This is a genomic window from Thauera sp. 2A1 (assembly GCF_009469595.2).
Classification (GTDB): domain Bacteria; phylum Pseudomonadota; class Gammaproteobacteria; order Burkholderiales; family Rhodocyclaceae; genus Thauera.
The window spans coordinates 1-57671 of the sequence record NZ_SSXV01000028.1; the positions used below are offsets into that span (position 1 = coordinate 1).

Genomic DNA, 57671 nt, shown 5'->3' on the forward strand with positions numbered 1-57671 from the left:
GGTCGAGGTAGCGGTGCGTCCAAAATCGCCGCAGCGCTGGCATAAGAGGTGCCCGAAATGAAAACCCGCCTCCTGAAGACCCCGGATCTGCCCTCACAGACGCTTGGCTGGGCCTCGAACACCCCACAGCACCTGCGCATCGCGCGCCACTGGGTCTCATCGCATGTCAGTTACTCGGCTTGCGGAAATCAAATGCTTCTCAGGCTCTGAGTCCTCGTCGGCAGTCTGCAAGCGAGGGCATGACTGGATATAATTTCAGTCATGAGCACCTCCAACCTCCTGCCCGATCCGCCGTCTGTCGATCGCCTCCCCGCCTGTGATGGCGCAGACCCCGCGCCCTGGCTGGCGCGGCTCAATGCGGCGCAGCGCGAGGCGGTGGAGCATGGTGCGGGCGAGGGACGGTGCGAGCATGCGGGCGGGCCGCTGCTGGTGATCGCCGGCGCGGGCTCGGGCAAGACCAGCACGCTCGCACACCGTGTCGCCCGGCTGATCGCTGGCGGCGCCGATCCTGCCCGCATCCTGCTGCTGACCTTCTCGCGCCGTGCAGCCGAGGAAATGCGGCGCCGTGTGCAGCGCATCCTCGGCGAGCTCGCGGCGACGCAACCCTGGCTCGGCGGCGCGACGCTTGCCTGGTCGGGCACTTTCCACGGCGTGGGCGCACGGCTGTTGCGCGAATACGCCGGCCGCATCGGGCTCGATCCGGCATTCACCATCCACGACCGCGAGGATTCCGCCGACCTGCTGAACCTGGTCCGGCACGACCAGGGCTTGTCGGCGAAGAACCGGCGCTTCCCGCTCAAGGGCACCTGCCTGGCGATCTATTCGGCTGCGGTGAACACCCGTGCGCCGCTGGCCGAAGTGTTGCAGGCCTCATTCCCGTGGTGCGCCGAGTGGGAGAGCGAGCTGAAGCAGTTGTTCCGCGCCTATGTCGAGGCCAAGCAGGCGCAGCAGGTGCTCGATTACGACGACCTGCTGCTGTACTGGTCGCAGATGATGGCCGAGCCGGCGCTGGCGCAGGAGGTGGGCGCGCTGTTCCAGCACGTGCTGGTCGACGAGTACCAGGACACCAACCACCTGCAGGCGGCCATCCTGCTGGCGATGAAGCCCGATGGCCGCGGCCTCACCGTGGTCGGTGACGATGCACAGGCGATCTACGCCTTCCGCGGCGCCACGGTGCGCAACATCCTGGATTTTCCCGCCGCGTTCGAGCCGCCGGCGCGGGTGGTGACGCTGGAGCGCAACTACCGCTCCACGCAGCCGATCCTCGCCGCGGCCAATGCGGTGATCGGGCTTGCCGCCGAGCGCTATGCAAAGGATCTGTGGTCGGATCGTGAGTCCTCCTGGCCCCCGCGCCTGGTGTCGGTGAAGGACGACGCCGACCAGGCCGCCTTCGTCGTCGAGCAGGCGCTGGAGCGGCGCGAGGACGGGCTCAAGCTCAGGCAGCAGGCGGTGCTGTTCCGCGCTTCCAGCCACAGCGCGCGGCTGGAGATGGAGCTGACGCGGCGCAACATCCCCTTCGTGAAGTTCGGCGGACTCAAGTTCCTCGAAGCCGCGCACGTCAAGGATGTGCTCGCGCTGCTGCGCTGGACGGAGAACCCGCGCGATCGCATCTCGGGCTTCCGCGCCATCCAGTTGCTGGCCGGCATCGGCACGAAGACCGCCGGCCGCGTGCTCGACAACGTCTGTGCCGCGCCCGAGGGCTGTGCGCTGCTCGCCGAGCAGCCGGTGCCGGAGCTGGCGCGCGAAGGCTGGGAAGGGTTCGCCGCGCTCGTCGACCGCCTTGCTGGCCGTGCCGATGGCCCTGCGCGCTGGCCGGCGGAGTTCGAGCTTGCCTGCCGCTGGTACGAGACTCAGATGCCGCGCCTGTACGAGGACGCCGCGGTGCGCCTGCTCGACATCCAGCAACTCGCCCGCATCGCCGCCAGTTATCCGAGCCGGCAGCGCTTCCTCACCGAACTCACGCTGGACCCGCCCAGCGCGACCAGCGATGAAGCCGGCACGCCGCTGCTCGACGAGGACTACCTCATCCTGTCCACGATGCATTCGGCCAAGGGCCAGGAATGGAGCGCGGTGAGCGTGCTGAACGTGGTCGACGGCTGCATCCCGTCCGACATTGCCACCCGCAATGCCGCCGAGATCGAGGAGGAGCGCCGCCTGCTGTACGTGGCGATGACGCGGGCGAAGGACCACCTCGACCTCATCGTGCCGCAGCGCTTCTACGTGACGCAGCAGCAGGGCCTGGGCGACCGCCATGTTTACGCCGGGCGCAGTCGCTTCATTCCCAACCGGCTGCTGGACCGGTTCGAGCAGATGAGCTGGCCGCCTCCGCCGCCCGAGCTGCGCGGCTCACCCGCCTCCCGCCAGGCTGCGATCGATCTCGCGGCGAAGATGCGGAACATGTGGTCCTGACCCCATTCCCACTTCTGCTCGTGCGCGTCCCGAGCAGGGAGGGCGAAAAGGCCTCTCGGGAATCGAATGGTAGCGATCGGGGAAAGCGCGAAAGCAGTTGAGAGTGGAGTGTAACTGCATATAATGAAGCATCACATTCGAAGCACATGATGCTGATTTCATGAGAGCAATAATTCCATTTGCGCTGTCCGCGCTCGTGGTCGCGTGCGCGCAGCCCGAACCGAAGGAAACCGCGCGCTTCTGCGATTCGTCCGGCTGCGTCGAGCGGCCAAGAGGCTACGTCAGCTCGGAGGTCGCTCAGGGCAAGGTCGAGGACGACGGTCGGACGGCGGCGTTGGAAGCCCTCGGCGATCGCGATCCGCGGGCTGCCTATGACTTGGGCCTGCGCTATTTCCGTGGAGATGGCGTGCGGCAGGACAGCTACAAAGCCCTGACCTGGATGCGCTCGGCGGGCGAGCGCGGCCACCTCGAAGCACAGAAGGCGCTGGGGCGCCTTTACCTGACGGGACTGGAAGAAATGGGCGCGGACCCGGCCGAGGCAGAAAAGTGGCTTTCCCTGGCGGCAGCCCGTGGCGACAAGGAGTCCGCAAAGCTGCTCAGCGAGGCGAATGCGGCACGGAAGTCGGAACAGACTGAGTGGCAATTCCGCGAACGCTATAAGGCGATGGTTCGCGAGTATTGGTACCGACGTTATACATATCTGGGTTACTGGCGAAATGGTTACTGGTATTACCGTTGAGGCATTGAACGCTTGACCGGCTGCCCCGGGGGCGGCACGTCCGCCATGGACCCGCGATCCCTGACCAACTTGAAGATGGAGGTAACTGAACCATGAACCGATCCGCCATGTCCCGTACGGCGCTTGCCGTCATCGCGGCAGTTGCGCTTGGGGGCTGCGTCACCACCGGCACGCAGAAAACCGCGATGACCGGTTCCGCCGCTGGTGGGACCAGCGTCGACGCGAACTCGCAACTCGAGCGCTGCGATGCGCCCTTCGGCACGATTGCGGTGGACGACGGGCGCGCGGCGGACTGGTATGGTCAGTTCGGCAGCACGACTCATGTAACCACCATCGAGCCGTTGCTTCGGCTTGCCGTCCAGCAGTCGAACTGTTTTGTGATCACCTCGATTGGCAACTTGCGCACCGACAGCCGTCTTTCGCGCATCACCGACATCCAGCGCAACTCAGGCGAGTACCGGGCAGGCTCCAAGCAGCAGAAGGGGCAGCGGGTGGCAGCCGACTATTACCTCGAGCCGCAGATCATCATCAACAACGATTCGGTGGGGTCGGTTGGTGGCGTCGTGGGCGGCCTGCTCGGTGGCGCCGCCAGCGTGATCGCGGGTGGGCTGCAATCAAAGGTGTCCGTCGTCACCCTCAGTCTGTACGACATCCGCTCGGCGGTGCAGATTTCCGCTGCTGAGGGCAGCGCTACAGCGACCAACTTCGGTGCGGCGCTGGGTGCTTTCGGCGGTGGTGCCGGCGGCGCCTTGGGTGGCTTTTCACGCACGCCCGAGGGCAAGGCGACCGTGGCGGCCTTCATGGAGGCATACAACAACATGGTGGTCGCCCTGCGCAGTTACAAGGCCCAAGACGTCAAGGGCGGGCTCGGTCGCGGTGGCACGCTGCAGGTGAAGTGAGCGGGTGACGAGGGCGCGCGCGTTGGCGAGCGCGTTGGCCAAAGAGGCAAGCCGAAACGGCCCGGGCGACAGCGTCGCCCCGTGAGGCTAGACCGGGTGCTGCTTGCAGGGCGTGGGCGTCATTGCGTCGGCCCTTTCATGTCATTGTCATTTCCTCGCCCCTTGCGCTGAACTTCGCGGCTGTGCCCGCGCCTTTTCGCCCATCCTTTCAAATCGTCTTCAAGTACTCGAGCAGGGCCTCCTTGTCGTCCTGCGGCAGATCGGTGCCGAACGCGTGTCCCTGGTTGCCGCCACCCTTCGCGCTCGTATCGTGACGGGTGCCGATGCGCTCCGCTTCCGCGCCGCTGGTGATGAAGCCGACCTTGACCGGGTCGTACACGTCGTAGCCGCGCCAGAAGACGGTCGGGCGCCCTGACGGCGGATCGAGCAGGTCGCGCAGCGTGGGCACCGAGCCGTTGTGCAGGTAGGGCGCGCGCAGCCAGATGCCGTCGAGGAAGGCGGCGACGTAGCCGGTGAGCGGCGCCTCGACCAGGCCGGGGCGCTCGATGCCCATGTCACGCACGACCTTGTTCGCCTCGCGCGCGGCTTTCTCGTTCCAGGTGTCGATGCGATCGCGGCTGGTGCCGACCTCGGCCAGCGGCACGACGGTGCCGGTGCGCGCGGACGCGTGGCAGGCGGCGCAGGTGGCGTTGAACACCGCCTTGCCGCGCTCGGCCCGGGCCGCGTCGATCGGGAACGGATACTTGGGCGCACGCTTCGCGCTGACGTATTCCTGGATCCAGCGCACCTGGCCGAGGAACTCCTCGTTGTTCTTGGGCGGCGCGCCCAGCAGGCCGAGCGCCGAGTCGATGATCACCGAGTAGGGATCGTGGCTGTCGCCGGCGAAGTTCATGCGCATGCCCTGCTCGGGCTTGTACTTGCCCAGATTCCAGATCGAAGGCATGTCGGTGGGCCCCAGGCTGTCGTCCATCGGCCAGCGGATCATGAAGTACTTGGTCAGGTTCATCGCGTCGTCGCGGCCGCGACCCCAGGGCGGGAAGTCGGTGCGGTACAGCCAGGCGAACTGCTGCTCGCGCTCGAGCAGGCGCTTCTTGGTGATCGGGATGATCAGGAAGCGGTAGATCACCCGGTCGATGAAGGACATGTCGGTGACCAGGCGGATTTCGGCCATCAGGTTGTCGGCATTGAAGCGCGGGTCCTTCGCGCAATCGACCAGGAAGCGGAAGAAGGCCCACAGGTTCAGCGTGTGGTTCGGGCCGGTGGGCACGAACACCGGTGGCGCGTCGGGCGCGGTGCGGTAGCTGGCGACGTGGCAGGACGCGCAGTTGTTGGCGACGCGCGGAAAGCCCACCACCTTCTTCGAAAAGCCGGCCGGAAGTTCCTGGCCTTCCTCCCACACCACGCCGAAGGAGGCGTAGCCGCCTGGACCGGGCAGCAAGTCGGGAAACACGCGCGGCAGCACGTAGAAGATCCAGTAGGGAATGCCGGCGTCGCGCTCGGCGCCGATCGATCCGTACTTGAAGCGCATGTCGGGATCGTTCGTGATCCACTCCGGTTGCGGCTCCTCGCGGAAGAACTTGTACCAGGCGAAGGCGCCGCCGGCCGCGCCCAGCGCGAGCAGCAGCGCGAGGACAAGCAACAGACTGCGGCCGTGCTGGTGTGTGCCGACGATGAGAGGGTTTCGTTTCATGGCTGGTTTGCTCCCGGGATGGGGCCGGCGGAGTCGGTCAGGGTGGGGCAGGGATTCTCGCGGTCCGCGCGCTCCCTGCGGCGAGGCTGCGCGGTCAGAAGGTTTTCAGGAATTCCACCAGGGCCTCCTTGTCGGCGTCCGGCAGATCGGTGCCGTAGGCGTGGCCCTCGTGTCCGGCATTGCCGTTGCCGGGCTTGGTGGTATCGAACACGAACAGGCCCGCGGCGTCGCTGCCAATCGCGGCGTCAGGCAGGGCCGACGCGAAGCCCACCCGCTCACGATCGTAGAGGTCGCTGCCGCGCGCGAACTTCGCCGGGCGCATCGACGACGGTTCGAGCAGGTCGCGCAGCGTGGGCACCGAGCCGTTGTGCAGGTAGGGCGCACGCAGCCAGATACCGTCGAGCGGCATGTTGGCGTAGCCCCAGGTCTTGCGGAAATGCTGGAAGCGGTGCGGGTAGCCGGCGTACAGCGTGGCCTGGTTCACCGCCAGGTCGCGCGTGTAGGAGTCGAGCCGTGCGCGGTCGGTGCCGATCTCGGCAATCGGCGTCACATGCCCGACCTTTGCGCCGCGGAAATCGCTGCCGCTGGCGCCGTGACAGCCGGCGCAGTATTCGGCGTACAAGGGCGCGCCGCGCGCCGCGCGCTCACGGTCGATCGGGTAGGGGTATTGCGGCGGGGTCGCGTCCAGCAGCCAGTCCTCGACGCGGCCGATCGCCGCGAGGTCGATGGTGGGCGGCGTGGTGCCGGTGCCGAAGGCGGCGCTCTTGTTGCGCTCTTCGGTGTGGTTGTTGTTGCCGTCCCAGTGCAGTTGCATGCGCTCGCCGTCGTCGCGCGTCATGCGCTTGCGCTGGTTCCAGATCGACGGGAAATCGGACGCGCCTAGCAGCTCCTGCGCGGGCAGCATCTTCATTGGAAAGTTGAACAGCACCTTGGCCGAGTTGAAGGTGTCCACCCGGCCCGGCCCCCATTCCGGCTGGTCGAAGACGAATTCGAAGCGGCCGCGCAGCATCAGCAGGCGCTCGCGCATCAGCGCGATCGCCACCGGATACACCAGGTAGCGGTCGATCGGGTTCAGCTTGCCGGCGAGGCGGTCGATCTCGGGCACGATGAACTCGCGCGAGAACTTCGGCCCGGCGGCGCAGTTGAAGAAGAAGGTCTCGAAGGCGCGGATGTCGAAGCGGTGCGCCGGCATGCCCACGATGATGCGCGGGGCGGCATCCGGCGCGTCGCGCACAGTGCTGGTGTGGCAGGCGGCGCAGTTCAGGAACACACGGTCCAGCCCGAGGTTGCGCCGCTTCGATACGCCGATCGGCAGGTCGCGGCCGTCCTCGTAGATCAGGCCGAGAGCGGCGTAGCCGGTCACCGCGGGAGTGCCCGCGGCGGGGCCTGTCGCGGGCCTGGTCGCCGACGCGGCAGCAGGGCGAGCACTGGCCGGTAGATGTTCGGCGCACACCTGCGGCAGCGCCTGCCAGATCCAGTAGGGAAAGCCGGACTCGCGTTCGCCGCCGGTCGAGCCGTACTTGAAGTGCTGCACCGGGTCGGTGTAGGTCACCGCTTCGTCGGGCAGGAAGCGTGCCATCGCATACAGCGCCACCAGCAGGATGACGATCCATGGCAGCCAGACGATGAAGCGCCCCAGCAGGCCCGGCCTGCGGTGTGCGGCCGGCGTGGGCGCGGGGCGGGCGGGCTCGGTCATGGTCTTGCTCCTCGGCGCAGGTCAGTCGGTACCCGCCAGGCAGGGGGCGAGCGTCGCATAGGGGCGGGCCAGCACCGCAGCGGGGGTGAGGGAACGCTGCGCCAGCAGCCCCTCGAGCCGGGCGGTCATCGCCGGGCGGTCGGCCGACTGCAGGAAGGCGGCCGCATGGGCCGCGGCCGGTGGCGGCATCGGCGTCTTGGGCCGCGTGGCGGGCTGGCGCGCGTTCATCGCCAGCCGGAACAGCATGCGTTCGGCGCAGCCTGCGATCTGGGCCCGCACCTGGTCGTCGCTGCCGCGCAGGAAGCCTGGCGGGAAAGCGCTCGTTGTGGCATGGCACTGGCCACACTGGCGTGCGAACGGCTGCAGGTCGGGTGGCCAGGCCGTGTCACGCACCGGCACCGGATCGGATAGCCGTGGCGTGGTGTGTGAAGGGCGATCCGCCGGCGACTTCAGCGCTGCGGACGAGCCCCCGAGGCTTGCAAGCAGTGGCGACAACACGGGCGAGCGGCGCAGCGGCAGCGCGTCGAGGGCGTCGCTGGTGCCGGCGAGCGTGGCTTCGGCGAGCCGGTCGATCGCCGCGTCCAGCGGCGCCAGGTCGGCGACCAGTGACACGTTCGCGAGCATGCGCGACGGTCCGGCGCTGACGGATGCGGCAAGCGTCCTCACGTCGATCTGCCGGACGGCCTCGCCGCTGGCGGCGCGCACCCTGCGGTCACCGCGACGCGGCACGAGATGCATCGTCATCGGCCCGGCGCCTTGGTGCCCGGAGATCGAATCGAGGGCGGTCGCGCCGATCGCATCATTGCCGGGAAGAACCAGCCGATCCACCCCGCCGTCGGTCAGTCTTCCGTGCCGTGGCGCGAGGCGCGCCTGCAACCGGGCTCCCGCGGGGCCCTCGCAGTCGAGGTCGAACCTGCCTCCGTCCGCCGCGCGCCCGATGCAGCTCAGGGCGACCTGGCGGACCTGAGCCGAGGTGCCGCGCTGCGCCGACAAGGCGTTCAGCCGCCGGTCGATGAGGGCGATGTCCGCGCGTGAAAAGAACATCGACAGCGCACCGACGAAGCGGACCGCATCCGCTGCGCTGCGGCCCGACCAGACTTCCAGCGGCGCGCGCAGCGCCAGCGGATCGAAGGCCGCGGCAATGTCGGCGTAACGGCGCAACTCCGCGTCGGCGGGCGGCGGGCGGCCACCCTCGATGCCGGCGAAGGGCTGGCGGTTGGGCAATGACGGGTCGGGAATCGCCAGCCCGGACGGCCAGCGCTGCTGCCAGTTTGCCAGCAGCGGTTCGAGCAGGGCCGGCCGGTGGGTGAGCGCATCGACCGTCGTGCTGCGGCCGTCGGTGAGCCGATGGCGCAGCGCCTGGCGCAGCGCCTCGGCGCGGCAGTTCACCGCAGCCTCGCGGCTCGGCGCGGCACAGCCTTCGCGCCACAGCCGTTGGGCCGTGGCGAGCAGGTTGGCACGTGCGGTGGCGCTATCGATCGCGTCGGGCACGTCCACCCCACGGCGCCAGTCCAGGCCGTAGTAAGGCAGCCCGGTCGCCGCGAGCCGCGCGGCCACGGGTGCGCTGGCGCTGGTCTCGTCCCAGGACTGGCGCGAGAAAATGGGGGCGGCGTTGTGATGGCAGGCGAGGCACAGCGTGCGGCTCGCGTAGCCGACGTCGGGCGTGGCGCCCGCACGATAGTTGCGCACCAACTGGAATTCGAAGCGTCCGGCAACCTCGTTGTAGCTGATCACTTCGAGCGCGGCGGCCTTCTCGTGGTAGGCGACGTACAGGCGGTCGCGCAGGTAAGGGTGGCCAGGGGCCGCGCTCGCCGTCGGTTCGCCGGTCACGGCCGCCACCACACGGGGGTAGCGGAAGGCGTCGGTGTCCCCTGCGGCATGGCGTTGCAGCGAGCGGCCGAGCGGAATCAGCACCACGGAAATTCCTCCGGACGGCTGGCCATGGTCGAGCTGAAGCGAGACGCGCTGCAACAACGCCGGGAAAGGGAAGGGCAGCGACGGGACGCCGCTAGCGCCCACCTCGAAGAGTTCGTCGAACAACGAGCGCCCCGCGGCTGGCAGGTCGGGGCCGGCTGCCTCGATGACGCTGGCGGCTGCCGCCGCCGGTGAGGCCATCGTGCCGGCGGGCGCCAGCGCGGCTGTCAGCGCCAGGCTTTGCCACAGCGACGACCATCGCAACATGTCCGCCCCCGCACAGATCGGCCCAGCCGCGCATGCGCCAAGGCGCGGCCGGGCGCACTACCCGGTTCTGGCCGGCGCCATCACCACCAGGCGCTGCTGCGTCCCGGTCCAGCAGTCCTGCTGCACCTTGCCCGTCTTCAGGAACTCGTCCTTCGCACGCTCGGCGATGTCCTTGTTGTACAAAACGAAATTCACGACGAAGGCGCGATCCAGGTAGGCGCGTCCCAGATAGAAGCCGGGATACACCATGCGGATCTCGTCACGAATCGCGAAACCGTCGCGGCCGGCCATGATGTCGGGCATGCGCCGGTAGCCTGGCAACTCGTCGGTGAAGGCGTAGTCGATGATGATGGACTCGCGCCGGCCGTCGAGCAGGCTTTGCCCGCAATACAGCTTGGCGGGGAACAGCAGCCATTGGTCCTTGCCGTCGACGCGGGTCTTCTGCAAGGGATTGGCCGCGCTGTCCTCGACCAGGCCGAGCTTCTTCAATGCATCGAGGTCCTCGATGCGATTGCGCAGCAGGCGCTGGTCGCGGTAGAAGACCTTGCCCTTCCACAGCGTTTCGCCGATCAGGTCGAGCTTGGCGCCGGCTACGTTCACCAGCAGGCTCTTCAGGCCGCCGCCGGCGATCTCGGAAAGGCGCAGCTTGCCGCTGCCGCCGCGCGGGAAGAACAGGTCGCCCTCGAATGGCCCGTCCGGGATCGGGCCCGCGGTGAGTCGCGCGTAAATCTGGTCGACCTGTTCCTGATCGAGGAAGGACAGGTTCTTCGGCGTGATCCTGTAGAGGTCTGCGGTGGACAGCGGGAAGCGGTGCTCGACGTAGGCGAAGTCGGGCTTGCCGGCGTAGTTCTCGGTATAGGGGGCGAACGAGATCACCGGCGCCGCCTTGTCCTCGGCACTTTCGAAGAAGCCGCAGCCGGCGAGCGCGAACGCGGCGAGCACACAGCCTGCGCGGGCGAGGGTCGGTGTCGGTTTCATGGCATGTCCCCCTGCAATCACAGCGTGGCGAGGAAGGCGATCAACGCCTTCTTGTCGCTCGCGGGCAAATCTTCGCCGAAGCGGTGGCCTTCGTTCTCCACCTCAGCCGTACAACTGCTGTAGATCTGCTTGATCAGATAGGGCCGTGCCTTCAGCGCCTCGACCAGCGCATTCGGCTTGCCGACCAGCTCGCCGGTGATCGCCTGCAGATCCTGCAGCACCCTGGTACCGGTCTCGGCGCCGAAGCGTTCGGCGAGGTTGCCTTCCAGGGCCTTGGCGTCGGTCTTCGCCCGCACCAGGTCGACGATGAACTGCTTGTGCTGGAAATTGCCGATGGTGCCGGCGGTCACGCCGCGGCCGTCGATCTCGCTCGGAATCGTGAGTTCGAAGCCGAGCAGTTTCTCCTTGTCGGTGCCGTCCCACAGCCTCGGGCCGATGCGCAGCGTGACGTCCTCGTTGAGCAGCGTCACCTTGGGAATGCGCTGCGCAGGGTTCAGCAGCTCCTCCATCGAAGCCTTGTACAGCCGGAAGCGGCCTTCCACGCTGGGGTCGTACTCAAAGCAGGCCGGCTGCTGGTCGGCCGGCAGCAGCTTCACGTTACTGCCATCGACGTAGCGCGGCCGCTTGGCGTAGAAGTCGTTCGCGGCGTTCTTCGGTTTGCCGCACAGCTCGGGCCCGATCGCGTTGTTGTGCAGGAAGGGGGCGTGCGCCCACAGGTTGAGCAGCGAAATGTTGCGGTAGTAGCCGCGCCCGCCGTCGCCGGGTTCCTTCACGTTGGGGTCGGGCGGGCGTGCGCGCAGGGTCTCGGAGCCGTATTCCTGCCACACATGGCCGGCCATGTGATTCGAGTGCAGCGCACGGCAGCGGAAGGTGCCGACTTCGGACACCGGCGTGGCGCGGTCGTTGCCCAGCCAGTCCTCGCGCAGGCCGGTGCCGAGGTCGAGCTTGTGGAAGTCGAGCCCGGCGGTCTGGCCGGCGAGCGCTTCTGCCTGGCTCGAATGGCAGCGGGCGCAGGTGCTGGCGAAGACCTCGCTGCCGCGCGCAACTGCGCCGGCGCCGAATTCCTTCTCGAGATCGGCGATCAGGTCCTGTTCGGTGTAGGCCGCCGCCGGCATGGCCGCGCGCCGGACGTTCTCGCGTGCGACGCGCAGGTCGGTGACGTGAGCCTCGGCCGACATGAAGAAGTCCAGGATATTGACGAGCCGGTCCTCGATCGCCCGGAAGTGAGGGCAGTCGCGCCGGCACTGTCCGATGTCGAACGGCGTCTGGCCGAAGTTGCGCTGCTGCGGGTCGAGCTGGCGCAAATCGGTCAGATGGTTCACCCAGCACTGTTCCGAGCAGGAACCGATGTTGAAATACACCCGCTGGATCGCCTCGAGGGCACCGATCGAATCCTCTCCGCCCTTCAGGATGTGATGCACGGTCTCCTTCTGCAGCGACTTCTTCCAGCACTTGCCGTTACGCCCCGGTTCGCACCAGCAGCTCGTCTCGTCCTTGTCGTCGCCGCAACTGGCGACCTTGCGCCACTTGATGACGTCCTCGTCGGCGAAGGTGGGGCGCTTGGCGATGTTGATCAGCGCGTTGATCGTGCCGGGGTTGTTCACCTGGTCGGTGGGAATGGCCGAGGTGTCGCTGGCGCCCGGACGCGCGTGCGCGAACATCTGCCATTCCAGCGTGTTGCTGGCCATGCCCGACACCATGATCTCGGAGATGCGGGTGTACTGGTTGCCGACCAGGCCCTTGATGTTTTCCCACTTCGGGTTCGCCGGGTCGGCCGGCGGGTTGAGCGGGTCGAAGGCGATGTGGCAGGAGCCGCAGGACGTGCCGATCAGGAAGGGCGGCTCGACGCCGCCGTCCTGCAGGTGCGAGCGCGGTGCCTCGCTGCCGCCGCCGGCTGCGGCGATGGGCCGGTTGTAGCCTTCCCACGAGCCGGCCTTGCCGTTGAGCTTGATCCAGGCCGCCTTGTCGAAGCGCGGGTTGGGGAACTTGCGGATGCCCAGCGCGCCGGTCGAGGTGCCGAAGCGGAGGTCGCAGGCGGACTGACGCTGGTCGCTGCTGGCGTGCGGATCACCTTCCTTCAGCGGCGCGTCGCGGAAGTCGCAAGCCGGGTCGGGATAGCCGCTGCGGCCGACGTAGCCCAGCAGTTCCTCGTCGCCCGGGCACCAGTCGAGGCCATAAGTCTCGTCCAGGTTCTTGGCCGGGCAGTTCTTCGAGCCGGGCACGCAGCACGCCGGGTCGTTGATGATGCCCCAGGCGCGGAAGCGGTCGCCGCGCTGGTCCGCGCGCAACACACGGTACCAGTCGATGAGCACGCCGACGCGCTGCTGGAAGACGTAGGTATGGAAGCGTTCGTTGCCTGCGGTGGCCTTGAACCAGATCAGGCGACCGGCGCATTCCGACTCGTTGAGCCCTTCGCGGGCGCAGGCTTCGTAATAGGGTGCGTCCTGCTGGTGGACGACTTTCGCCATGGGCGGCGCGGCGGCTGGCGTCGGCACCGGTGCGCCGGCAGCGGCATCTGCCGCGCCAGTCGTCCCTGCGACAGGCGGCGTGGTGGCGGCGATGGGAATCGCCGCGACGAAGACCGCGACGAGCAGGGCGACGACGGCCAGCACGCGCTTCATGATGCCACCTCCAAGGGGGCGGGCCGACATCGACGATGCGACGCCCACCCATCCTTGCGGATGCGGTATTGCGCCACGCGACACGTCTCTCGCCATGGCGGATACCAGGCGGAGGGCTCTCTGCCGGCTTGACGGGCGCGCAACTCTCGCTACGCGACCACAGCTTGTTTCTAGTACTTAATTCCTAGCAGGAAATACCCCGTTTGCAAGCGTGTGGAGGGCGTAAACGACATTCGCCGCCCGGCAGGGTGCCGGGCGGCGAATGCGTGTGCTACCGGATTCCGGGGTGATGCAGGCATCACCCCGCGACGGCGCTCATCAGGCGGCGGCGTCCTTCTTGGCAGCGGCCTTCTTCGGGGCGGGCGCCGGAACGGCAGCCTTCTGCGCGGCGTTCAGGTTGGCTTCCAGCGCCTCGGTGGCCTGCTTCACCAGCTTGGTGAATTCGGCGTAGGCGTCGTTGGCGGCAGCGATCGCCTGCTTCATGCCGGCGAACAGCGGCTCCGAACCCTTGGGCGCCGACTTCTCGGCCTGCTCGATGGCCTGGGTGACAGCCTTGTTCACATCGGCGATGTTCGCCTCGACCAGCTTGGTCAGCTCCTGCTGGCCTTCGGTGGCGATCTCATACACGCTGCGGCTGTAATCGACGAACTTGTCGACCACCGGCTGGGCCAGCTCCTGCTGCAGCTTGGCCAGATCCTGCGGCTGCTTGACCTCGAGCAGGGTCTTGGCGCTGGCGGCGCTGTCTTCCAGCACGGCGCGCACGATGTTCATGTTCAGGGCAGCAAGGCGCTCGGCACGGCTCTGCACGCCGGCGATCATCTTCTGCACGGCTTCCATGTTGGCCTTGTTGGCGGCGGCGAAAGCTTCGGGGGCGAAGTAGTTCATGGTGAATCTCCTGGAGGTTGAAGCGTAGGCAAGGGTTGGAAGACTTCGCTGCTGCGTTTTGTGCGCTGCAGCATTGGAGTGAAGTATACGGGGATCGGAGCGGCCGTCAACATCTTTTTTGCTGCAGTGCACAAAAATTCAGGCCGATCGCTTCCGCGTCAGCGTGGCGCCAGTGCTTCCAGCAACTGCTTCAGGTTGTGCCGCATCATGGCGAGGTAGTCCGGGGCCGCGCCGTCCGCTGTCGACAGCGCGTCGGAGTACAGCGTGCCACCGACGCGCGCGCCGCTCTCGCTGCGGATGCGCTCGATCAGGCGCGGATCGGCGATGTTCTCGAGGAAGACGGCCGGCACCTTTTCTGCCCGCACCTGGCGGATCAGTTGCGCGACGCCCTGTGCCGTCGGCTCGGCGTTGTTCGACACGCCGACGGGCGCCAGAAATCGGATGCCGTAGGCGCGGGCGAAATAGCCGAAGGCGTCGTGCGAGCTGACGACCTTGCGCTGGCTCGCCGGCAGGGACCCCAGCGCGGCACGGATCTCCGCGTCCAGGGCCTTCAATTGCCCGCTGTAGCGCTCCGCGTTTGCCCGATAGGCGGCGGCGCCCGCCGGATCGGCCGCCACCAGCGCGTCGGCGATGTTGAGCACGTAGCGCTGGGCGTTGGCCACGTCCTGCCAGGCGTGCGGGTCGGTGCCGCCGTCGTCCCTGTCGTCGGAGGAGTGGCCCTCGCCATGCGTCATCGAGAGCGGGCGTACGTTGGCGCTGGCGATGACGACCTTGCCGCGAAAGCCGGCTGATTTCGCCAGGCGCACGATCCAGTCGTCGAAGCCCAGGCCGTTGGCCACCACCAGGCCGGATTTGCCGATGGCGCGCGCGTCGGACGGGCGCGCCTGATAGCCGTGCGTGTCCTCGTTGGGGCCGACCAGCACCTTGACGGCGACGCGCTCGCCGCCGACCTGGCGCACGAAATCGCCCAGGATGCTGAAGCTGGTGGTCACTTCCAGCGCGGCGGCATGGGCCAGGGGGGCTGACAGCAGGGCAAGCAGCGCGAGGCCGGTGACGGCGGCGCGGCGGATCGTGTGGCGCATGGAGCTTCCGGTGATCAGGACTCGAGGTGGTGGCGCACCGGCAGGCGGCCGGCGAGCAGGCCGCCAGGGGCGGCGAGCAGGGACGCGAAGTACACGAGCCCGCACATCAGCACGATGGCCGGGCCGGCCGGCACATCGGCGTGAAACGACAGCAGCAGGCCGGTGGCGCCGCTCGCGGCGGCGAAGGCCACCGCGAGCCCGAGCAGTGCGGGCAGTTCATGCGCCCACAGGCGTGCTGCCGCCGATGGCAGGATCATGATGCCGACCGCCATCAGCGTGCCCAGCGCGTGGAAGCCGCTCACCAGGTTCAACACCACCAGCATCAGGAAGCCATAGTGCGCCACCGGCGACCAGCGGCTGACACCGCGCAGGAAGGCGGGGTCGAAGCATTCGAGGGCGAGTGGGCGGAACAGCAGCGCAAGCGCGAACAGGGTGAGCGTGGCGATGCCGCCGATCAGCAGCAGTGAGCCGTCGTCCAGCGCCAGCACCGAACCGAACAGCACGTGCAGCAGATCCAGGTTGCGGCCGCGCAGCGACACGATCATGACGCCGGCGGCGAGCGACAGCAGGTAGAAGGCGGCGAGACTGGCATCCTCCTTGAGGATCGAGGCGCGCGTGACCACCCCCGCCGCCAGCACCACGACGAGGCCGGCGACGATGCCGCCGACCGTCATCGCGCCCAGCGACAGGCCGAACGCGAGGTAACCCAGCGCGGCGCCCGGCAGGATGGCGTGGCTCATCGCGTCGCCCATCAGGCTCATGCGCCGCAGCATCAGGAACGCGCCGACAGGTGTGGCGCCCAGCGCCAGCGCGAGGCAGCCTGCCAGCGCGCGGCGCATGAAGGCAAAGTCGGTGAAAGGCGAAACGAGGAGGTCGTACACGGCGGTCTGGACGGGCTTGAAGGTCGGGAAGTGGAGGCCTGCGCCGCCGGCCTCAGTGCCGGTGTCCGGCGTGGCCGTGATCATCGCCATGGCCATGGGCATGGCGATGACGGTGCAGCGGCACGACATCGGCGCGCGCCGGAGGGTGACCGTCCGGTTCGTCCGCGCTGGCCCGTTCCTCGCGGTGGCACTCCGGCGCATGGTCGTCGAAGGCTTCGGACAGCCGCCGCGCGCGTGCCAGCAAGGTGTCGGTGAGCACCTGCGGCGTGGGACCGAAGGCCACCGGTTCGCGCGCCAGCAGCAGGCAGGTGGGGAAGTGGCGCCGCACCTGGTCGAAATCGTGCACCACCGTCAGGATGGTGCGGCCTTCCGCATGCCAGCCCAGGATCAGGCGGATGAGGTCCTCCACCGTGCGGCTGTCGATGGCGGCGAACGGCTCGTCGAGCAGGATCAGCGGAGCATCCTGCAGGATGAGGCGGGCAAAGCGCGCACGCTGCAACTGCCCGCCCGACAGCGAGCCGATCGGCCGCGATTCGAAGCCTTCCATGCCCACCGCTGCCAGCGCCTCGCGCACCCGCTGGCGCTGGCGGCGGTTGAGCCCGCCGAAGGCGCCCAGCTCGCGCCACAGGCCCATTGCCACGACATCGAACACCGACACCGGGAAGCTCGGGTCGATCTCGCTGCGTTGCGGCATGTAGGCCAGCCCGCCGCGCGGCAGCGCCGCCAGCTCGATGTGCCCGCCGATCGGGCGCAGTTCGCCGGCCACGCCCTTGAGCAGGGTCGACTTGCCGGCGCCGTTGGGACCGATCACCGCCACCAGCGCGCCGGCGGCGATCTCGCCGCTCAAGTGGTGCACCGCTGGGTGGCGCTCGTAGCCCAGGGTGAGGTTGTCGAAACGGATGATGGGAGGCGGCGCGGTATGCATCAGGCCTCCACCTGGTGCGTGCGCAGGCAGGGGGCTGCGGCAGCGTCCGCTTGCGGGAGGGAAGGCAGTCGGGAGGCGGGCTTCATGTCAGTGCAGGGCCCACCAGATGGCGACCCACAATAGCACCGCAGCGAGCGCTGCGAGGGCGAGTCGCCTGCCCAGGCTGGCGGTGAGCAGGCTGAAGGAGGGGGCAGGGTGCCGGCTCATCGGGGGCGAACCTCTTCGTCGCCACGGCCGCAGGTGGCGCACTGGCCGTGCAGCACCAGTTCGGCCCGCTCCACCTGGAAGCCGTTCGGCAGCGCGGTCGCAGGTGCCGGTTCCAGCCCCTCGAGGCAGACGACCTGGCCGCAGCGGTCGCAATGGAAATGGGCGTGGCGATGCGCGGCATCGCGCACGCCTTCGAAGCGCCAGGCGCGCTCGCCGCCCGCGATGCGCCGCGCCAGGCCTTGCTCGACCAGCCAGTCGAGCGCGCGATAGAGCGTCACGCGGTCGTGGGCGACGCCGGCGCTGGCAAGCGCGTCGCCGATCTCGTCGTGCGACAGCGGATGCGAGCCGTGCTGCAGCATTTCCAGCACCGCCAGGCGTGTGCGGGTGACGCGGCCACCGCGCGCGGCGATGCGTTCGCGGGCGCTGACGTGGCGCAGGACGTCATCGTCCGCCGACCGGGCGGACGCCCGGTATGGGGGTTGCGGGCTGGCCAAGCGGCTCTCCAGAGGTCTTCTTGCAACATTGTAGCATTAGGCCTGGGCCGCCCCGGGTGGCGTGGTGTGAAGCGTGCAACGTGACCGGAGCGTGGCGCGCGGGGCGGTGTGATCAGCGCCCGCGGAACACCGGCTTGCGCTTCGCGAGGAATGCCGCCAGACCCTCGCGGTAGTCGTCCGTTGCCAGGAAGTCGAAGGCGGCACGCTTTTCCTGCGCGGTGAGTGGCGTGCCATCCATCAGCCGGTGCACCCACTGCTTGTGCCAGCGCGCCACCAGCGGCGCGCCGGCGCAGATGCGTGCGGCGCAGGCGGCCACTTCGTCGAACACCTTCTCGTCGTCCACCACGCGTGTCAGGAGCCCCTTTTGGAGCGCCTCGCGCGCGCCCAGGATGCGGCCCTCGAGCAGGATCTCCAGTACTACCGCCGGTCCCACCAGGGCGAGCAGGCCGGCCATCTCGCCAGGGTACATCGAGAAGCCGAGGCGGTTGATCGGCGCGCCGAAGCGCGCGGATTCGCCGGCGATGCGGATGTCGCAGCAGCCGGCGATCTCCAGCCCGCCGCCGATGCAGGCGCCGCGGATGGCGGCGATCGTCGGCACCGGGCAGGCGCGGATGGCCTCGAGCGCATCGGCGACGAGCTCATCGTGGTAGTGCAGTGCATCGTCGACGGTGGCGCGCACGGTGAGAAATTCCTCGATGTCGCCGCCTGCGGCAAAGGCTTCTTCGCCTGCGCCGCGCAGGATCACGCAGCGCACGTCGTCGTCGGCGGCGGCGATGCGGGCCATGGCGGCGCGCAGCTCGCGCCACATCTGCGCGTTGATCGCATTGAGCTTGGCCGGGTTGTCGAGGGTGACGGTGGCGACGCCGTCGGTGATGGTGAGTTCGATCTTCGTGTCCATGCCTTGTTCGGTTCTCGGGAGGTATGACGCCTGACGGGTCCAGGAAGTTGAAAAATTCTTCCAATACAACAAGGATTTAATTTTCCATACGCACTAGTATGGAGTCTTATGGATGATATATCATCCGCCCGTCGACACGCTGCGACAGACAGCCGTGCGGCGGGACGAGGGTGAGGCGACAGAGGGGTTCTTTGTTGTGTTCTTGAGGAGAGAGAAGAAATGTCCAGTTCGATGTATGCGCACATCAGGCGCAATCCGCGTTTCGGGGAACTGGTGGCGAAGCGGACCCGCTTCGCCACGCTGCTCGCGATCACCGTGCTGGTGATTTTCTACGGCTTCGTGCTGCTCGTCGCCTTCGCGCCCGAGCTGATCGGTCGCCGGCTGTTCGAAGGCAGCAACCTGACCTTTGGCGTGCTCGCCGGGCTGCTCCAGTTCGTGTTTTTCTGGCTGCTCACGCTGGTCTATGTGCGTCGCGCCAATGGCGAGTTCGACGACATCAACAAGGAAATCGTGCACGCCGCCTGGAAGGAGGAAAAATGATGCGCACCAGATTGCTTTCCCGCTGCGCTGCCGGCATCGCCGGACTGTCGGTCTCGGCCTCGCTGTTCGCCGCCGGCCCCGCCATGGAGGCTGCGCAGAAGCAGCCCCTCAATCTTCACGCCATCGGCATGTTCTTCGTCTTCGTGCTGATGACGCTGGGCATCACCTACTGGGCGGCCAGCCGCACCAAGTCGACCGCCGACTTCTACACCGCCGGCGGCGGCATCACCGGCTTCCAGAACGGCCTGGCGATAGCCGGTGACTACATGTCCGCGGCCACGCTGCTCGGTCTCACCGCGATGATGTACGCGCAGGGCGTCGACGCCTACATCTACATGCTGTCCTTCTTTGTGGGCTGGCCGGTCATCCTGTTCCTGATGGCCGAACGCCTGCGCAACCTGGGCAAGTTCACCTTCGCCGACATCACCGCCTACCGTCTCGACCAGGGCAAGGTGCGCACGATGGCTGCGGTGAGCTCGCTGACGGTGGTGTGCTTCTACCTCGTCGCGCAGATGGTCGGCGCCGGCCAGTTGATCAAGCTGCTGTTCGGCCTCGACTACAACGTCGCGCTCGTCGTCGTCGGCGCGCTGATGATGATCTACGTCACTTTCGGCGGCATGGTCGCCACCACCTGGGTGCAGATCATCAAGGCCTGCATGTTGCTGCTCGGCGGCACCGCGGTGGGCCTGCTCGCGTTCAGCCAGTTCGGTTTCTCGTTCGACGAGCTCACCAATCGTGCGATGGATGTGCACAAGCTCGGCCAGAAGCTTCTGAACCCCGGCAGCCTGCTCGCCGATCCGGTCACCGCGATCTCGCTCGGCCTCGGCCTGATGTTCGGCACCGCCGGCCTGCCGCACATCCTGATGCGCTTCTTCACCGTGACCGACGCCAAGGAAGCGCGCAAGTCGGTGCTCTACGCCTCGGGCATCGTCGCCTACTTCTTCAACGTCATCGCCATCATGGGCCTGTGCGCGATCCTCATCGTCGGCCAGAACCCGCAGTTCTTCGAGGGCGGCGTGCTGGGCGGCAAGATCATCGGCGGCGGCAACATGGTCGCCATGCACCTGGCGCAAGCCGTGGGCGGCAACCTGCTGCTGGGCTTCCTGTCGGCGGTCGCCTTCGCGACCATCCTCGCGGTGGTGGCGGGCCTGGCGCTGGCCGGCGCGTCGGCGATCTCGCACGACATCTATGCCCGCGTGATCATGAAGGGCAAGGCCAACGAAGCCACCGAGCTCAGGGTGTCGAAGTTCGCCACCATCGGCCTGGGCATCGTCGCGGTGCTGCTCGGCATGGCCTTCGAGAAGATGAACATCGCGTTCATGGTTGCGCTGGCCTTCGGCGTGGCCGCCTCGGCCAACTTCCCGGTGCTGATCCTGTCGATGTACTGGAAAGGCCTCACCACGCGCGGTGCGCTGGTGGGCGGCTACCTTGGCCTGTTCAGCGCGGTGACCTTCGTCGTGCTGTCGAAGTCGGTGTGGGTCGATGTGCTCGGCAATGCCTCGGCGATCTTCCCCTACACCCAGCCGGCGCTGTTCTCGATGCCGATCGCCTTCTTTGCCACCTGGCTGTTCTCGGTAACCGACAGCAGCAAATCGGCGGCCGACGAGCGCGAGGCCTTCGAAGACCAGTACGTGCGCGCGCAGACCGGCGTCGGCGCCGCCACCGCTTCGTCGCACTGATAACGGCATGCGGGGCGCCGTCCGGCGCTCCGCAGCGTCCTGTCCCAACCCCCACCGGCGTCGCGCCGTCGTGGGGGGTTTCTTTTTGCGGGAATCAGTTGCCGCGGTTCCGCGTCCAACAGCCATCATGTCCTCGCCGGGAGGCCGCCATGAAAGCCATCAGCCGCATCGAACACGATTCCATGGGCGACATCGAGGTGGCGGCCGACCGCTACTGGGGGGCGCAGACGCAGCGCTCGCTGCAGCATTTCCCGACCGGCGGCGCGCGCTTTCGCTGGGGGCGGTCGATGATCCGCGCGCTTGGCCTGCTGAAGAAGGCGGCCGCCCGCGCCAATGCCGAACTGGGCGAACTGAACCCGGACCTCGCGGCGCTGATCATGCGTGCTGCCGACGAGGTCATCGACGGCAGGCTGGACGAGCATTTTCCGCTGGTCGTCTTCCAGACCGGCTCGGGCACGCAGTCCAACATGAATGCCAACGAGGTCATCGCCAATCGCGCCAACGAACTGGCCGGGGCGACGCGCGGCAGCAAGGCGCCGGTGCATCCCAACGACCACGTCAATCGCGGCCAGTCGTCCAACGATACTTTCCCGACCGCGATGCATGTGGCCATCCTCGGGGAACTCGAGTCGCGTCTGTTTCCCGCGGTGGGCCGGCTGCGCGACACGCTGGGGGACAAGGCGAGTGCCTTTGCCGACGTGGTGAAGACCGGGCGCACCCACCTGCAGGATGCCACCCCGATCACGCTGGAGCAGGAGATCGGCGCCTGGGTGGCGCAGATCGACTTCGGCCTGGATGCGGTGCGCGCAGCGCTGCCCGGGCTCCAGGACCTCGCGATCGGTGGCACCGCGGTGGGCACCGGCCTCAACGCGCATCCGCGCTTCGGTGCCCGTACCGCGGAGATCCTCGGCCTGCTCACCGGACTGCCGCTGCGCAGCGCGCCCGACAAGTTTTTCGCCCTGGCCGCGCACGACGCGCTGGTGCAGGTTTCGGCCGCGCTGCGCACGCTGTCCGGCGGACTCATGAAGATGGCCAACGACGTGCGCTGGCTCGCCAGCGGTCCGCGCTGCGGCATCGGCGAGCTGCGTATCCCCGAGAACGAGCCGGGTTCGTCGATCATGCCGGGGAAGGTCAATCCGACCCAGTGCGAGGCGCTGACGATGGTCTGCGCGCAGGTGTTCGGCAACGACGCCACGGTGGCTTTTGCCGGCAGCCAGGGCAACTTCCAGCTCAACGTCTACAAGCCGGTGATGGCGCACAACGTGCTGGAGAGCGTGGATCTGCTGGCCGATGCCTGCGCTGCTTTCGACGCGCATTGTGCGCGTGGCATCGAGCCCGATCGCGAACGGATCGGCGAGCATCTCGCGCGCAACCTCATGCTGGTCACCGCGCTCAATCGCCACATCGGCTACGACGCTGCCGCGCGGATTGCAAAGAGGGCGCAGCGCGACGGGCTGAGCCTGCGCGATGCGGCGCTGGCGAGCGGCCTGGTGGATGCGGAGCAGTATGCGGCATGGGTGGATCCGGCGCGCATGACGCGGCCGGAACCCTAGTCGGCCCGCCTTGCCGTGTGGGTGGCGACCGCCGCCGCTCGAAGGCGAGCGCAAATGGCGCGGTGATAGACTGGAGCACGGGCAGCAGCGGCGAAGGATGCCGCTGCTGCCGCGTCTGCGAGGATTCCCCGTGCTCCTGAATCAGTTGTTCATCATCGGCCTGCTGATCGCAGTCAGCGCCTTCTTCTCCATGGCCGAGATCTCGCTTGCCGCCGCGCGCAAGATCAAGTTGCGCGTGCTCGCCGATGACGGCAACGAGCGCGCCGCGCGCGTGCTCGCGTTGCAGGAGAGCCCCGGCCATTTCTTCACCGTGGTGCAGATCGCCCTCAACGCGATCGCCATCCTCGGCGGCATCGTCGGCGAGCAGGCGCTGTCGCCCCACGTCGCCGAGCTGCTGCGGCCGCTGTACGACGGCCCGCGACTCGACACGATCGCCTTCCTCATCGCCTTCGCCTTCGTCACCTCGCTGTTCGTGCTGTTCGCCGACGTCACCCCCAAGCGCGTCGCGATGGTGCGTCCCGAGCTGGTGGCGATGGCGGTGGTGCGGCCGATCCAGCTCTGCATGTGGCTGTTCGCGCCGCTGGTGTGGGTCTTCAATGGCCTGGCCGACCGCCTGTTCCGCCTGCTGAAGCTGCCCAGTGCGCGCGCGGAGGACATCACCGCCGACGACATCGTCGCCATGGCCGACGCCGGTGCCCAGGCGGGCGGCCTGCTGCGCCAGGAGCAGCACCTGATCGCCAATGTGTTCGAGCTCGACGCGCGCATCGTGCCGTCGGCGATGACGGCGCGCGACAGCATCGTCTTCCTGACGCTGGGCGAATCCGAGGAGAGCATCCGCAACAAGATCGCCACCAGCCCGCATGGCAAGTTTCCGGTGTGCAAGGACGCCATCGACAACGTGATCGGCTATGTGGACTGGAAGGACATCCTGCCGCGCATCCTCGACGGCCAGCCGTTGTCGCTGCGCACCACGCCCATCGTGCGCAACCTGCTGGTGCTGCCGGATTCGCTGACCCTGTTCGAGGCGCTGGAGCGCTTCCGCGACGCGAAGGAGGACTTCGCCCTGGTGGTCAACGAGTACGCGCTGGTGGTCGGGCTGCTGACCCTGCAGGATGTCATGAGCACGGTGATGGGCGAACTCGTCAGCCCGCAGCAGGAGGACATGATCGTGCGTCGCGACGATCGCTCATGGCTGATCGACGGCGCCACGCCGATCGAGGACGTGATGGCGGCGCTCGACATCGGCAGCTTCGAGGGCTTCGAGAATTACGAGACCATTGCCGGCTTCCTGATGTACACGCTGCGCAAGGTGCCGCGCCGCACCGACTCGGTGAGCTATGGCGGCTATACCTTCGAGGTGGTCGATATCGACAACTACCGCATCGACCAGGTGCTGGTCACGCGCAACGAGATGGAGCAGTCCTGAGGCGACGGCATGCGCGCACCCGGGACCCGTGACGGTTTCAGGCGACGCGGCTCCTGGCCTGGGCGATGCGCTCGAGCGCCGCGCGGCCGCTGCGGATGTGGTCGCGCATGCGCCCCTCGGCAGCATCGGCATCGCGCTCGAGGAGCGCGTCGAGGATCTCGCGGTGCTCGGCCAGCGCCTGCTCCAGGCGCCCTTCGGAAAACAGCGAGTGGTGGCGCGACAGCTTGATGACCTTGCGCAGATCCTCGATCACGTGCAGCAGCCAGCGGTTGTCGGCGATCTGCTGGACGGTCTGGTGAAAGGCCTGGTTGGCCTCGAAGAAGCGGTCGATGTCCTGCCTGCCGGCAGCCTGCTCCAGGTCGGCGTGGATCGACTTCAGGCGCGCCAGATCGGACTCGCTGGCGCGCTTGGCGGAGGCGCGTGCGCACTCGCCTTCCAGCATCGCCATCACGGTGAAGATCTCGTCCAGGTCGCGATCGGAGATTTCGGTCACGTAACATCCACGCCGTGGCTTGAGGGTGACCAGGCCTTCGGACGCCAGCACTTTCAGCGCCTCGCGCAGCGGCGTTCGCGAAATACCGTATTGCTCGGCCAGCGCCTGCTCGTCCACCCAGGTGCCGGGCTGCAGTTCGTGCGAGAAGATGCGTTCGCGCAGGCGTTCGGCGACTTCCTGGTAAAGCGCAAGCGGGGCAATGCGTGAGGCGCTCATGGGCATGGGTGGTGGTGTGGCAGGGGGCGTGCGAGCGGGGGAAGGAAGGTGTTCATGCAACCCCTCTACGAGTCGTTGCATTCATAATTATGGATAAAGTATTATTTCGTCCGTGACACAAGTCAACTTCCTTCACGCGGCGCGGAGAGGGAGGTGCCGGGCTCGACCCCGGCATGGATGAGAGGGACCGCGTCGCGCGAAGGGCGTCGGCGGCCGCCCGTGGCGTTGGCCACGGGCTGGCCTGTCGCCGCCTGCGCTGACTTGTGCTGCCGGACAATTGCATCGCCCTAAACAAGGTGCCGCAACCGCGGCCCGACGGTCAGAGAGGATCCTCATGTCGAACGCGAACGAGCCCGTCTATCCGCAGCCGGATCTGGACGCCTGGAAGAAGGCCGCTGCCAAGCAGGCGCCGGGCGGAGACCTGGACAATCTGAACTGGGTCACGCCCGAGGGCCTGACCGTCAAGCCGCTGTATACCAAGGCCGACACGGCAGGCCTCGAGCACGCCGACACGCTGCCCGGCTTCGAGCCCTTCCTGCGCGGCCCGCAACCGACCATGTATGCGGTCAAGCCGTGGACCATCCGCCAGTACGCCGGGTTCTCCACCGCCGAAGAATCCAACGCTTTCTACCGCAAGGCGCTCGCTGCCGGCGGCCAGGGTGTGTCGGTGGCCTTCGATCTCGCCACCCACCGCGGCTACGACTCGGACAACCCGCGCGTGGTGGGCGACGTCGGCAAGGCCGGCGTGGCGATCGACTCGGTGGAAGACATGAAGATCCTGTTCGACGGCATCCCGCTCGACAAGATCTCGGTGTCGATGACGATGAACGGCGCGGTGCTGCCCATCCTCGCCGGCTACATCGTCGCCGCGGAAGAGCAGGGCGTGAGCCAGGACAAGCTCTCCGGGACCATCCAGAACGACATCCTCAAGGAGTTCATGGTCCGCAACACCTACATCTACCCGCCGACGCCGTCGATGAAGATCATCGCCGATATCTTCAATTACACGTCGTCGCACATGCCCAAGTTCAACAGCATCTCGATCTCGGGCTATCACATCCAGGAAGCGGGCGCCAACCAGGCGATCGAGCTCGCCTTCACGCTCGCCGACGGCCTGGAATACGTGCGCACCGGCATCAAGTCCGGCATGGACGTCGATACCTTCGCCGGCCGCCTGTCCTTCTTCTGGGCGGTGGGCATGAACTTCTACCTCGAGATCGCCAAGATGCGCGCCGCACGCCTGCTGTGGTGGCGGATCATGAAGCAGTTCGAGCCCAAGAGCGCCAAGTCGATGATGCTGCGCACCCACTCGCAGACTTCCGGCTGGTCGCTCACCGAGCAGGACCCGTACAACAACGTGGTGCGCACCACCATCGAGGCGATGGCGGCGGTGTTCGGCGGCACCCAGTCGCTGCACACCAACGCGCTCGACGAGGCCATCGCGCTGCCCACCGAGTTCTCCGCCCGCATCGCGCGCAACACCCAGATCATCATCCAGGAAGAGACCCACATCTGTAACGTTGTCGACCCGTGGGCCGGCTCCTACATGATGGAGAAGCTCACCCAGGACATGGCCGACAAGGCCTGGGCGCTGATCGAGGAGATCGAGGCCATGGGCGGCATGACCCGCGCGGTCGAGTCCGGCTGGGCCAAGATGAAGGTCGAGGAGTGCGCCGCCGAGAAGCAGGCGCGCATCGACTCGGGCAAGGACGTCATCGTCGGCGTGAACAAGTACAAGCTCGCCAAGGAAGATCCGATCGACATCCTCGACATCGACAACCACGTCGTGCGCGAGGCGCAGGTCGAGCGCCTGGCCCGCATCCGCGCCACCCGTGATCAGGCCAAGGTCGACGCCGCGCTCGCCGCGCTCACCGAGTGCGCCAAGACGGGCGAGGGCAACCTGCTCGACCTGGCGGTGAAGGCGGTCCGCCTGCGTGCCACCGTAGGCGAGATCTCCGATGCACTCGAGGTCGTGTTCGGCCGCTATCGTGCCAATCCGCAGGCGGTGTCCGGCGTCTATGGAGGTGTGGTGGAGAACGATTCCGACTGGAAGGAACTGAAGGCCGAGATCGACGCCTTCGTCGCCGAGGAAGGCCGCCGGCCGCGCATCATGATCGCCAAGCTCGGCCAGGACGGCCACGACCGCGGCGCCAAGGTGGTGGCGTCCGCCTTCGCCGACCTCGGCTTCGATATCGACATCGGCCCGCTCTTCCAGACCCCCGAGGAGGCTGCGCGCCACGCGGTCGAGAACGACGTGCATGCGGTGGGCTGCTCCAGCCTCGCCGCCGGGCACAAGACGCTGGTGCCGGCCATCATCAAGGGCCTCAAGGATCAGGGTGCCGACGACATCATCGTCTTCGTCGGCGGCGTCATCCCGGCGCAGGACTACGACGCCCTTTACGCGGCTGGCGCCAAGGGCATCTTCGGCCCGGGCACGCCGATCCAGAAGTCGGCCCGCGAAGTGCTCAAGCAGATCCGCGCCGCGCGCGCCGCCGCCTGACGAGATGTCCGAAGCTGCAATGCTGCATCCGGCTCACCTCGACGCGGCCGACCGCTCCCTGGTCGATGGCGTGCTCGCACGCCAGCTGCGGCCGCTCGCCAAGACGATCACGCTGCTCGAGTCTCAGCGCGAGGATCACAAGGCGCGTGCGCGCCACGTGCTCGAGGCCCTGCTGCCGCATACCGGTGGCGCGATGCGGGTGGGCATCTCCGGCGTGCCGGGGGTGGGCAAGTCGACCTTCATCGAGGCGCTCGGCCTGTACCTGATCGAGCAGGGCTTGCGGGTGGCGGTGCTGGCCGTGGACCCGTCCTCGTCGCTCACCGGAGGATCCATCCTCGGCGACAAGACGCGCATGGAGTTGCTCAGCCAGAACCCCGCCGCCTTCATCCGCCCCAGCCCCTCGGCCGGCAGCCTGGGCGGCGTGGCGGAAAAGACGCGCGAGACGATGTTAGTGTGCGAGGCGGCCGGTTTCGACGTGATCATCGTCGAGACCGTGGGCGTGGGGCAGAGCGAGACGGCGGTGGCGGGCATGACCGACATCTTCTGCCTGTTGCAGTTGCCCAACGCGGGTGACGACCTGCAGGCGATCAAGAAAGGCATCATGGAACTGGCCGATCTCATCGTCATCAACAAGGCCGACATCGACCCGATGGCGGCCACCCGCGCACAGGCGCAGATGAAGACTGCGTTGCACATGCTGCGTCCGGCGAGCCCCAACTGGACGGTGCCGGTGCTGACGCTGTCGGCGTTGCAGAAGCAGGGCATCGCCGACTTCTGGAAGGAAGTCACGAACTACCGTGCCGCGCTGACCCGGTCCGGCGAGTTCGAGGCGAAGCGCCGCCACCAAGCGCTCGCGTGGATGTGGGACCTGATCGACGCCGGCCTGCGCAGCCGATTCCGCGCCCATCCGCGGGTGAAGGAGGCGCTGCCGGAGCTGGCGCGCGCGGTGGAGGGCGGCGCGACCACGCCGTCGGCCGCAGCGCAGCGCCTGCTCGGCTACCTGGGTTGAAGTCGGACATCGAACGAATCGAAGCGAAACAACGTCCCCGGCCGCAGGGTGGGGCGGGCAGCAAAACCCGATAGGAGGTCAAACAATGCACGACATCATTCGTCAGTTGGACGAAAAGCGCGCCCAGGCCCGCCTCGGCGGCGGCCAGAAGCGCATCGACACGCAGCACGCCAAGGGCAAGCTGACCGCGCGCGAACGTATCGAACTCTTCCTCGACGAAGACAGCTTCGAGGAATGGGACATGTTCAAGGAGCACCGCTGCACCGACTTCGACATGGATGCCGAACACGTGCCGGGCGACGGCGTCGTCACCGGCTACGGCACGGTCAACGGCCGCCTGGTGTTCGTGTTCTCGCAGGACTTCACCGTGTTCGGCGGATCGTTGTCCGAAACTCACGCGCAGAAGATCTGCAAGGTGATGGACCACGCGCTGAAGGTCGGCGCGCCGGTCATCGGCCTCAACGATTCGGGCGGCGCCCGCATCCAGGAAGGCGTGGATTCGCTCGGCGGCTACGCCGACGTGTTCCAGCGCAACGTGATCGCGTCGGGCGTGGTGCCGCAGATCTCGCTGATCATGGGCCCCTGCGCCGGCGGCGCGGTGTATAGCCCGGCGATGACCGACTTCATCTTCATGGTGAAGGACTCGTCCTACATGTTCGTCACCGGCCCCGAAGTCGTGAAGACGGTGACGCACGAGGAAGTCACCGCGGAAGAGCTGGGCGGTGCCGTCACCCACAACACCAAGTCCGGCGTTGCCGACCTGTCGTTCGAGAACGACGTCGAGGCGCTGATGATGACGCGTCGCTTCATCGGCTTCATCCCGTCGAGCAATCGCGAGAAGCCGCCGGTGATGCCGTCCTACGATCCCGCCGACCGTATCGAGATGTCGCTCGACACGCTGGTGCCGGACAACCCGAATCAGCCCTACGACATGAAGGAGCTGATCGTGAAGATGGTCGACGACGGCGACTTCTTCGAACTGCAGCCCGACTACGCCAAGAACATCATCATCGGCTTTGCGCGCATGGAAGGCTCGCCGGTGGGCATCGTCGCCAACCAGCCGCTGGTGCTGGCCGGCTGCCTCGACATCAAGAGCTCGATCAAGGCCGCGCGCTTCGTGCGCTTCTGCGACGCGTTCAACATCCCGGTCGTCACCCTGGTCGACGTTCCCGGCTTCATGCCCGGTACCGCGCAGGAATACGGCGGCATCATCAAGCATGGCGCCAAGCTGCTCTACGCCTATGCCGAATGCACCGTGCCCAAGGTCACCATCATCACCCGCAAGGCCTACGGCGGCGCCTACGACGTGATGTCGTCCAAGCACCTGCGCGGCGACGTGAACCTTGCCTGGCCGAGCGCCGAGATCGCGGTGATGGGGCCGAAGGGTGCGGTGGAGATCATCTTCCGCGAGGAGAAGAACGACCCCGAGAAGCTCGCGCAGCGCGAAGCCGAATACAAGGAGCGCTTCGCCAACCCGTTCGTGGCGGCGCACCGCGGCTTCATCGACGACGTGATCATGCCGCACAACACCCGTAAGCGCGTCTGCCGCTCGCTGGCCATGCTGCGCGACAAGGAACTCGAGAATCCGTGGCGCAAGCACGGCAACATCCCGCTCTGATCGCCGCACGAGGATACATACATGTTCAAGAAGATCCTGACTGCAAACCGCGGTGACCAGCCGCGTAGCGGCGCAGCGACGAAGTCACATTGCCTGGCGTGCGAAGCACGCTGCGATTTCACCGCGGAGGCCACGAATGTTTAAGAAGATCCTGATCGCAAACCGCGGTGAAATCGCCTGCCGGGTCATCAAGACCGCCCGCAAGATGGGCATCAAGACGGTCGCCGTGTATTCGGTGGCGGACAAGGACGCGCTGCATGTCGACCTGGCCGACGAGGCCGTGTGCATCGGCCCGGCGCCGTCCAAGGAATCCTACCTGGTGATGGACAAGATCATCGCCGCCTGCAAGCAGACGGGCGCCGAGGCGGTGCACCCGGGCTACGGCTTCCTGTCGGAGAACGAGGAGTTCTCGCGCCGGCTGGAAGAGGAAGGCATCAAGTTCATCGGGCCGAAGGCCTATTCGGTCGGCAAGATGGGCGACAAGATCGAGTCCAAGAAGCTCGCCCTGGCCGCCGGTGTCAACACCATTCCTGGCCACAACGACGCCATCGCCGGTCCCGACGAGGCGGTCGAGATCGCCAGGAAGATCGGCTACCCGGTCATGATCAAGGCCTCCGCCGGTGGCGGCGGCAAGGGCCTGCGCGTCGCCTTCAACGACAAGGAAACGCACGAAGGCTTCACCTCCTGCGTCAATGAGGCGAAGAACGCTTTCGGCGACGATCGCGTGTTCATCGAGAAGTTCGTCGTCGAGCCGCGCCACATCGAGATCCAGGTGCTGGGCGACGCCCACGGCAACTACGTGTACCTGAACGAGCGCGAGTGCTCGATCCAGCGTCGTCACCAGAAAGTCATCGAGGAGGCGCCGTCGCCCTTCATCGACCCGGCCACCCGCAAGGCCATGGGCGAACAGGCGGTGGCGCTGGCGCGCGCGGTGAACTACGAGTCCGCCGGCACGGTGGAGTTCGTCGTCGGCGCCGACAAGAGCTTCTACTTCCTCGAGATGAACACCCGCCTGCAGGTGGAGCACCCGGTCACCGAGAACATCACTGGCCTCGATCTGGTCGAGCAGATGATCCGCGTCGCCGCCGGAGAGAAGCTGTCCTTCACCCAGGCCGACGTCAAGATCGACGGCTGGTCGATGGAGTGCCGCATCAACGCCGAAGATCCGTTCCGCGGCTTCCTGCCTTCCACCGGCCGCCTGGTGAAGTTCCAGCCGCCGGCCGAAGGCCACGGCGTGCGCGTCGACACCGGCGTGTATGAGGGCGGCGAGATCTCGATGTACTACGACTCGATGATCGCCAAGCTCATCGTGCATGGCCACGACCGCCAGAACGCGATCGAGCGCATGCGCGACGCGCTCAATGCCTTCGTGATCCGCGGCATCAGCTCCAACATCCCGTTCCAGGCCGCGCTGCTGCAGCATCCGCGCTTCTGCTCGGGCCACTTCAACACCGGCTTCATCGCCGAGGAGTACCCGCAGGGCTTCGACGCCTCGATGGTGCCGCACGCAGATCCGACCCTCCTCGCCGCCATCGCCACCTTCGCCCGCATGCGCTACATCCAGCGTGCAGTGCAGATCGAAGGCCAGATGCCCGGCCACGGCCGCAACGTGGCCAAGGACTGGGTCGTCGTCATGGGCGGCAGGCAGTACCCGGTGTCGGTGGAGCAGATCGACGGCGGCATGATGATGCGCAGCGACGACAAGGCGTATTGCATCCTGTCCGACTGGCGTTTCGGCGACCTGTTGTTCAAGGGCACGGTCAATGGCGAGCCGGTGTGCATGCAACTCGAGCGTCGCGGCCTGCGCTACCGCATCTCGCACTTCGGCCTGCAGGTCGAGCCGATGGTCATGACCAAGCACGCTGCGCACCTGCTGTCGCTGATGCCGGCGAAGCTGCCGCCCGACCTGTCCAAGTTCCTGCTGTCGCCGATGCCGGGTCTGCTGCGCGAGGTCTCGGTCGCCGTTGGCCAGGAAGTGAAGGCAGGCGAGAAGCTCGCCGTGATCGAGGCGATGAAGATGGAAAACGTCTTGAAGGCCGAGCAGGACGGCACGGTGAAGAAGATCGTCGCCAGCCCGGGCGCCAGCCTGGCGGTGGACGAGGTCATCATCGAGTTCGAGTGAGCTCGACGGCGCACTTCGCGTGCGCCGGTCCACCAGCAGCGGCCCTTCGCGAAAGCGGAGGGCCGCTTTCATTTTGCAGCCACATTTCATTGCAATACTGATTGCGTACCACTTCGCATGGCGCAGCCCGAAGGTGATGTCCGCAGGTCTGAGTGAGCTCTCCCAGAAAATTATTGGACATTTCCTTGTTCTCGATTTGGATTCATCTTCTTCCCGCAAACCGAGTGCTGGTGCGGTGATACCCGAATGAGATGAAAAAGATACGACGAATGCACGCAGTCGGGGGGGGTTGCGGTATGCAAAATTGCGGTTATATTCGCGCCTCATGCTGTGGTGCAGCAGCGTGAAATGAAGGAATCAGAAGCGCGTCTGACGCGATCGTGAAGGCGATCTGAACGCCATACGTCAGGCATCCGATGTGCATGGGCGAAGGAAACACGACGTCAGTCGGGTCAAAAAAAGCCGAGCGCATCTGCTCACGCTGTGATGCCTCCGGTGCCGGGTGGTTTTGCCTCCCCTGAACAATTCGGTTTCGCGCGCTCGGCGGTCTCGCACGCGAATGAAACGCGTGAATGCGCTGCAGCCCTGGGTGACGAGCCCGCGGTTGCAGGCGGCGTCCTGTCCGTGCGTGCGCACGGAACTCAAGAACAGGTTTTACTGATGACAAAGAAAGACGACAACACGCTCATGCCGCTGCCCGCGGCCCGCCGCGCCCAGCGTGTCGACATGCGCGCTGCCCGGCTCGGCGCGGTTTTGTGCGCTGCTGGGTTCCTCTCCGCATGCACCGTGATCCCGGGTACCTCGGCGTTCAACATGCGCAGCGAATCCAATGTGCAGCTGCCAGTCAAGGACGACGCCGAAGGCCAGGTGCCGGCGAACGTCAAGGTGACGAAGATCACTGCCGACCTCATCATCGAACAGGTGCGCGCGAGCGAAACGCGCTTCCGCACCAGCGCGGCAGGAGGGCGTACGGCCACCACGCAGTCTTCCGTGCCGCAGCTCGGACTCATGCATCGGGACTACCGCATCGGCCCCGGCGACATCGTCAACGTCACCGTGTGGGACCACCCCGAGCTCACCATCCCGGCGGGCTCCTTCCGTTCCGCCGAGCAGTCGGGCACCCTCGTCGCCGAGGACGGCACCATCTTCTACCCCTATGTCGGCACGCTCAAAGTCAGCGGCATGACGGTCGGTGAGATGCGCAACCTGCTCGCCAACCGCCTGTCGCGTGTCATCGAGAAGGTTCAGCTCGACGTGCGGGTCATTTCCTTCCGCAGCAAGCGCATCTACGTCGTGGGCGAGGTCGCCAAGCCCGGCCTGCAGGCCATCGACGACATCCGCATGACCATGCTCGAGGCGATCAACCGCGCCGGTGGCGTCACCGCCGAGGCTGACCACGGCAGCGTGCTGCTCACCCGTGGCGGCGTCACCTACCGCGTGGACCTCCAGGCGCTGTACGAGAACGGCGACACCACCCAGAACATACAGCTCGAGCCGGGCGACGTCGTCAACGTTCCCGACCGCAGCGGCAACAAGATCTTCGTGCTGGGCGAGGTCTCCAAACCGGGCTCCTTCGTCATGAACAAGCGCCGCGCCACGCTGGCCGAGGCGCTGAGCGACGCCGGCTTCGTCAACCAGACCACCTCGGCGCCGGGCTGGATCTACGTCATGCGCACCCGGGACGGCAACTCCGAGCTGTTCCATCTCAACGCCACCACACCCGACGCGCTGCTGCTCGCCGAAAGCTTCCCGCTTCAGCCGCGCGACATCGTCTATGTGGATGTAGCCGACATCGCACGCTGGAACCGCGTCATCAGCAACATCCTGCCGACCTCCACCATGCTCTACAACCTGGGCAACACCCAGTACCCGCTGTTCGGCGGGCGGCAGCCGTAACGGCCCCGGTAGTCACTACAGGCATAGCCGATGCATCCCATGGAACCCTTGCGAAATCCGGCCCTTCCCGGCAATCCTCCGGTCGGCGGCGGCAACCCCCGCGCAGCCCGGAACGACGACTTCATCGATCTCGGCGAGATCGTCGCCACGCTGCTCGAGAACAAATGGCTCATCCTGGCCATCACCGCTGCCGCGGTGGCCCTCGGCATTCTCGTGGCGTTCACTACCACGCCCATCTACCGCGCCGACGCGCTCCTCCAGGTGGAGGAAAAACGCAAGGGCATCGCCGGTCTGGAAGACATCCAGTCGCTCTTGGGCGACAAGACCTCCGTCACCGCCGAGCTCGAGATACTGCGTTCGCGCCTGATCCTCGGTCGCGCAGCAGAGCGGCTCAACCTGGCAGTCAGCGCCGAACCGATGCGCGCCCCGCTGATCGGCAATGTGCTGGCCCGTCGCTATTCGGGCGACACGCCCGCCGACGCCTTCCTGGGCATGAGCAGCTATGGCTGGGGCGGCGAGCGAATCCAGCTCGACAATCTGCAGGTTGCGCCGGCGCTGCTGGGTGAAACCCTGACTCTGGTTGCCAAAGAGCAGGGCGCCTACCGCCTGCTGGGGCCGGACGACGAACTGCTGCTGCAGGGCCGCGTCGGCGAGGCGGCAGCGGCCGAGGGCGTGCAGATCTTCGTGGCGGCGCTGGATGCCCGGCCCGACACGCGCTTCAGCATTCGCCGCGAGAGCGAAGAGCGCGTCCTCAAGGCCATGCTCGAGTCGCTCGACGTGCGCGAGCGGGCGAGGCTATCGGGTGTGCTCGAGGTCGGCTATGTGGACAGCGATGCCGCCCTTGCCAGCGCGATCCTGAACGAGATCCTCAACGCCTACCTGCGGCAGAACGTGGAGTTCCGCTCCGCCGAAGCCGAGAAGACGCTGATCTTCCTCGAATCGCAGTTGCCCCTGCTCAAGAGCCAGCTCGACGCCGCCGAGGCCGCCTACAACAAATACCGCCAGACGCGTGGCTCGGTGGATCTCACCATCGAGACGCAGTCGGTGCTCGGCTCCATCGTGGCGGTGGACAACGAGATCGTCGCCCTGCAGCAAAAGCGCGATGAACTTCGCCAGCGCTTCACGCCCGAGCACCCGCAAGTGGTCGCACTCGACGCCCAGCTCGGCCGGCTGCAGGCCCGCCGCGGGGCGCTCGATCGCGACGTCAGCCTGTTGCCCGACACCCAGCAGACCGCGCTGCGCCTCAAGCGCGACGTCGAGGTCTCCACGCTGCTCTACACCAACCTGCTCAACAGCGCCCAGCAACTGCGCGTTGCGCGTGCGGGCACTGTGGGCGACGTCCGTGTGATCGACGGCGCGGTGACCGCCTCGCGTCCGGTGGCGCCGCGCAAGGCGCTCATCCTGCTGCTGAGCGGCGTGCTCGGTGTGCTCGCCAGCCTCGCGGTCGTGTGGGCAAAGCGTGCGCTTCGCGTCGTGGTCGAAGACCCGCAGGAAATCGAGAAGGAGCTCGGTATCTCCGTCTATGCCACGGTGCCGCACAGCAAGGTGGAGGGCGAAATCGCGCGGCGCGCCGCGCGCGGCGCTCCTGGCCAGGGTGAATTGCTGGCGCTGAGCCGTCCCGACGACGACGCGGTGGAAAGCCTCCGCAGCCTGCGTACCACGCTGCATTTCGCCCTGCTGGGTTCGGACCGCGGCTCGGTGCTCATCACCGGTCCGCGTCCGGGCGTAGGCAAGAGCTTCGTCAGCAAGAACCTCGGCGCCGTGCTGGCGCAGGCGGGCAAGCGGGTGGTGCTGGTGGATGCGGACCTGCGCAAGGGCCACATCCACAAGGAATTCGGCCTGCCGCGCGAGGGCGGGGTGTCCGACTTCGTCACCGGTGCGGCCGATCTGGCCGCCATCGTGCGCGCGACGCCGCAACCGGGCTTCTGCGTGGTCACCACAGGCCAGATCCCGCCCAACCCGTCAGAGCTGCTCATGCACCCGCGCTTCGAGGCGCTGCTGCATGCGCTCGGCGAGCAGTTCGACATCGTCATCGTCGATACGCCGCCGGTGCTGGCCGTTTCCGATGCAGCCATCATCGGCCGCCACGTCGGCGCCACCCTGCTGGTGGCGCGTGCCGGCACGCACCCCATCGCAGAGCTCGAACAGGCCGTCGCACGGCTGGGCCACGCCGGCGTGCAGGTGAAGGGCTTCGTGTTCAACGACATGGACATGACCCGTCAGCGCTACCGCTACGGCCAGGCGGGCTACCAATACCGCTACACCTACGAGCGCTCCTGAGTCACCCCACAGGGGCGAGTCGCACAGCACTCGCCCCGCCCGGCAACTTTTCGTGAGGTCTCGCTACATGGTCAAAATCGGCATCCTGTTGCTGAGTGCAGTAGTCTCCGGGGTAGCCATCCGGCTGGCCATGTCGGCTGCCCCCGCACTGAAGCTGGTGGACCTCCCGGGCGAGCACAAGCAGCATGAGCACAGCACGCCCTTCGTGGGCGGGATCGGGCTACTCCTGGCCGTCATGGCCTCGTTCCTGGCGCTCTTTCACCAGCAGCCGCAACTCGAAGGCTTTGCCGTTGGCCTGGCGCTGGCAGCCATCATCATGTTCGTCACCGGGCTCGCGGACGACATCTGGCGGCTCGGTTTTCGCATCCGCTTCGTCATCCAGGCCTGTGCCGCGCTGATCATGATCTTCGTCGGCGAGGTGGTGCTACTCGACCTCGGCGGTCTCCTGTTCGACGACAGCCTCCCGCTGGGCGCGCTCTCGGTGCCCTTCACCGTGTTCGCCACCATCGGCGTCATCAATGCGCTGAACATGATCGACGGCATGGACGGCATGGCCGGCTCCATCGCCTTCATGAGCCTGCTGGTGATCAGCGGCGTCGCCGTCGGCGCGGGCTCGGCCGAGCACGTCATCGTCAGCTTCGGCCTGCTCGGCGGCGTGGGCGGCTTCCTCTACTACAACCTTCGTCGCCGCGGCCAGAGTCGGGCGCGGGTCTTCCTCGGCGATAACGGCAGCATGCTGCTCGGCCTGCTGCTGGCCAGCCTGCTCATCGACATGTCGCAGGGCGAGTCGCGCATCATCGCGCCGGTTGTGGCGGTGTGGCTGCTCGCCGTGCCGCTCATGGACACCGTGGGCGTCATGCTCCGCCGCTTGTGGCTGGGCAAATCCCCCTTCGCGCCCGACCGCTACCACCTCCACCACCTCATGCAGCAAGCCGGCTTCCGGGTGGACGACATCGTCGCCATCGTCGCCGCGCTACAGCTTGTGCTGGGCGTGGCGGGCGTGGGGGCGGAAGCGCTCGGCGCCAGCGAAGGCGCGCTGCTGCTGGTTTTCCTGGCACTGTTCGCGCTGTATTTCGCAGTCACCGTGCGCACCTCGCGCGCGGTGGCGTACCTGCACAAGCTGCACACCGCGCTGGGGCTGCTGCCCGCCGCAAGCTGCGGACTCTACGTGGGTCAGGACGGAGCAAGCGACGCCAGCCACCTGATCGACGCCATCGCTCACGAGCTCGGCCAGGACGCCGACGTGCACGTCCGCATCTACGAGCAGACAGGCCCCGGCGGTCGCCGGCGCTATGCCCTGGTCAACATCCAGCTCGACGACGAAGGCGCTTCGTTGGAAACCATCCGGCGCTATGTCCGCATGGTGCGCCGGCGCCTGCGCGAATATCAGCACGTGGTGGTGCGCCCACTCGTGCTGCGCGACCCGGCCAACGACCCGCGCGCTGGCGCTGTGACCGTCGACAGCGACCGTCGCCGTGCCGACCGCCGCAACCCACGCGCCCATGTCCTGGTGGTCGAAATCGACGCCCACGTCGGCAGCGGCCGCATCACCGACCTCGACCTGGACGAAACCCATTCGCATCCGGAAGTGCCCCTGGCCGACGGCCTGCCGGCCCGGCCCCGTGCCGCAACGAGCTGCTTCGTGCGGGCCGCGTTGCAGCCAGCCTCCAGGCAAGATAAAACCCCCCCTCAAAGAGGTAAGCAAGCAATGAAGTTTCCGTCCCTGGACCAGGTCCGGCTGGCCGTCATCGGTCTGGGCTACGTTGGCCTGCCGCTGGCCGTGGAGTTCGCCAAGCGACGCAAAGTCGCCGGCTTCGACATCAACGTCGACCGCATCGGCGCGCTGCGCGCCGGCCATGACGCAACCCTCGAAGTGTCCGACGAAGAACTGCGCGAGGCCACCGGTCTGCGCTGTACCGCCGCGCTGAGCGACCTGGCTGCCTGCAACGTGTTCATCGTTACCGTGCCCACGCCGATCGACGAGCACAAGCGCCCCGACCTCACGCCGCTGATCAAGGCCTCCACCACCATCGGCACCGTGCTCAAGCCGGGCGATGTGGTCATCTATGAATCCACCGTTTACCCCGGCGCCACCGAGGAAGACTGCGTCCCCGTCCTCGAAAAGACCTCCGGCCTCAAGTTCAACGTCGACTTCTACGCCGGCTACAGCCCCGAGCGCATCAACCCGGGCGACAAGGAGCACCGCGTCTCCACGATAAAGAAGGTCACCTCCGGATCCACGCCCGAAGTGGCCGAGCTGGTGGACGCGCTCTACCGCGAGATCATCGTCGTCGGCACCCACAAGGCCGAGAGCATCCGCGTAGCCGAGGCCGCCAAGGTCATCGAAAACACCCAGCGCGACGTCAACATCGCCCTCATCAACGAGCTGGCCATCATCTTCAACCGCATGGGCATCGACACCGAAGCCGTGCTCCAGGCCGCCGGCAGCAAGTGGAACTTCCTGCCCTTCCGCCCGGGCCTGGTGGGCGGCCACTGCATCGGCGTGGACCCGTACTACCTCACCCACAAGGCGCAGGCCATCGGCTACCACCCCGAGATCATCCTCGCCGGCCGGCGGCTGAACGACGGCATGGGCGCCTACGTGGTGTCGCAGCTCGTCAAGGCCATGCTCAAGCGCCGCATCCAGGTCGAAGGCGCGCGCGTGCTGGTCATGGGCCTCACCTTCAAGGAAAACTGCCCCGACCTGCGCAACACCCGCATCGTCGACATCGTCAAGGAGCTGGGCGACTACAACATCCAGGCCGACGTGTACGACCCGTGGGTGGACGTGGCCGAGGCCCAGCACGAATACGGCCTCACCCCGATCGATGCCCCGCAGCCCGGCACCTACGACGCGATCATCGTCGGCGTGGCGCATGAACAGTTCAAGGCCATGGGCGCCGATGCCATCCGTGCGCTCGGCAAGCCTGAGCATGTGGTGTACGACCTCAAGTACGTGATGCCGCGAAATGCTGCGGATCTGCGACTTTAATGAGAACGTGTCTGTAAGTTCTAAAATAAGGGCAGGCAGGAGATCCAACGATTTATGGAAAGCGAAACCACAAAATACCTAGCAACGGATCTCATACGTCCTCGCACCAATCAAATCAATTTGATGTTCTTTAATGCAATTCGCCAATCCGATAAGCGAGAAATTGATTGAATCCCCTTGGCAGAAGTAGGTTTCTCCGAAACGTATTGATGGTTGCAGGAGGAACCGCCGGGGCGCAAGTGATTATGATGGCGTTCGCGCCGCTTATCACGCGGCTGTACGGCCCAGAATCCTATGGAGTGCAGGGTGTTTTTCTGTCAGTTTTAAATATATTGGCGACCGTTGCTGCACTCGGATATCCAACCGCAGTAGTCCTTCCCTCGGGCGATGCGGATGCTCTACGGATCGCCAAAATTACTGCTTGGTGTGGTGCGATAATTTCGCTGCTCTTTGCATTATTGCTTGTGTCCTTTAGTGGCGATCTTTTTTCACTGGTAAAGGCGGAGGTTTTGAGTGATTTTGTTCTTTTACTGCCAATCGCAACATTCATTTCAGTTTTAAGCGCAATTCAAGCGCAGTGGCTAATAAGAAAGCGGGCATTCGCGCTTACTGCGCGTTTCGCCGTTTTTACCTCATTGATGGTAAATGGGGGTAAAGCGGCAGTTGGTTATATTTCGCCTACGGCCATGGCTCTAATTGTTGTGAACGTAATAGGCTCGGGGTTAGGTTTATTGCTAACCTACTTCGGATGTAGGAAAGGGGCAGCGTTTGATCACTCTGAGGCCGGTCCAAGTGCCGCCTCAAGCGTGAACGAACTTCTAAAGCGATACTCTGATTTTCCCTTGTATCGTATGCCGCAAAACTTGATAAATGTACTCTCTCAGAGTATGCCTTTGCTTCTGCTCTCAATCATTTTTGGCGCTGGACCGGCTGGGCAGTATTCAATTGCGTTTTCCGTGCTGGGTGTACCGTCTGCCTTGATCGGCGGTGCTGTGTTGTCGGTTTTTTATCCCCGAGTGAACGAGGCGTTGCGCGCTGGAGAAAACGCTCAACGTCTGATTGTTCGGTCTACTCTTGGGATGGCTATATCAGGTCTGGTTCCGTTTGGTTCTGTGGTCCTTCTTGGCCCCTACCTCTTTGAACTTGTCTTCGGATCCGATTGGCGTGTCGCAGGTCTTTTTGCGCAGTGGCTGGCTGTTTTGGTTTTCTTTCAGTATATAAATAGGCCGGCCATCGCAGCGATCCCAGTTTTGGGTATTCAAAAGCAGTTTCTGTTTTATGAAATCGCTAGTGCTGCAGCGAAGGCGATTGCTCTCATCGTAGGTTTCTATCTCTATAGAAACCCGCTGATCGCCATTGCATTTTTCGCTGTCGCCGGTGCTTTAGCTTACATTTGGCTCATCGTTTGGGTTGTTCGAAGTAGCGGTTTAAATGCTATGCGTCGAGATTAGTTCCTGTTATATGTTTAAAGCTGCATTGACGGATGTGCGTAGTTCTCGATTGAAGGCGTGTTCTATGGCTTTAGAGGATGGGCTGAATGGTCGTCTTAGTGGGTTTTGGAACAATCGGCACATTTATGGGGCCATGTCGCTGATAGGATGCTGCGAGAGATCGCGAAAATGCTGTTGAGAGATCCTAAGTCGCTGGTTCATTTGTCCATGGGGCAGAGGGCCTTGGTTATTTGACGTCTCGCATGCCTTTTGATTCTTTGTTTTTATCTCTGTTAGATATCTGTAACGCGAGTTTGGGGCTTGAATGTTTGCTGAAATACCGCTCCTCCTGTTCCTGTGCTTCGGGGTATATGCCTCTTTATCGGCTGAAGGGCGAGGTATTTTTCATATTGATCGCAATCCGCTCTCTATTGTCATTTGGATTTATGTGTTCAGTGGATTCTGTGGGCTATTCTTAGATCAAAGTGACCTTCCTACATTCCATTTTAAAGCATATAGCTTCGTTCATGCGGTCATTTATGCTGTACTTGTGGTTCTATGCTTGCTGCCAATACTGAATCTGCGGCGTTATCGTTTTGATTCTTTCGATTTCAGAATGACGTCATTAATTCACGGCGTATTCCTTGTTGCATCGGTTTCTGCTTGGTTTGCCGCTATTTATCAAGCACCGTATGCAGTTATCTCTTTTGTGACTGGCGCGTACTCAATTAGAAAGGATCTCAATGTCGAGGGGTTGAGTGTTCTTCCTGAGGGCTATCTCACGACTTTAGCGGTTGGGATTTCTAGTTTTCATATCGTCTACATGATTATGTTCTATCTCGCAGTGATCAAGAGAATGGGTCTTTTTGTACGAGCGTCGACTTTTCTCGGTAGCACCTTGTACGTAATTTCGAGCATGACCTTTGCGGCACGGGACGGCGTGGTGTTCTTCTTGTTCGGGATGCTTTTTTTCTACGGCGTCTTCAGGGAAGAGCTTGGCGAAGCCCAGCGGAGAATGATTGTTCGACTTGCAGTCACGCTGTCTTTCGCCGCCGTAGCTGTTTTGGGTACGTTCACGGCGCAGCGGTTTACTGGGTTGGAGCGTGAGACAGACCTCGTCGGTGGGACAGTGAGTTACATTGGGCAGCAGGTATATGTGTTTTCAGAAACGATGGTCGCTCAAGAGCGCTTCTATGGGCTCAGTTTAAGATTTCCATTTTTTCAGAAGCTTCTTTTTGGGGAAGTTGAGGATGTCGTTAGAACAAGTCCCTATGAATGGTCTTTCGGTACGTTTCTAAAGGATTTTTACTCAGTGTCAGGTTGGTCCTCATTGTTGAGTTTTACTCTCACCTTTTCAGGATTTTTCTGCTGGGTCTTGTGGTTTGGAAAGAGATTTCATCCGGTAACTTACCTACTCATGGTGGCATTTTATTTCCAGTTTATGATGTCGGGCGTTTTTTATTACCGTCTTGGCACTTACTCAGGGAATCAATATACGCTTATTTACTGGTTTCTTGTTTTGCTGTCTTGTTATGTTTTTTCAGGCAGAGTTTCTTCTGCAGTAAGAGGCGAGATTTCCCGCTAGCTTCATTTTCGTTAATGAATTTCTCGCATGATTCGGATCCCTGGCGGAAGAATTAAGCTGAAAGCTATGGGACGTTTTTACGACAATAATTCGTGCAGTGTGATCATGATTACGCGTGGTCGCGGCTTGGTGAAGTGTCCGCCTTGCAAGCAGGGCACGTTTGATTGAGAAAAGGTCTCGGTTGAACAACTCGCGCCGTTACTGTTTTGAGGGGTGGCTAAGGTTGCGATGCCACGGGTAAAGTTGAACGCTGGACCATTGTCCAGCAGGCGAAAAATTTATCCGTGACGCTGAGTCGATCCAGCCAAACGCTAGTTAGATTCCACATAAATTTAGTCATTGCGTAGTTATGTTCCCAGTCAGACAGTTTAGCGGCATCGAATTGCTCGATCTTGGAGTCGTGGCTAGAGTTGTACGCACGGGTAGCCGCTGAGCAGTAGCCAACGCAGGTGCTGGCTTAACTCAAGGCGTCACTCTCGCGAGTCTGCGCGCGATGCGAAATGATAGTTATGCGTGCCAAGATTGAGGACGTACGAGATGTACTTGAGCGACGAGATGTGCAGTCGGTAGGGTTCGAACCGGGCTTCCTGCTACTCGATGTCGAGTATGGCTGGTGGTCAATTGCTCGCCGGCAGGCATCGATTGACATCTATGATCTCAGGGGCCACGAGGTAGTGCCTAGCTCTTTGCACGCGCTATTGAAAGTGCTGGGCCAATGGTTTCGCAAGAAGCCTGATTCATGCACCGCGGCGGAAGATGCTCGTGGTCATCGGCAGACTTTTGATTTTTTTCTAATCAGGTCCGAGAGTGGAACATCGAAAATGCTGAGGGTAGATGCCACCATCCGCGGCGAGCGGGGCTGAGCTTAACCCGACGAGTTCGTGAGCTTGAATCCGGAGATGGCTATATCTGTTCTGCGCCGGTTGGTATCGCCGGCGCTGAACTACTAGGAGTGCCTACAAAGGCATCGACCGCAATGCTGCGATGCCCGATAGCATGTGCTCTTATTAAAGGTCTGAGCGAGCCCTGAGTTCGGTAAATGGATGTGCAATACAATTGCACGGCGTGTGTATGTATCTAGATTGCGGCAATGGAAAGGGTTGAAGGAATGCTTGATTCTGTAAAAGTTTCTGTTGTTATTCCTTACTACAATGCAGAGGCGTATGTTGGTCGCGCAGTCAAGTCACTTCTTTCGCAAACGTATCAGAACATCGAAATAGTCGCTGTCGACGATTTTTCCACCGACAGTGGTCGAGCGGTACTAGATGAGTTGTCGAAGGGGGATTCACGCGTTCGCTCAGTGTCGACTAAAGCCAAAGGTGCAAACTGGGCACGTCATGCTGGGGTTTCGCAGTCGACCGGCGAATACATTGCGTTTCTCGATTCGGATGATACATGGAGAGAAGACGCGATTCGAAGCATGCTGTACGTGGCGCTCAAAGAGAATGTAGATATAGTTTGTTGTAATGTTTCGCAGTTCTCAAACGGTAGGGAGGAAAAGCTTCTTTCGTTTCCCCGTTCTGGGGTTGTAGTCAATATGATGGAAGAGCCGTATTCACTACTTGAGCTTCCGCCAATGGTTTGTGGAAAGCTTTTTCGAGCCGGAGTCTTACGCGGCTTTCAGTTTGAGAGCGTACCTTTCGCGCAGGACTGGAATATTTGTTATAAGGCCGCCGCGGGTGCCTCTACAGTGTTCTTCTTAGATGAGTGTTTGTATAACTATATACGGCGCGACACGTCTGTTTCGTCGCTGAAGAAGGTCCATGGGGCTCAGGCCTTGAAAGAGGCTGAACGGTCTATTCTGGATATTGTTGACTATTACGAGAGGGTTGGTGCGTCCGAACGTCTTCGACATCCGTTGTTTGTTGTTTATTGTCTTTTTTATCTCGATCTTCTCCTTCGAAGCTTTAGGATTGAGGATAGGGGAACTCGGCGTACGGTTTATAGAATGATCTCTGGTCGTGTCCAATTGGGTGAGGTTATCAAGGCGCTATTTTGGAAGTTAGGGTCAAAAAATCGTAAGCGTCTGATCTTCCTTGGCGGGGGGCTTCCGGGGTTTGTTTTTTATGAGTGCCTTCGAAGCGTTTCACGAAGAGTTGGGCTCTGGTCGTGAGCATTTGTTTGAATTCGGTAGTTGCCAATTCGCGATCTTATAGACTGATTTTGGCAAGATAAGAGGGTGCGGTTTGGAATCTTGAGGATTCTGAATGGATGGGGAAGGTATGGCGAGGGTTCTGATAAATGCTGCGAATTTGCATGTCGGTGGCGGCGTGCAAGTGGCTACGTCATTTGTCCTGGAATGTTCAGAATCGTTGAGATCAAGAACTAGCAGGAGGTGGAGTATTTATGTTTCGTCTGCCGTTGATCGAAATCTCAAGGCGGCGGGGTTCAAGCCCGATCCTAGTCTTGATTACAGGGTTTTGGATATCCACGGTATCGCGTCCTTGTCGGCGAAGAATGCACATCTTTTCAGGGGATTTGATCTGATTTTTACAGTATTTGGTCCTCTCTATGTCTTGGGGAGGATTAGGAGCCATGTGGCTGGCTTTGCGCAACCATGGATCATTTATCCTGAGAATGAAGTTGCGGAACGGCTCGGGCTCGGTCAGCGGTTAAAGCTACGGGCAAAGTTTGCTTTGCAGTGGTTTTTTTTTGCTCGTGCTGAGCGCTTAGTTGTCGAGCTTGGCCACGTTAAGGATCGACTTGAACGGGTGAAGGGTTTTCATCCATCACGGGTTGACGTCGTATCGAATTGTGTATCGGCGCTCTATTTTGATGAGTCGAAGTGGGCGCCCGTGCCCGCCTTTGCGGAGGCGGAGGCGGACGTCGTTAGAGTTGGATTTGTGACCAGGGACTACGCGCACAAGAACCTGGATTTCTTGCCGCGAGTAGGGCGCGAGCTTGCGCGCATTTCTGGGAAGAGATACCGCTTTTACGTGACCTTGAACGAGCATGAGTGGGGTTCGCGTTCAACTGAGTTCAAGGAGTTTGTCACGACCGTCGGCCCGCTCACGGTTGCGCAGTGCCCGACTTTTTATCGGGCGATGGACGCCGTGATCTTCCCGAGCCTCCTCGAGTGTTTCTCGGCGACGCCACTCGAAGCCCTCGCGATGCGCCGGCCCTTATTTGCTTCGGATCGAGGATTCGTTCGCGATGTGTGCGCGGAACATGCGATGTATTTCGATCCGTTGGACCCCGCGTCGGCGGCCGCGCTCATCGTTGACTGGTTTGAGCGGAAGTCGCAGGACGAGCAGTCCGCTCATGTTGAGCGCGGCTACCGGCATCTGCGGTCCTTGCCTGGAAGCCGCGAGCGGGCGCGGGCATATCTAGAGATTATTGAAAAGCAACTGAAGCTCAGTTGTTCCAGCGTTTGAGGATATTCATGTTCAACGGCAAGACACTACTCATCACCGGTGGAACCGGTTCATTCGGCAATGCGGTGCTGAAGCGCTTCCTGGAGTCGGACATCGGCGAGATCCGAATCTTCAGCCGCGACGAGAAGAAGCAGGACGACATGCGCAAGCGCTACAACAGCGCCAAGCTCAAGTTCTACATCGGCGACGTGCGCGACCAGCGCAGCGTGGAGCAGGCGATGCGGGGGGTGGATTTCGTTTTCCACGCGGCGGCGCTCAAGCAGGTGCCGTCGTGCGAGTTCTACCCGATGCAGGCGGTGCGCACCAACGTGCTGGGCACCGAGAATGTGCTGGAGGCGGCGATTGCCGCCGGGGTCAAGCGCGTGGTGGTGCTGAGCACCGACAAGGCGGTGTACCCGATCAACGCCATGGGCATTTCCAAGGCGATGATGGAAAAGGTGATGGTGGCCACCAGCCGCAACCTGGAAGGCACCGGCACGGTGATCTGCGGCACACGCTACGGCAACGTGATGGCCTCGCGCGGCTCGGTGATTCCGCTGTTCGTGGAGCAGGTGCTGGCGGGCAAGGCGATCACCATCACCGACCCGACCATGACGCGCTTCATGATGACGCTGGCCGACGCGGTGGACCTGGTGCTGTATGCCTTCACCCATGGCAGCAACGGCGACATTTTTGTGCAGAAGGCGCCGGCGGCGACCATCGAGACGCTGGCGCGCGCGGTGACCGGGCTGATGGGCAAGCCGGAGCATCCGGTGAACATCATCGGCACCCGTCACGGCGAGAAGCTCTACGAGGCGCTGCTGAGCCGCGAGGAGATGGCCTGCGCCGAGGACTTGGGCGACTACTTCCGCGTGCCGGCGGACGGACGCGATCTCAACTACGGCAAGTTCGTGGACCAGGGCGAGGCCAAGCTGACGCAGACCACGCACGGCGAGGACTACAACTCGCACAACACCACGCGGCTGGAAGTGGACGGCATGACGCAGTTGCTGCTGAAGCTCGAAGGCATGCAGCGCATTGCCCGCGGCGAGCTGACAGCCGTCGAGGAGTGCTGAGGCGATGAGGGTCCTGATCACCGGCGCCGGCGGCTTCGTCGGCAAGAACCTGCAGCAGCATCTGGCCGAGCGCAAGGACGTGGAGGTGGTGTGCTTCACGCGCGCCAACACCGCGGCCGAGCTGCCGCGCCTGCTGGAAGGGGTGGAGTTCGTGTTTCACTTGGCCGGGGTGAACCGGCCGCAAGACCCGCAAGAGTTCGTGACCGGCAACGCCGACCTGACCGCTGCGCTGGTCGAGGCGGTGGAGGGCGAGATGCGCGCGCGGGGCCGCAAGATCGCCATCGTCTGCACCTCGTCCACCCAGGCCGCCCGCGACAACCCCTATGGAGCCAGCAAGCGCGCGGCCGAGGACGTGCTGCGTGCCTTCGCGGCGCGCACCGGCGCGGCGGCGCATGTGTTTCGCCTGCCCAACGTCTTCGGCAAGTGGTGCCGGCCGAACTACAACTCGGCGGTGGCGACCTTCTGCCACAACATCGCCCGCGGGCTGCCGATCCAGATCAACGACCCGGCCGCACCGGTGACGCTGGTGTATGTGGACGACGTGGTCGAGCGCTTCATCCAGCTCATGGACGGCGCCGACGCGGCGGTGGATGCCGAAGGCTTTGCCACGGTGACGCCGCAACACACCACCACGGTGGGTGAGATGGCGGGGCTGATCGAGACCTTCCGCGCCAGCCGCGACACGCTGGTGACCGAGCGCGTGGGCACAGGCTTTGTGCGCGCGCTGTATTCCACCTATGTGAGCTACCTGCCGCCCGAAGTTTTCGCCTACACGGTGCCGATGCACGGCGACGCGCGCGGGGTGTTCGTGGAAATGCTGAAGACGCCCGACTGCGGGCAGTTCTCCTTCTTCACGGCGCACCCAGGCATCACCCGCGGTGGCCATTACCACCACACCAAGACTGAGAAGTTCCTGGTGATCAAGGGCGAAGCCCGCTTCAAGTTCCGCCACATGCAGACCGGCGAAACGCACGAGCTGGTGACGAGTGGCAGCAAGGCCGAAATCGTTGAAACGGTGCCGGGCTGGACGCACGACATCACCAACATCGGCAGCGACGAGATGGTGGTGATGCTGTGGGCGAACGAGGTGTTTGACCGGGCGAAGCCGGATACGTATGCGTGTGCGTTGTGAGGCGAGGAGGAAACGTCCGTGTTTACAACGAGAGCGGAGTCCGTCACGAAAGCCGGCTTGGCTTGGCGCGAGCGGGGGCGTAGAATACTGGGCAACAGCGCCCAAACCTCTGGCGTCGGCTTGTCCGGCGTCATGTTTGGGCCTTCTATTTGGGGCGGCTGATGACGCATCTCTCGCCGCCCAAGCCATTCAAGAGCTACCCCGACCTGGTCGAATTGCTTCGGCTCCGGGGTATGTCGTTCGACGACGCAGCACGGGCGGAACGCAAACTCGCGCAGGTGGGCTATTACCGCCTGAGCGGTTTCTGGTACGTGTGCCGGGCGCCGGGGATGGGGAGCGGCAGCGCTGCGGTTCGGCGTGCAGATCGCTTCTTGCCCGGCACCGAGTTCGACCGTGTCTTGAGCTTGTACCTGATGGACAAGCGGCTGCGTCTCTTGATGCTCGACGCCATCGAGCGCATCGAGGTTCACGTTCGCAGCGTGATCGCCCATGAGGTCGGCTATCACGATCCCCTGGCTTACCAGTGCAGTGATTTCATCAACCCCTCGCAAACGCGTACCTATAGCGACCGGTCCGGGCGCCAACGAAATGCCTGGATCGAGTGGACGAACCGACAGACCGACCAACTCAATCGGAGCCGGGAAGACTGCATCGAGTGGCATCGACGGTCGCACAAGGCGATTCCGTTCTGGGTGGCCGTCGAGGCGTGGGATTTCGGCGTCGTGTCGAAGTACTACGAGATGCTCAAGCGCCGATACCAGAACCGAGTCGCCGAGCGTCTTGGGGTGAATAACCCTGCAGTGCTGCGTGCCTGGCTGCATGAGATCAACATTTTGCGCAATCGGTGCGCTCATCACTGCCGCATCTGGAACCAGAGCACCAGCAACCCGTTACCCGTACTTGACCACGCCTATTTCAAGGGCCTTGGGATGGAGACGGACGCGGGCTCGCGGCTGCTTGGGCTGATCGTCGTGATCTGGTTCCTGGTGCGCAAGATTGGCCCCAACTCGGAGTGGATCCATGAGGTGGCCGAAGTGGTCGCGGCCAAGCCAGCACTGCCCGGTTGTAGCTTTGCAGCGATGGGGTTCGCCAACGAGTCCGGATTTCCAGAAGCACTACTTCACAACTCCTGACGTGAATCGTTCATGAAAAAACTCAAAGTCATGTCCGTGGTCGGCACCCGGCCCGAGATCATCCGCCTGTCGCGCGTGCTGGCCGCGCTCGACGAGCATTGCGAGCACGTGCTGGTGCACACCGGCCAGAACTACGACTACGAGCTGAACCAGGTCTTCTTCGACGACCTGGGGGTGCGCAAGCCGGATTACTTTCTAAACAGCGCCGAGGGCAGCACTGGGGCGGCGCACACCATCGGCAACCTGATCATCTCCGTCGATCGTGTGCTGGGCGAGGTGCAGCCCGAGGCGATGCTGGTGCTGGGCGACACCAACAGTTGCCTGTCGGTGATCCCGGCCAAGCGGCGCAAGATCCCGATCTTCCACATGGAAGCGGGTAACCGCTGCTTTGACCAGCGCGTGCCGGAAGAGACCAACCGCCGCATTGTCGACCACACCGCCGACATCAATCTCACCTACAGCACGATCGCGCGCGATTACCTGCTGCGCGAGGGCTTGCCGCCCGACCAGGTGATCAAGACCGGCAGCCCGATGTTCGAGGTGCTCACGCATTACCGCCCGCGCATCGAGGCCTCGGACGTACTGCAGCGCTTGTCGCTGGAGGCGGGGCGCTACTTCGTGGTGAGCGCGCACCGGGAAGAGAACATCGAATCGGAAAAGTCCTTCACCAAGTTGGTGGCGGTGCTCAATGTGGTGGCGGAAGACCACGGCCTGCCGGTGATCGTATCGACCCACCCGCGCACGCAGAAGCGCGTGGATGCGACCGGGGCGAAGTTCCACCCGATGGTGCGGCTGCTGAAGCCATTGGGCTTCCACGACTACGTGAAGCTGCAGCTTTCGGCGAAAGCAGTGCTGTCGGACAGCGGCACGATCAACGAGGAGTCGTCGATCCTCAACTTCCCGGCGCTGAACCTGCGCGAGGCGCACGAGCGCCCGGAAGGCATGGAAGAGGCAGCGGTGATGATGGTGGGGCTGGAGGTGGACCGCGTGCGCCAAGGGCTGGCGGTGCTCGCGTCGCAACTGCGCGGCGAAGAGCGCAGCCTGCGCCAGGTGGCTGACTACAGCATGCCGAACGTATCGGACAAGGTGGTGCGCATCATCCACAGCTACACGGACTACGTGAAGCGGGTGGTGTGGAAGGAATATTGAAGCGATGCGGATTGCACTGATTGCCGACACCTTCCCGCCGCTGCGTACCTCGGGCGCGGTGCAGTTGCGCGACCTGGCGCGCGAGTTCGTGCGTCAGGGGCATGAGCTGACGGTGCTGCTGCCGTCGTCGGAGATCGCCGGGCAGTGGGCGATGGAGGATTTCGACGGCGCGCGCGTCATCCGGCTGAAAGCGCCAAAGACCAAGGACATCGGCTACGTGCGGCGCACGATCGGCGAGCTTGTGATGCCGTTCGCGATGCTGCGCAACCTTCGCCGCAGTCCGCTTGCCGGCGAGAAGTGGGACGGCGTGGTGTGGTACGCGCCGACGATCTTCCTGGGGCCGATCGCGCGCGCGCTGAAGAAGGCGAGCGGCTGCCGCGGCTACCTGATCATTCGCGACATCTTTCCCGAGTGGGCGGTGGATATGGGGCTGATGGGGCGCGGGCTGCCGTATCGCTTCTTCGATGCGGTGGCGCGCTACCAGTATTCGGTGGCGGATGTGATCGGGGTGCAGACGCCGGGGAACAAGGGGTACTTTACCCAGTGGATCAAGCGCCCCGGTCGCCGGCTGGAGGTGCTGCAGAATTGGCTGGGCGCGCCGGCCGATGCGCCGAGCACGATCGTGGTGGGCGAGACGGCGCTGGCCGGGCGCAAGGTGTTTGTGTACGCGGGCAACATGGGCGTGGCGCAGGGCATGGGCGTGCTGCTCGACCTGGCCGAGCGCATGCGCAGCCGGGCGGACGTGGGCTTCCTGTTCGTGGGGCGCGGCAGCGACGCCCAGCGCCTGCGCGAGGACGCACGCACGCGCGGCCTGGACAACGTGGTTTTCCGAGACGAGATCCACCCGGACGAGATCCCGAACCTTTACGCGCAGTGCCACATCGGCCTGGTGGCGCTCGACCCGCGCCACCGCACGCACAACATCCCCGGCAAGTTCCTGACCTACATGCAGAGCGGCTTGCCGGTGCTGGCGAGCGTGAATGCGGGCAACGACCTGGTGGGGCTGATCGAGGAGGCGCGCGTGGGCCGGTCGGTGACCGATGCATCGGCGGAGTCGCTCGCCCGCGCGGCCGTCGCACTGGTGGATGAGGTCGGCGCCGACGCGGGTTTCGCCGAGCGCTGCAAGGAGCTGTCAGCGCGGCTGTTCTCGGCCGACACCGCGGTGCGGCAGATTGCGGCCGCATTGCATCCCGCTGCGCACGCGGTTTGATGCAGGAACAACGATGACGATCACCGCCTTCGATCAGGCTTATCTCGAATCCCTCTGCGCCCAGGCCGCGTCCTCGCCGCGTGCGCGCCAGCACCGCAATGTGCACACCGACTACACCGACGCTTGCCAGCGCGTGTTCAACGCGATCACCACGCGCAGCTATGTGGTCCCGCACCGCCACGGTTTGAGCCCGCGCGACGAAACCATGTTTGCCGTCCGCGGCCGGCTCGCGCTGGTGGTGTTCGACGATGCGGGCGAAGTGATCGAGGTGGTGCGCTACGGCGCGCAGGGCGGGGAGGGCGACGAAAAGCTCGCCGCCGGCTTGCTCGTCCCTGCCGGCACCTGGCACACCGTGCTGGCGCTGGACGACGACGCGATCCTGTTCGAGATCAAGGCCGGCCCTTTCGACCCCAACGCCCCCAAGGAACCCGCGCCCTGGGCGCCGGCTGAGGGTACGCCGGAGGCGGAGCCGTACTTTGCGCGCTTGCGGGTGTTGGTGGGCGGGTAAGGAGAGGGCTGTGTGAATCTGGAAAAGGTATCGGATGAGGTTTGATGGACGCAACGGTGTGCGTGATCGCGGGGACGCGATGCAAGGGGGCTCGGCATGAGCGATGTTGAGAACCCGACGTCTGGGTCGAAGTCGAGGCGACGTGTTCGTACGCGCAGGAGCCGGCTGCGTCGGCTGGCTTTGCCCTTGCTGGCGCTTGGCCTGGTGGCCGTCGCCGGTTTGTTGTATGCGTGGCTTCTCGGTTCTGGGGCGGAGGGGAAGCCTGCGGCGCGCGCGCTTGCGACTGAGCCGGCCGCCGTGGCGGAGCGCACGCTGGCGATGCGTCCACTGAGCTTGCCGCACGACGATGCGCCTCATGCCGGAGCGACGGAGTGGTGGTACTACACCGGGCACCTGACGGGGGCCGATGGCTCGCGCCATGCCTTCCATGCGACGGTGTTTCTGCGGGATGGCATGGTGCGGCACACGGTGTTTCACGGTTCGCTGAGCGACGAGACGCGCAACCGCCGGCGCATGCTGCAACTGCGCACGGCGGGCATTCCGACAGACCCGAAGGCAGAGGGCTTCGACTTCCGCTACGGTGATTGGCGGGTGGCGGGGGCGGGCCCTCGCCATTCGCTACGGATGGCCGGCGAGGGCTTCGTGCTGGAGCTTGCGATGCAGGATTCGCAGGCGCCGTTGCTGCACCGGGCGAAAGGTTCGCGTACGCCAGGCTTGGTTGATTTTGGCGAGGCCGGCATCAGCTACTACTACTCGCGCCCGCGCATGGCGGCGCGGGGCACGCTGGCGACGGATGGCGCCGCGCCGGTGGTGGTGAGCGGCGAGGTGTGGTTTGACCACCAGTGGGGCAATTTCGACGCCTCGCGCCAGGCATGGAACTGGTTTGCGCTGCAGCTCGATGATGGCAGCGACCTGATGATCTACCAGGCTTTCGACGCTGCCGGCAAACCCTCCGCGCTGCTGGGTTCGCTGCGCAAGGGCGAGGCGGTGACCCCGCTGGATGCGGCCGATCTGAAGCTGACGACGTTGGGCGTGTGGCGCAGCGCCGCGTCCGGCGTGCGCTACCCCGCAGGCTGGGATGTGGACACGCCGTTCGGCCGCATCGCGGTGCGGCCGGTGCGCCAGGATAGCGAGTTCAACGGCCTGGAGACGACCTTCAAGCAGTATTGGGAAGGCGGCGTGCGTGTCAGCGGCGCGCGCGGAGGCCAGGGCTTTCTGGAAATGAGCGGCTACGACCTGATCCCGGCGGTTCAGCCCAAGGAATGATCCGGCGTGGTGCGCGGCCGGCGCGCCGCGCGGGCTGCGGCTATAGCCGGCCGGCCCACTGATCCACCGCGTTGGCGATCATGTCGTAGGCCTGGCGATGGGCTGCTTCGCCCTGGCGATAGGGGTCGGGCACTTCGGTCCCGCTCCAGTGGCCGATCAGGAAGGACTTGCCGCGCGCGGTGGGATCGAGGGCGAAGGCGTCGTCCAGATGGTGTTTCGCCATCACCAGGATGAGGTCGGCCCAGCGGCTGAGCTCGGTGTTGAACTGCTGGGCGCGGTGCCGCGACAGATCCACCCCGTGTTCCGATGCGACGGCCTGAGCGGTGTCGTCAGCAGGGTGCCCGATCAGGGCGCCGGTGCCGGCAGAGCGCACTTCGGATTTCTTGCCGTTGGAGGCCAGGCGCATGCGCAGGAGCTCTTCGGCGAGCGGGCTGCGGCAGATGTTGCCGGTGCAGAGGACGAGGATCTTTTCGAACATTTTCGAAGAGTAAAAAAAACCGACACCCCCTGTCGAGGGCGTCGGTTTGTGCTGCCAGGGTCAGGCGACGATCAGGCTTTGCGGCGGCGCACTGCACCCAGACCGGCGAGGCCGAGGCCCAGCAGTGCCAGCGAGGCGGGCTCGGGCACCGAGGTGGCTGTGATGGTCAGGTCGCGAACGGCGAAAGTTGCGTCGGTGACGTTGTAGGTGGGGCTGGTTGCGTACTTGAGCTGATTGGCCGGATTCGCCATGTTGGCGCTGGTCGGTGCGATCGCTTGCGACACCAGGAAGGAAGCGTAGTCGGCAGCGGCCAGCATCGCGCCGAAGCCCATCCAGCCGGTGGCGGTCTCGGTGATGTCGAAGCTCATGCCATCCGTGAAGATCTTGCCGTTGGAGATCGCCAGGGTGCCGGCACCGGCGGTGCTCGCGAACGACGTGCCGAGCAGGCTGTTGATGTAGGCCAGCACCGAAGTCGTGGTGTTGCCGTCGTAGCTTGCCGTGAAGCCGAATGTGCCCACCTGGGCATCATTGGCGCCGAGGGTGCCCGCGGAGAGGGTGAACGGATAGCTGCCGGGGGTCAGGCCGGAGGCGCCCAGCAGGCCGGTGAAGACCGGGGTCAGCGTGCTGATGGTGCCGCCCAGATCCGGGCCGGTCGGCGGGACGACGTCGATGGAACCCGAACCGCTGACGGCGACCGTGTAGTTGCCCGACGGCGCGGCGGCGACGATGCCGGAGCCGGTCAAGTCGCGCAGCGTGACGGAATAGGTGTTCGCGCTGCCGTCGGCGAAGCCGGAGATGGCGACAAAGCCAGTCAGCGAGGGAACGGTGGTGGTATAGACTGCAGCGGAGGCTGCGGTGCTGAAGCCAGCGGCGAGAAGAGCTGCTGAGATGACGCCGTATTTGTTCATGTCTTGATTTCCTGTGTGCGCAACGGTATTGCGAACGTCTTGTTGCAGATTTGATATCGCTGCATGACGGCAGGGATGGTCGATAACGCCGGAAGTGTTTAAAGCAAGAACTGCGCCGAATATGCAATACACTGATTTTTAGCGGGAAAATTTATGAAAATCGGCGCGGACGTGAGTGGGTGTAAATTTATCCGACATGTTCCTATGAGACCCGTGCCCTGTGCCGATGGTTCGCGAGTGAGACGATCGGTTGAAGGGAGGAGAAGACATGGACTTTCGTAACGGCAGGGAGAGCGACAACATCGAGGATCGCCGCGGCGAGGGCGGCGGCATGCGTCTGGGCGGTGGCAAGATCGGTGTCGGCACGGTCGTGCTGGCCTTGATCGCCTGGTATTTCGGCCTCGATCCCAGCGTGGTGCTGAACACCGCGAGCGTGGTGCAGTCCCCTTCCGCGCAGGAAAGCCGGCCGCGTTCACGCGCGGAGGACGAGATGGCGCGCTTCACCTCGATGGTGCTGGCCGACACCGAGGACACCTGGGGTGCGATCTTCCGCAGCGCGGGCCGCCAGTATCAGCAGCCGCGCCTGGTCCTTTACACCGGCGCCACGCAGAGCGGCTGCGGCGTCGGGCAGGCCGCGATGGGGCCGTTCTACTGTCCGGCGGACGCCAAGGTCTACCTCGACCTGTCCTTCTTCAACGAGCTGAGCACCCGCTTCGGCGCGCCCGGGGACTTCGCTCAGGCCTACGTCATCGCGCACGAGGTCGGCCACCACGTGCAGAACCTGTTGGGCATCTCGGAAAAAGTGCAGCAGGCGCGGCAGCGCGTGTCCGAGCGCGAGTCCAACGGCCTGTCGGTGCGGCTGGAACTGCAGGCTGACTGCCTCGCCGGCGTGTGGGCGAATCATGCCGACCGTTCGCGCAAGGTGCTGGAGGCCGGCGACATCGAGGAAGGCCTGGCGGCCGCGTCCGCGACCGGCGACGATCGCCTGCAGAAGCAGGCGCGCGGCTATGCTGTGCCCGACAGCTTCACCCACGGCACCTCGGCGCAGCGTGCGCGCTGGTTCCGCGAGGGCCTGCAGCAGGGCACGCTGCGCGCCTGCGACACGTTCAGCGTCGGCGCGCTGTAAGGGTGTCAGGCCGTAGGGCCGGCTTCAGCCGGCCGCGTGGTGCCAGGCATTGGCGGGATGGTGCCTGGCTAGCTCCCTTGGTGGCCGACTAAAGCCCGCCCTGCGATGCTCATCAACCCCCAGCGAGGCGGGCGAAAGCGTCGACCACTTCCTTCGGAGCCTGCACCAGCTCGATCAGCACGCCCTCGCCGCCGATCGGGAATTCCTCGTTGCCTTTCGGGTGCAGGAAGGTGATGTCGAAGCCGGCGGCGCCGCGGCGGATGCCGCCCGGCGCGAAGCGCACGCCGTTGGCCGACAGCCATTCCACCGCTTTGGGCAGGTCGTCCACCCACAGCCCGACGTGGTTCAGCGGCGTGGTGTGGACGGCCGGCTTCTTGTCCGCATCCAGCGGCTGCATCAGGTCCACTTCCACCTTGAACGGGCCGCTGCCCATGGCGCAGATGTCCTCGTCCACGTTCTCGCGTTCGGACACGAAGTTGCCGGTGACTTCCAGCCCGAGCATGTCGACCCACAGGGTCTTGAGCTTTTCCTTGCTCGGTCCGCCGATGGCGATCTGCTGGATGCCGAGGATCTTGAACGGGCGCTGGGCCATGGTGGGGTCTCCGGGTGCGAAGTGGATTAAGAATTCATAATTATAGCGAGGCTTGCTCGTGTTTTGGGGGAGTGCGTGTAGCCCGTCGGCGGGCGAGTTCCGCAGCCCGCGGAGCAAATGCCGCGCGCTCCCGACAGGGAAGCACCCAACCAACGGTCACTCCCACGTGACCTGTGCTGAAAACAGATACCCCGCCCCATACACCGTCTTGATCAGTTTCGGATTCTGCGGATCGTCGTCGAGCTTGCGGCGCAGGCGCGAGATACGCACATCGATGCTGCGGTCGAAGGGATCGAGGTCGCGCTCGCCCAGCAATTGCTCGCGCGACAGGATCTTGTTCGGCCGCCGCAGCAGGCTCGCCAGCAGGCTCGCCTCGGAGGAGGACAGGCCGATCTCGCGGCCGTCCGCCGCCGTCAGCGCATGCCGCGCGGCGTCGAACGTCCAGCCGGCGAAGCGGGCGATGGTGCGCTCGGCGGGCTCGACGGTTGCGGCGCGCTGGTAACGGCGCAGGATGGAGCGCACGCGGGCGACCAGCTCGCGCGGCTCGAACGGTTTCACGATGTAGTCGTCAGCGCCCAGCTCCAGGCCGAGCACGCGATCGGTGACGTCGTTGCGCCCGGTCAGGATCAGCACTGCGCAGGGGCTGCCCTCCTGCAGCTCGCGCACCACCTGCATGCCGTCCATGTCGGGCAGGCCCAGATCGATGATGCACAGGTCGGGCGTTGCCTGCCGTGCGCGCGACAGCAACTGTCGCCCGGTGCTCATGTGCTCGCAGCGGAAGCCATAGTCGGCCAGGCTGCTGCAGATCAGGCGCGCGATCTCGGGCTCGTCTTCGAGCACGTAGAGCGTGACGGGCATGTCAGGGCGTGGCAGGGTCATGATGGGCGGGTTTCCAGAAGCTCGGCGAGGGCCTTGGCGAGGGCGGGCTGGTCGAAAGGCTTGCGCAGCACCGGGACGTCCGCCTCTGCGGCGGCGCTGAAACTTTCGCTGGCATAGCCGGTGATCAGCAGCACCGGCAGGCCCGGGCGCAGCGTGCGGGCACGTGCAGCCAGCTCCGGTCCGCCGATGCCGCCGGGCATCACGGTGTCGCTGACCAGGATGGCGATGTCGGCGACGTTCTCCAGCAGGCCCAGCGCCTCGATGCCGTCGCCCGCCTCGATCACCGGATGGCCGAGCGCGGTGAGCTGCATGCGGATCACTTTGCGCACCTCCGGCTCGTCCTCCACCAGCAGCACCGGCCCGTCGCGCAGCGGCAGCCTGCCCGCAGGGCGCTCGATGTCCGGGGCGACGGTTTGCGGCGCCGCAGTCATCGGCAGCACGAAGCGCACGTTCGTGCCCTTGCCGCGCGTGCTGAGGATGCGCAGGTTGCCGCCGGACTGGCGCACGAAGCCATAGACCATGGACAGGCCGAGGCCGCTGCCGCCGCCGAAGGGCTTGGTGGTGAAGAAGGGTTCCAGCACGCGCGGCAGCACCGCCGCGTCGATGCCGCAGCCGGTGTCCGACACGTCGATCTGCACATAGTCCCCCGGGGGCACTTCCGCTGCCCGGGCCAGGTCGGTGTCGAGCGCGCGCAGCGTCACTGCGATGGTCAGCTCGCCGCCGTCGGGCATCGCGTCGCGCGCGTTCAGGGCGAGGTTCAGGATCGCGTTCTCGAGCTGGTGCGGGTCGACCAGCGCATGCAGCGGCTCCCCCGGCAGGCGCAACCTCACCTTGATCGTCTCGCCCAGGCTTCGTACCAGCAGGTGGGTCATGTTGTGCACCAGCGAGCCGACCTCGACCGCGGTCGGTTCCAGCGTCTGCCGCCGCGAGAAGGTCA

The 57671-nt window shown here is 64.8% G+C and carries 45 protein-coding genes and 1 pseudogene (1 of these 46 running past the window's edge); 29 read left to right on the forward strand and 17 right to left on the reverse strand.

Annotated features, from left to right (window positions below; all coding sequences use genetic code 11):
* The first annotated feature begins 261 nt into the window (after nt 1-261).
* From GH664_RS19495 to GH664_RS19505, 3 genes are all read left to right on the forward strand, one after another.
* Nucleotides 262-2409, forward strand: a complete 2148-nt coding sequence (locus GH664_RS19495) for an ATP-dependent helicase (protein WP_153169761.1) — start codon at nt 262-264, stop codon at nt 2407-2409.
* Nucleotides 2410-2569: 160 nt separating this feature from the next.
* Nucleotides 2570-3148: a tetratricopeptide repeat protein gene (locus GH664_RS19500; RefSeq protein WP_153169763.1), complete on the forward strand. Its 579-nt coding sequence runs from the start codon at nt 2570-2572 to the stop codon at nt 3146-3148.
* A 92-nt stretch (nt 3149-3240) separates the two neighbouring features.
* Nucleotides 3241-4047 carry a hypothetical protein gene (locus tag GH664_RS19505; protein WP_153169765.1) on the forward strand — a complete coding sequence of 269 codons (807 nt, stop codon included), beginning with the start codon at nt 3241-3243 and terminating at the stop codon, nt 4045-4047.
* Nucleotides 4048-4255: 208 nt separating this feature from the next.
* Here GH664_RS19505 and GH664_RS19510 read toward each other — a convergent pair whose 3' ends face one another.
* The 11 genes from GH664_RS19510 to GH664_RS19560 all read right to left on the reverse strand — a co-directional run bounded on the left by GH664_RS19510 (nt 4256) and on the right by GH664_RS19560 (nt 18585).
* Nucleotides 4256-5737: a c-type cytochrome gene (locus tag GH664_RS19510; RefSeq protein ID WP_153169766.1), complete on the reverse strand. Its 1482-nt coding sequence runs from the start codon at nt 5735-5737 to the stop codon at nt 4256-4258.
* Between the two features lie 94 nt (nt 5738-5831).
* Nucleotides 5832-7433: a cytochrome c gene (locus GH664_RS19515; protein WP_153169768.1), complete on the reverse strand. Its 1602-nt coding sequence runs from the start codon at nt 7431-7433 to the stop codon at nt 5832-5834.
* A gap of 21 nt (nt 7434-7454) precedes the next feature.
* Nucleotides 7455-9614 (reverse strand): hypothetical protein, encoded by a 2160-nt coding sequence (locus GH664_RS19520; RefSeq protein ID WP_153169769.1) that lies wholly within the window; start codon nt 9612-9614, stop codon nt 7455-7457.
* A gap of 57 nt (nt 9615-9671) precedes the next feature.
* Nucleotides 9672-10592, reverse strand: a complete 921-nt coding sequence (locus GH664_RS19525; RefSeq protein ID WP_153169771.1) for a hypothetical protein — start codon at nt 10590-10592, stop codon at nt 9672-9674.
* A 17-nt stretch (nt 10593-10609) separates the two neighbouring features.
* Nucleotides 10610-13213, reverse strand: a complete 2604-nt coding sequence (locus tag GH664_RS19530) for a cytochrome c (RefSeq protein ID WP_228111631.1) — start codon at nt 13211-13213, stop codon at nt 10610-10612.
* A gap of 318 nt (nt 13214-13531) precedes the next feature.
* Complete coding sequence (locus GH664_RS19535) at nt 13532-14098, reverse strand: phasin family protein (protein ID WP_153169773.1); 567 nt, start codon at nt 14096-14098, stop codon at nt 13532-13534.
* 158 nt (nt 14099-14256) lie between these two features.
* Nucleotides 14257-15180, reverse strand: a complete 924-nt coding sequence (locus tag GH664_RS19540) for a metal ABC transporter solute-binding protein, Zn/Mn family (protein ID WP_153169774.1) — start codon at nt 15178-15180, stop codon at nt 14257-14259.
* A 14-nt stretch (nt 15181-15194) separates the two neighbouring features.
* Nucleotides 15195-16061: a metal ABC transporter permease gene (locus GH664_RS19545; protein WP_153169831.1), complete on the reverse strand. Its 867-nt coding sequence runs from the start codon at nt 16059-16061 to the stop codon at nt 15195-15197.
* A gap of 52 nt (nt 16062-16113) precedes the next feature.
* Nucleotides 16114-16986: a metal ABC transporter ATP-binding protein gene (locus GH664_RS19550; RefSeq protein ID WP_153169776.1), complete on the reverse strand. Its 873-nt coding sequence runs from the start codon at nt 16984-16986 to the stop codon at nt 16114-16116.
* A 203-nt stretch (nt 16987-17189) separates the two neighbouring features.
* A complete protein-coding gene (locus GH664_RS19555; protein ID WP_228111634.1) occupies nt 17190-17630 on the reverse strand; it encodes a Fur family transcriptional regulator in 441 nt (146 codons plus the stop codon).
* Nucleotides 17631-17799: 169 nt separating this feature from the next.
* Nucleotides 17800-18585 (reverse strand): enoyl-CoA hydratase/isomerase family protein, encoded by a 786-nt coding sequence (locus tag GH664_RS19560; protein ID WP_153169778.1) that lies wholly within the window; start codon nt 18583-18585, stop codon nt 17800-17802.
* Nucleotides 18586-18804: 219 nt separating this feature from the next.
* Here GH664_RS19560 and GH664_RS19565 point away from each other — a divergent pair, with 219 nt between their 5' ends.
* The 4 genes from GH664_RS19565 to GH664_RS19580 all read left to right on the forward strand — a co-directional run bounded on the left by GH664_RS19565 (nt 18805) and on the right by GH664_RS19580 (nt 23783).
* Nucleotides 18805-19125 carry a DUF485 domain-containing protein gene (locus GH664_RS19565; protein WP_368857360.1) on the forward strand — a complete coding sequence of 107 codons (321 nt, stop codon included), beginning with the start codon at nt 18805-18807 and terminating at the stop codon, nt 19123-19125.
* Nucleotides 19125-20804, forward strand: coding sequence for a cation acetate symporter (locus GH664_RS19570; protein ID WP_153169833.1), 1680 nt, complete (start codon nt 19125-19127; stop codon nt 20802-20804). Before GH664_RS19565 ends, GH664_RS19570 begins: the two co-directional genes overlap by 1 nt.
* Nucleotides 20805-20953: 149 nt before the next feature.
* The gene (fumC, locus tag GH664_RS19575; protein WP_153169779.1) at nt 20954-22357 is read left to right on the forward strand and encodes a class II fumarate hydratase; all 1404 of its coding nucleotides are present in this window, start codon (nt 20954-20956) and stop codon (nt 22355-22357) included.
* Nucleotides 22358-22487: 130 nt separating this feature from the next.
* Nucleotides 22488-23783: a hemolysin family protein gene (locus tag GH664_RS19580; protein ID WP_153169781.1), complete on the forward strand. Its 1296-nt coding sequence runs from the start codon at nt 22488-22490 to the stop codon at nt 23781-23783.
* Between the two features lie 37 nt (nt 23784-23820).
* Here the strand turns inward: GH664_RS19580 and GH664_RS19585 are convergent, their stop codons facing one another.
* Nucleotides 23821-24492 carry a GntR family transcriptional regulator gene (locus tag GH664_RS19585; protein ID WP_153169783.1) on the reverse strand — a complete coding sequence of 224 codons (672 nt, stop codon included), beginning with the start codon at nt 24490-24492 and terminating at the stop codon, nt 23821-23823.
* A 334-nt stretch (nt 24493-24826) separates the two neighbouring features.
* Here GH664_RS19585 and scpA point away from each other — a divergent pair, with 334 nt between their 5' ends.
* The 21 genes and pseudogenes from scpA to GH664_RS19690 all read left to right on the forward strand — a co-directional run bounded on the left by scpA (nt 24827) and on the right by GH664_RS19690 (nt 52751).
* On the forward strand, nt 24827-26992 hold the full coding sequence (gene scpA, locus GH664_RS19590) for a methylmalonyl-CoA mutase (RefSeq protein WP_153169785.1): 2166 nt from the start codon (nt 24827-24829) through the stop codon (nt 26990-26992).
* Nucleotides 26993-26996: 4 nt separating this feature from the next.
* Nucleotides 26997-28001: a methylmalonyl Co-A mutase-associated GTPase MeaB gene (gene meaB, locus GH664_RS19595; RefSeq protein WP_153169787.1), complete on the forward strand. Its 1005-nt coding sequence runs from the start codon at nt 26997-26999 to the stop codon at nt 27999-28001.
* 85 nt (nt 28002-28086) lie between these two features.
* Nucleotides 28087-29619: an acyl-CoA carboxylase subunit beta gene (locus GH664_RS19600; RefSeq protein ID WP_153169788.1), complete on the forward strand. Its 1533-nt coding sequence runs from the start codon at nt 28087-28089 to the stop codon at nt 29617-29619.
* Nucleotides 29620-29640: 21 nt separating this feature from the next.
* Nucleotides 29641-29763, forward strand: a complete 123-nt coding sequence (locus GH664_RS19605; protein ID WP_255424955.1) for a hypothetical protein — start codon at nt 29641-29643, stop codon at nt 29761-29763.
* Nucleotides 29756-31741, forward strand: coding sequence for an acetyl-CoA carboxylase biotin carboxylase subunit (gene accC, locus GH664_RS19610; RefSeq protein WP_153169791.1), 1986 nt, complete (start codon nt 29756-29758; stop codon nt 31739-31741). The genes GH664_RS19605 and accC overlap by 8 nt, the downstream gene beginning before the upstream one ends.
* Nucleotides 31742-32401: 660 nt before the next feature.
* Nucleotides 32402-33637 (forward strand): polysaccharide export protein, encoded by a 1236-nt coding sequence (locus tag GH664_RS19615; RefSeq protein WP_228111632.1) that lies wholly within the window; start codon nt 32402-32404, stop codon nt 33635-33637.
* Between the two features lie 39 nt (nt 33638-33676).
* Nucleotides 33677-35917, forward strand: coding sequence for a polysaccharide biosynthesis tyrosine autokinase (locus GH664_RS19620; RefSeq protein ID WP_153169792.1), 2241 nt, complete (start codon nt 33677-33679; stop codon nt 35915-35917).
* 235 nt (nt 35918-36152) lie between these two features.
* Nucleotides 36153-36680: pseudogene (locus tag GH664_RS19625) on the forward strand (MraY family glycosyltransferase); the annotation flags it as partial.
* Nucleotides 36681-37625: 945 nt separating this feature from the next.
* Entirely contained in the window at nt 37626-38909 is a 1284-nt protein-coding gene (gene tviB / locus GH664_RS19630; protein ID WP_228111635.1) for a Vi polysaccharide biosynthesis UDP-N-acetylglucosamine C-6 dehydrogenase TviB, read from the forward strand.
* A 206-nt stretch (nt 38910-39115) separates the two neighbouring features.
* Nucleotides 39116-40360, forward strand: coding sequence for a lipopolysaccharide biosynthesis protein (locus tag GH664_RS19635; protein ID WP_368857361.1), 1245 nt, complete (start codon nt 39116-39118; stop codon nt 40358-40360).
* 304 nt (nt 40361-40664) lie between these two features.
* On the forward strand, nt 40665-41924 hold the full coding sequence (locus tag GH664_RS19640) for a hypothetical protein (protein WP_153169797.1): 1260 nt from the start codon (nt 40665-40667) through the stop codon (nt 41922-41924).
* Nucleotides 41925-42433: 509 nt separating this feature from the next.
* Nucleotides 42434-42787, forward strand: a complete 354-nt coding sequence (locus GH664_RS19645; RefSeq protein ID WP_153169798.1) for a hypothetical protein — start codon at nt 42434-42436, stop codon at nt 42785-42787.
* Between the two features lie 227 nt (nt 42788-43014).
* A complete protein-coding gene (locus tag GH664_RS19650) occupies nt 43015-44037 on the forward strand; it encodes a glycosyltransferase family 2 protein (protein WP_153169800.1) in 1023 nt (340 codons plus the stop codon).
* 94 nt (nt 44038-44131) lie between these two features.
* The gene (locus tag GH664_RS19655; RefSeq protein WP_153169802.1) at nt 44132-45298 is read left to right on the forward strand and encodes a glycosyltransferase family 4 protein; all 1167 of its coding nucleotides are present in this window, start codon (nt 44132-44134) and stop codon (nt 45296-45298) included.
* A gap of 8 nt (nt 45299-45306) precedes the next feature.
* Nucleotides 45307-46353 carry a polysaccharide biosynthesis protein gene (locus GH664_RS19660; protein ID WP_153169804.1) on the forward strand — a complete coding sequence of 349 codons (1047 nt, stop codon included), beginning with the start codon at nt 45307-45309 and terminating at the stop codon, nt 46351-46353.
* A 4-nt stretch (nt 46354-46357) separates the two neighbouring features.
* Nucleotides 46358-47485, forward strand: a complete 1128-nt coding sequence (locus GH664_RS19665) for a capsular polysaccharide biosynthesis protein CapF (RefSeq protein WP_153169806.1) — start codon at nt 46358-46360, stop codon at nt 47483-47485.
* 161 nt (nt 47486-47646) lie between these two features.
* A complete protein-coding gene (locus tag GH664_RS19670) occupies nt 47647-48618 on the forward strand; it encodes an Abi family protein (RefSeq protein ID WP_153169807.1) in 972 nt (323 codons plus the stop codon).
* Nucleotides 48619-48630: 12 nt separating this feature from the next.
* Nucleotides 48631-49767, forward strand: a complete 1137-nt coding sequence (gene wecB / locus GH664_RS19675; protein ID WP_153169809.1) for a non-hydrolyzing UDP-N-acetylglucosamine 2-epimerase — start codon at nt 48631-48633, stop codon at nt 49765-49767.
* A 4-nt stretch (nt 49768-49771) separates the two neighbouring features.
* Complete coding sequence (locus tag GH664_RS19680; RefSeq protein WP_153169811.1) at nt 49772-50977, forward strand: glycosyltransferase family 4 protein; 1206 nt, start codon at nt 49772-49774, stop codon at nt 50975-50977.
* A gap of 13 nt (nt 50978-50990) precedes the next feature.
* Complete coding sequence (locus GH664_RS19685; RefSeq protein WP_153169812.1) at nt 50991-51485, forward strand: WbuC family cupin fold metalloprotein; 495 nt, start codon at nt 50991-50993, stop codon at nt 51483-51485.
* Nucleotides 51486-51581: 96 nt separating this feature from the next.
* On the forward strand, nt 51582-52751 hold the full coding sequence (locus GH664_RS19690; RefSeq protein ID WP_153169813.1) for a lipocalin family protein: 1170 nt from the start codon (nt 51582-51584) through the stop codon (nt 52749-52751).
* Between the two features lie 40 nt (nt 52752-52791).
* On the opposite strand, the gene GH664_RS19695 is transcribed toward GH664_RS19690, so the two are convergent.
* A complete protein-coding gene (locus GH664_RS19695) occupies nt 52792-53229 on the reverse strand; it encodes a low molecular weight protein-tyrosine-phosphatase (protein ID WP_153169814.1) in 438 nt (145 codons plus the stop codon).
* Nucleotides 53230-53300: 71 nt separating this feature from the next.
* The gene (locus GH664_RS19700) at nt 53301-54137 is read right to left on the reverse strand and encodes a PEP-CTERM sorting domain-containing protein (RefSeq protein ID WP_153169815.1); all 837 of its coding nucleotides are present in this window, start codon (nt 54135-54137) and stop codon (nt 53301-53303) included.
* A gap of 268 nt (nt 54138-54405) precedes the next feature.
* Here GH664_RS19700 and GH664_RS19705 point away from each other — a divergent pair, with 268 nt between their 5' ends.
* Nucleotides 54406-55263: a neutral zinc metallopeptidase gene (locus GH664_RS19705; RefSeq protein ID WP_153169816.1), complete on the forward strand. Its 858-nt coding sequence runs from the start codon at nt 54406-54408 to the stop codon at nt 55261-55263.
* 112 nt (nt 55264-55375) lie between these two features.
* Here GH664_RS19705 and GH664_RS19710 read toward each other — a convergent pair whose 3' ends face one another.
* The 3 genes from GH664_RS19710 to GH664_RS19720 all read right to left on the reverse strand — a co-directional run.
* Nucleotides 55376-55855, reverse strand: a complete 480-nt coding sequence (locus GH664_RS19710; protein ID WP_153169817.1) for a VOC family protein — start codon at nt 55853-55855, stop codon at nt 55376-55378.
* 156 nt (nt 55856-56011) lie between these two features.
* Entirely contained in the window at nt 56012-56734 is a 723-nt protein-coding gene (locus tag GH664_RS19715) for a response regulator transcription factor (protein WP_153169818.1), read from the reverse strand.
* Nucleotides 56731-57671, reverse strand: the 3' end of a protein-coding gene (locus GH664_RS19720) for a PAS-domain containing protein (RefSeq protein ID WP_153169819.1). 1102 nt of this gene lie beyond the right edge of the window; only the last 941 of its 2043 coding nucleotides appear in the window; its start codon lies beyond the right edge, outside the window — the gene reads right to left on this strand; the stop codon is at nt 56731-56733. The genes GH664_RS19715 and GH664_RS19720 overlap by 4 nt, the downstream gene beginning before the upstream one ends.

Excerpts from the sequence above, each read along its gene's own strand:
- GH664_RS19525 (WP_153169771.1), bottom strand. The coding sequence starts at position 10,592 with ATGAAACCGACACCGACCCTCGCCCGCGCAGGCTGTGTGCTCGCCGCG.
- GH664_RS19715 (WP_153169818.1), bottom strand. The coding sequence starts at position 56,734 with ATGACCCTGCCACGCCCTGACATGCCCGTCACGCTCTACGTGCTCGAA.
- GH664_RS19685 (WP_153169812.1), top strand. The coding sequence starts at position 50,991 with ATGACGATCACCGCCTTCGATCAGGCTTATCTCGAATCCCTCTGCGCC.
- GH664_RS19570 (WP_153169833.1), top strand. The coding sequence starts at position 19,125 with ATGCGCACCAGATTGCTTTCCCGCTGCGCTGCCGGCATCGCCGGACTG.
- GH664_RS19670 (WP_153169807.1), top strand. The coding sequence starts at position 47,647 with ATGACGCATCTCTCGCCGCCCAAGCCATTCAAGAGCTACCCCGACCTG.
- scpA (WP_153169785.1), top strand. The coding sequence starts at position 24,827 with ATGTCGAACGCGAACGAGCCCGTCTATCCGCAGCCGGATCTGGACGCC.
- tviB (WP_228111635.1), top strand. The coding sequence starts at position 37,626 with ATGAAGTTTCCGTCCCTGGACCAGGTCCGGCTGGCCGTCATCGGTCTG.
- GH664_RS19560 (WP_153169778.1), bottom strand. The coding sequence starts at position 18,585 with ATGGACACGAAGATCGAACTCACCATCACCGACGGCGTCGCCACCGTC.
- GH664_RS19620 (WP_153169792.1), top strand. The coding sequence starts at position 33,677 with ATGGAACCCTTGCGAAATCCGGCCCTTCCCGGCAATCCTCCGGTCGGC.
- GH664_RS19665 (WP_153169806.1), top strand. The coding sequence starts at position 46,358 with ATGAGGGTCCTGATCACCGGCGCCGGCGGCTTCGTCGGCAAGAACCTG.
- GH664_RS19565 (WP_368857360.1), top strand. The coding sequence starts at position 18,805 with ATGTCCAGTTCGATGTATGCGCACATCAGGCGCAATCCGCGTTTCGGG.
- GH664_RS19500 (WP_153169763.1), top strand. The coding sequence starts at position 2,570 with ATGAGAGCAATAATTCCATTTGCGCTGTCCGCGCTCGTGGTCGCGTGC.
- GH664_RS19520 (WP_153169769.1), bottom strand. The coding sequence starts at position 9,614 with ATGTTGCGATGGTCGTCGCTGTGGCAAAGCCTGGCGCTGACAGCCGCG.
- GH664_RS19660 (WP_153169804.1), top strand. The coding sequence starts at position 45,307 with ATGTTCAACGGCAAGACACTACTCATCACCGGTGGAACCGGTTCATTC.
- GH664_RS19655 (WP_153169802.1), top strand. The coding sequence starts at position 44,132 with ATGGATGGGGAAGGTATGGCGAGGGTTCTGATAAATGCTGCGAATTTG.
- GH664_RS19705 (WP_153169816.1), top strand. The coding sequence starts at position 54,406 with ATGGACTTTCGTAACGGCAGGGAGAGCGACAACATCGAGGATCGCCGC.
- meaB (WP_153169787.1), top strand. The coding sequence starts at position 26,997 with ATGTCCGAAGCTGCAATGCTGCATCCGGCTCACCTCGACGCGGCCGAC.
- GH664_RS19645 (WP_153169798.1), top strand. The coding sequence starts at position 42,434 with ATGCGTGCCAAGATTGAGGACGTACGAGATGTACTTGAGCGACGAGAT.
- wecB (WP_153169809.1), top strand. The coding sequence starts at position 48,631 with ATGAAAAAACTCAAAGTCATGTCCGTGGTCGGCACCCGGCCCGAGATC.
- GH664_RS19550 (WP_153169776.1), bottom strand. The coding sequence starts at position 16,986 with ATGCATACCGCGCCGCCTCCCATCATCCGTTTCGACAACCTCACCCTG.
- GH664_RS19615 (WP_228111632.1), top strand. The coding sequence starts at position 32,402 with ATGACAAAGAAAGACGACAACACGCTCATGCCGCTGCCCGCGGCCCGC.
- accC (WP_153169791.1), top strand. The coding sequence starts at position 29,756 with ATGTTTAAGAAGATCCTGATCGCAAACCGCGGTGAAATCGCCTGCCGG.
- GH664_RS19530 (WP_228111631.1), bottom strand. The coding sequence starts at position 13,213 with ATGAAGCGCGTGCTGGCCGTCGTCGCCCTGCTCGTCGCGGTCTTCGTC.
- GH664_RS19680 (WP_153169811.1), top strand. The coding sequence starts at position 49,772 with ATGCGGATTGCACTGATTGCCGACACCTTCCCGCCGCTGCGTACCTCG.
- GH664_RS19585 (WP_153169783.1), bottom strand. The coding sequence starts at position 24,492 with ATGAGCGCCTCACGCATTGCCCCGCTTGCGCTTTACCAGGAAGTCGCC.
- GH664_RS19640 (WP_153169797.1), top strand. The coding sequence starts at position 40,665 with ATGTTTGCTGAAATACCGCTCCTCCTGTTCCTGTGCTTCGGGGTATAT.
- GH664_RS19600 (WP_153169788.1), top strand. The coding sequence starts at position 28,087 with ATGCACGACATCATTCGTCAGTTGGACGAAAAGCGCGCCCAGGCCCGC.
- fumC (WP_153169779.1), top strand. The coding sequence starts at position 20,954 with ATGAAAGCCATCAGCCGCATCGAACACGATTCCATGGGCGACATCGAG.
- GH664_RS19505 (WP_153169765.1), top strand. The coding sequence starts at position 3,241 with ATGAACCGATCCGCCATGTCCCGTACGGCGCTTGCCGTCATCGCGGCA.
- GH664_RS19515 (WP_153169768.1), bottom strand. The coding sequence starts at position 7,433 with ATGACCGAGCCCGCCCGCCCCGCGCCCACGCCGGCCGCACACCGCAGG.
- GH664_RS19710 (WP_153169817.1), bottom strand. The coding sequence starts at position 55,855 with ATGGCCCAGCGCCCGTTCAAGATCCTCGGCATCCAGCAGATCGCCATC.
- GH664_RS19605 (WP_255424955.1), top strand. The coding sequence starts at position 29,641 with ATGTTCAAGAAGATCCTGACTGCAAACCGCGGTGACCAGCCGCGTAGC.
- GH664_RS19695 (WP_153169814.1), bottom strand. The coding sequence starts at position 53,229 with ATGTTCGAAAAGATCCTCGTCCTCTGCACCGGCAACATCTGCCGCAGC.
- GH664_RS19650 (WP_153169800.1), top strand. The coding sequence starts at position 43,015 with ATGGAAAGGGTTGAAGGAATGCTTGATTCTGTAAAAGTTTCTGTTGTT.
- GH664_RS19700 (WP_153169815.1), bottom strand. The coding sequence starts at position 54,137 with ATGAACAAATACGGCGTCATCTCAGCAGCTCTTCTCGCCGCTGGCTTC.
- GH664_RS19510 (WP_153169766.1), bottom strand. The coding sequence starts at position 5,737 with ATGAAACGAAACCCTCTCATCGTCGGCACACACCAGCACGGCCGCAGT.
- GH664_RS19540 (WP_153169774.1), bottom strand. The coding sequence starts at position 15,180 with ATGCGCCACACGATCCGCCGCGCCGCCGTCACCGGCCTCGCGCTGCTT.
- GH664_RS19495 (WP_153169761.1), top strand. The coding sequence starts at position 262 with ATGAGCACCTCCAACCTCCTGCCCGATCCGCCGTCTGTCGATCGCCTC.
- GH664_RS19535 (WP_153169773.1), bottom strand. The coding sequence starts at position 14,098 with ATGAACTACTTCGCCCCCGAAGCTTTCGCCGCCGCCAACAAGGCCAAC.
- GH664_RS19690 (WP_153169813.1), top strand. The coding sequence starts at position 51,582 with ATGAGCGATGTTGAGAACCCGACGTCTGGGTCGAAGTCGAGGCGACGT.